Here is a 57,671-nt window from a genome sequence, read left to right on the forward strand (position 1 = left end):
TCATAATCAGATAAATCAACAGCTGGCAATTGCTCTGAAGCGGCAAGAATACCTATCGCGATAGGTAAATCAAAACGACCACCTTCTTTGGGTAAATCTGCTGGAGCTAAATTTATGGTGATTCTTTTGGCTGGAAACTCGTATCCACAATTGATAATAGCGCTACGAACGCGATCTTTAGATTCTCGAACCGAAGTTTCAGGCAAGCCAACAATATTAAAGGCGGGTAAACCATTAGCTAAATGTACTTCAACGGTCACCAAAGGTGATTCAAGACCAAAACGAGCACGGCTATAAACACAAGCAAGCGACATATAAAATCCTTTTTTATTATTCTGTTCTGATCCAGTTTACTCATTTAACAAAAAAGCAACAACAACTGTTTAATATTCACTCTTTCAATGTGTTTTTCATACGCATAAAAAAGGCTAGTTTAGAAACGGGTATATAACAGATCAACCAGTGTGTATTTCAAAAAGCTCTAATTAAAAGCTTGCTCAAAGCCAGTAAGCTATGGTACTAATTTAAATAGGCTGCTTTATTTCATAATGAAATGCATAAACAATTATTCAAGAAAATTAAATAAACATGCAAATACTAAACTCAGTGATTATTAACCTTCTCGTCGTGGTGATTATTAAATCGTCGCAGGGGTTTTCGTTGAGCTAAAATAAAGCAACATACAGATAAACAGACCCTCGCTTCGAAAGAACCGGGGGTCTTTATCGTTTTAGCGTTATCAATATAATGCTCATTAAACGTGAAATAACCTTTAATTCAAACTAACACTGGAGAATACTATTCAAACAATATTCACTTAAATTTATCTTATCGGATGAGTAAGTAAGACAATAATTCGATAGATAAAATATGTAAGTGAATACTATTTGAATAGATTAAAAAACATGGCTAGCGATCAAAAGCACACAGGTGGTTCATTATTATTTGCCGTTTTACAAGAACACGGTGTAAAACACGTATTTGGCTACCCTGGTGGTGCCATCATGCCTATTTATGATGCTTTGTATGATAGCGAAGTTGAACATTATTTATGTAGACATGAACAAGGTGCGGCATTTGCTGCGGTAGGTTATGCTCGTGCATCAGACAAAGTGGGGGTTTGTATGGCAACCTCAGGTCCTGGTGCTACTAACCTAATTACAGGTCTTGCTGATGCCTTAGCAGATTCAATTCCAATTGTAGCAATTACAGGCCAAGTACCTACCTCAGCAATGGGCTCAGATGCATTCCAAGAGATTGATGTATTTGGTTTATCGCTTGCGTGTACGAAACACTCTTTCCAAGTTACTGATATTAATGATTTAGCTTCTGTACTTCACCAAGCATTTGCTATCGCACTTGAAGGCCGTCAAGGTCCAGTTTTAGTTGATATCCCTAAGGATATTCAATTAGCTGAAATCAATTGTAGCCTAAATGATATATCGCAATTGCCAAATAAAGTAAAACTTCCTCCAGTAGATGTTACGAACGCAATCAGTTTATTAAGTAAAGCTAAAAAGCCTATTTTATACGTAGGTGGCGGTGTTGGTATGGCAAATGCCATTGATGAATTAAGAGAGTTTTGTAACAAAACAGGTATGCCATGTGTTTCAACCCTCAAAGGTTTAGGCGCGATTGATCCTGAAAACGATAATTACTTAGGCATGCTAGGTATGCATGGTACTAAGGCTTCTAACCTTGCTGTACAAGAGTCAGATTTATTGGTTGTTGTAGGAGCTCGTTTTGATGACCGTGTAACAGGTAAACTTGATGAGTTTGCACCTAATGCTAAAGTTATTCATTTTGATATTGATACCGCAGAAATCAACAAACGTCGTAAAGCTGATTCAGCGATATTAGGTGATTTAAAAATTAACCTACCCGCGTTAGCTATACCATTATCGATTACAAACTGGCAGAAACAATGTCAACAAAGTAAAGCTGATAATGGTTGGAGATACGATCACCCTGGCGAAAACATATACGCGCCAGCAGTATTAAAAGAAATTAGCGACACTATGCCTAAAAATACTTGTGTAACTACGGATGTTGGCCAGCACCAAATGTGGGCTGCACAACACATGTTATTTAACGACCCAAGCGACTTTTTAACCAGTGGTGGTATGGGCACAATGGGTTTTGGCTTACCTGCTGCTATTGGTGCACAAGTTAGTCGACCTACAGATTGTGTTATTGCTGTTTCGGGTGACGGTTCATTTATGATGAACGTACAAGAATTAGCAACCATTAAACGCTTCCAGTTACCCGTAAAAATATTACTCATCGATAACGCTAAGTTAGGTATGGTAAGACAATGGCAAGACTTGTTCTTTAACGGCCGTTTAAGTGAAACTGACTTATCAGATAACCCTGATTTTATTATGCTAGCTAATGCTTTTGATATTAAAGCAAAAGAAATTACTAAGAAAAGTGAAGTAAGTGCGGCAGTCGCTGAAATGTTAGATCACGATGGCGCTTACTTATTAAAAATTAAAATTGATGCAGAAGATAATGTTTGGCCACTAGTACCACCCAATACAGCCAACGACAAAATGATGGAGAGTATATAAGTGAATAATTACCAATTAACCATCACCGTTGATGACAAACAAGTGGTATTAGAGCGCATTTTACAAGTAACTCGCTACCGTGGATTTTTAATTGATGGTATTAGTGCAGATGTAAATACAGGCACCAATATAGGTACAATTCACTTAATGGTAAAAAGTGAACGACCTATTGAGTTATTAGTTGATCAAATTAATAAATTAATCGATATAAAAAGCGTCAGTGTTGACAATAATACGTAATAAATACTGAACGTTAATATTAACTCACTGCATAAGCATTACATCATTTAACAAGCTTATAAGAATAAATATAAACTTTAAAAATACTTTACGATAGATACAATTGGATACAAAACTATGCCTAAATTAAGATCTGCAACTTCGACTCAAGGCCGCAATATGGCTGGCGCTCGTGCGCTTTGGCGTGCAACTGGAATGACTGACGGTGATTTCGGAAAACCAATTATTGCTGTTGTTAACTCATTTACACAATTTGTACCGGGCCATGTACATTTAAAAGACATGGGACAACTCGTTGCTGGCGCTATTGAAGAAGCCGGTGGTGTTGCCAAAGAATTTAATACTATTGCCGTTGATGACGGTATTGCCATGGGTCACAGTGGCATGCTTTACAGCTTACCATCACGTGACTTAATTGCTGATTCAGTTGAATACATGGTTAATGCCCATTGTGCTGATGCTATGGTGTGTATTTCAAACTGCGACAAAATTACTCCGGGCATGTTAATGGCAGCAATGCGTTTAAACATCCCAGTAATTTTTGTTTCTGGTGGCCCAATGGAAGCAGGTAAAACTAAGCTTTCAGATCAAATCATCAAACTTGATTTAGTTGATGCCATGATCCAAGGTGCTGATCCAAAAGTATCTAACGAGCAATCTGATCAAGTAGAACGCTCAGCTTGTCCAACGTGTGGTTCTTGTTCAGGTATGTTCACAGCAAACTCAATGAACTGTTTAGCTGAAGCATTAGGTTTAGCTTTACCGGGTAACGGTTCAATGTTGGCAACCCATGCTGACCGTGAACAGTTATTCTTAAAAGCAGGTAAACAAATTGTTGAACTAACAAAACGTTATTACCAAGATAACGACGAATCTGCATTACCACGTAATATCGCTAACAAAGATTCGTTCTCAAACGCTATGTGTTTAGATATTGCTATGGGTGGATCAACCAATACTATCTTGCATTTATTGGCAACAGCACAAGAAGCTGAAATAGATTACACCATGGAAGACATGGATAAACTATCACGTGTGGTTCCACAGTTATGTAAAGTTGCACCGTCAACCCCTGAATATCATATGGAAGATGTGCATCGCGCTGGTGGTGTAATCGCAATTTTAGGTGAATTATCACGCGCTGGCTTACTTAAAACTGATGTACCAAATATTTTAGGTACTTCACTTGCTGATGTTATCGCTAAATACGATATTAAAATCACTGACGATGAAGACGTTAAAAAATTCTACCGCGCAGGCCCTGCAGGTATTCGCACCACTAAAGCCTTTAGCCAAGATTGTCGTTGGGATACGTTAGACGACGACAGAGCTAATGGTTGTATTCGCAGCATCGATCATGCCTTTTCAACAGAAGGTGGCTTAGCCGTACTTTCAGGCAATATTGCAGTAGATGGTTGTGTAGTTAAAACTGCAGGTGTTTCAGATGAAAACCTTATATTTACTGGCCCTGCACATATTTTTGAAAGCCAAGATGCTGCAGTAGCAGGTATTTTAGACGGCAAAGTGGTTGCAGGCGAAGTGGTTGTTATTCGTTACGAAGGCCCTAAAGGTGGTCCAGGTATGCAAGAAATGTTGTACCCAACCACTTACTTAAAATCTATGGGCTTAGGTAAAGCTTGTGCCTTATTAACTGATGGCCGTTTTTCTGGCGGTACTTCCGGTTTATCTATTGGTCACGTATCTCCAGAAGCTGCCAACGGCGGCACAATCGCATTAGTTGAGCAGGGTGATATCATTCATATCGATATCCCAACTCGTGAAATTACCTTACAAGTATCTGAAGAAGTACTTACTGCTCGTCGTGCTGCGATGGAAGCAAAGGGTAAAGGCGCTTGGAAACCAGAAAATCGTGTTCGTCCAATCAGCTACGCATTGAAAAACTACGCCATGTTAGCAACAAGTGCCGACAAAGGTGCAGTACGTAACAGAGCATTACTTGACGGAGAAGACTAATGACACAGGCATTTGCTAATAAAACCCAAAGTGAAATTGGCTTAGAATACCTACGCCGAATTTTATTAGCGCCTGTGTATGATATTGCTGTTGAAACTGATTTAACACCATTAACCAAGTTGTCGACTCGTTTAAATAACACTATTTATTTAAAACGCGAAGATCAGCAACCTGTTCATTCTTTTAAGTTGAGAGGCGCTTATAACAAGCTCTCTCATTTATCAGAAGAACAAAGTATTCATGGTGTTATTGCCGCTTCTGCAGGTAATCATGCTCAAGGCTTAGCACTTGCTGCGCATAAGCTAGGCATTAAAGCGACCATTGTCATGCCTATTACTACACCTGACATTAAAGTCGATAATGTTCGTCGTTTTGGTGCTGAAGTACGCTTGATCGGCAAAAGCTTTAACGAAGCTCAGCTAGCTTCACAACAATTTGCTATTGACGAGAAAAAAACAGTTATTCATCCTTTTGATGATCCTGACGTTATTGCAGGTCAAGGAACGGTTGCAAAAGAATTGTTACAACAACTGGCTAAAATAGATGTTGTTTTTATACCTGTTGGCGGCGGTGGCCTACTTGCAGGCATGGCGGTTTACTTAAAACAGTTAAAACCCAGTATCAAAGTCATTGCTGTTGAAGCAGAAGATTCAGCCTGTTTAAAAGTAGCAATGGAAGCAGGTGAACCGACTGACCTAGAACAAGTAGGATTATTTGCTGATGGTGTTGCTGTAAAACGTATTGGTGAGCATACTTTTAAGCTTATTCAGCAATATTGTGACGATGTTATTACGGTAACAACCGACGAAATATGCGCCTCAATAAAAGACATTTTTGAACAAACACGTGTAATCGCTGAACCCGCAGGGGCTTTATCGTTGGCCGGTATTACTAAATATTGTAAAACAAGCCAAGGAAACGAAAACTTAGTGGCCATTTTATCGGGCGCTAACATGAACTTTCATAGTTTACGTTATGTCTCTGAACGTTGTGAATTGGGTGAGCAAAAAGAGGCGGTTTTTGCTGTTGCAATCCCTGAAGAAAAAGGCAGTTTTAAAAACTTTTGCCAAGCGATTGGCGGTAAAGTAATTACCGAATTTAACTATCGTTATGTAGAGTCAGCACAAAGTAATACTCAAGCAAATGTATTTGTAGGTATTCGTTTAGGTGGAGAACCCGATGAACGCCAACAACTATCCACTGATTTAACCCAAAAAGGTTATAACGTTACTGATTTAACGGAAAACGAACTGGCTAAACTACACGTTCGATACATGATAGGGGGATTATCAACCCCCCCATTAGAAGAACGTATATTTAGGTTTGAATTTCCAGAATACCCAGGAGCACTTGAGAAATTTTTAGAAACCCTTGGTGAATTGTGGAATATCACCTTATTCCATTATCGTAATCATGGTGCAGCCTTTGGGCAAGTGCTTGCTGGCTTCTCAGTAACTAACGATAGCCAAGATGCTTTTTTTCAACATATAGAAGCTCTAGGTTATGAATGCCAAGAAGAAACTAACAACGAAGCGTATAAAGTTTTTTTAAGCTAAACGTCTATATCTATCAATTATTCAAGCCACTTTTAAGTGGCTTTTTTTTATTTAGGCTTTTGATTTATAGAAAGATTAGTTTATTGTATAGGGAAAAGAATAAGGACATTTCAAAATGCACGCAAACTCGGATAATAATCAAACCTCACCTCAAGAACAGCTCCCTCTACAGCCATTAGAAAAAAACAAACGTATTGATGCATTAGATATCCTTCGTGGCCTGTGTTTAATTGGTATTTTACTGATGAATATTGAATGGTTTAACCGTGCAATGATTTCATTAGGTGGCCAAGATACAACACTCACAGGCATAGATCACGCTGCTGGTTGGTTAGTTCGTTGTTTTGTTGAAGGTAAGTTTTATAAGTTATTTGCGCTTATTTTTGGCATGGGTTTCGCTGTTATGCTACTGCGTGCTAAAGAAATGGGTCGTCCATTTGGTGCATGGTTCTCTCGTCGTATGTTTGTACTTTTGCTCATAGGTATCGCCCACATGATATTTATATGGGGTGGCGATATTTTACATGACTATGCTTTCGCGGGCTTTATTCTATTGCTTTTAGTACGAAAGAAAAAATCACAAGAGCCAAAGTCTTATCTTAAATTAGCATTAACTTGGTTAATAGTGCCAATTTTTTTGACCAGTTTAGGAGGCATTATATTTGGTACTGTATTCAACGATGCAAAGTATCAAGAAATGTGGAAAAGTGAACTTGATATTTATACGCTTGTTGAGCAAAAATTTTCTAGTAAAAGTGAAATGGATAGTACTACATCAACAGAAATAGCTGATAAAGCAACTATTGAACTTTCCGAAAAAACTGAACATGTAGAACTGACAGATGAAGAAATAAAAGCAGAAACAATTGCTGATGCCTTGCAAGAGCGCAAAGATGCGCAAGCAGATATTGATAAAGAAAACAGAGCATTTACACAGGGCAGCTATTGGGAAGCAACTCAATATAGAATAAGTTTTTCTGGCGTTATGCTCATGTTTTCACCACTTATCACCTTAGCGGTACTGCTCCCAATATTCATTTTAGGTTTTTGGTTAGTTATTTCCAAAACAATCACTCAACACCAGCAACATCAAACTTTTTTCAAAACGTTAGCGCAAGTGGGTCTACTTGCAGGTATTCCGTTAAATGTTGCTAGCCTTTTAATTATTCAGCATCCTGCTACAAGCATCTCTTTTGTATTGCTAGGTGCAGGAGAAATACTCTTTTATATTGCGCAACTAACTCTGGCCGCAGGATATTTAGGGTTGGTAGTTTGTGCGTTGAATAAACAAAAATGGCAACGTATATTATCGGTATTTGCACCTATGGGACAAATGGCGTTAACTAACTACCTTATGCATTCAGTTATCTTAACCAGTGTTTTTTATGGCTATGCGGGTGGGCAATATGGTGAAATTTCACGTGCGCCACAAATGCTGCTTGTTTTTGGAATTATTACAGGCCAACTCGTTTTTTCAAAATGGTGGTTGAACCACTACCGCTTTGGCCCAATGGAATGGTTATGGCGCAGTTTAACCTATAAAAAAATACAACCGATGAAAGTATAAAAATTCAAGTTTAATTGCCAACATTTCATATCGTATATCTTGTGCAAAAAACACTTAAAAAATACTTAAAAAATACTTAAAGATGATATTATTACCTTAATTTTCAATATAAATATTATGCCAAAACAAGTGGAAAATTTTATTTAACCTGAACTTTGGTTAACGGGTTTTATAATGTTTTGATTTATAATAAATATTTATAAAAAGCACTTAGTATACCTTGAGTTTTTATAAGACAATTAAGCTCAGTGATGAAACTTAAGAGTATATCAAAGCATTTTTGCGTACCAATAACGGGTTATTGGAAGTAAAAAAAACGCAGATAGGCGCTTAAATAGCGTTACTGAGTAAAATAGCTTAACCAGAGTTCAGGTTATTTATTTACGTAAAAACATAGGATTATTGTGTCTCCCAAATTACTCGTTATTGAAGACAGTTCATCTATAGCCAAAGTTATTGAACGTATAGGGCTTTCGTTAGGCTACCAAGTTACTATTGCTAAATCGTTCGCACAAGTTAAAAGTATTCTTGCAACTAACCCCAAGTTTTTTGCTGCAACCGTGGATGTATCTTTACCTGATGCCCCTAATGGTGAAGCTATCCCTTATGTTTTACAACATAAAATACCGAGTATCGTGATGACAGGTAGAATGGATGATGCAACACGTAAAAAAATTCTTAACTTACCTGTTATTGACTACATAACTAAAGAAAATGCACAGGCTTATCATTACCTATTACGTGTTTTACACAATCAACTCACCAACAAAAACATTAGCGTTTTAGTCGTCGACGATTCCTTAACATCAAGAAATCATACCGCGCAACTATTAAAGCGTCGAAACTTTACTGTTCATATAGCCGTTGACGGTGCCAACGCCTTAAAAATATTACACAGCAACCCAGAAATTAAAATTGTTGTTACCGATCATGAAATGCCAGGCATGAGTGGTATTGAGCTTCTACAAAAAATAAGAAGGCAGTATTCAAATAATGAGCTTATTGTTATTGGTATTTCAGGTACCAGAAAAGATATTAATTCAGCCCGATTTATTAAAAATGGCGCAGACGACTTTTTACAAAAACCTTTATGTCCTGAAGAGTTTTATTGTCGCATTATGCAGCATATTGAAAAATTTCAATATTTAGAAAAGATTAAACTCGCTGCAAATCAAGACTACTTAACCGAGTTATTAAACCATAGACATTTTATGAGTACAGTAGGCGAAGCACTAGAATTTTCTTTAGATGATTTAAGTACAAATATTTTGGCTGTGATCGACATCGATAACTTTAAAAGCATTAACGAAAAACATGGTAGCGCCATGGGAGATAAAATATTAATTGAGTTATCTAAATTACTTAAACAACACTTTAAAGGTCAAGTTATCGCTCGATTAGGTGGTGATGAATTTGCGGTATTCATTTCAGCTGAAAGTGTCGAAAATGGCAAAGATCAATTACTTAATTTACAACAAGCCGTTAGCCAATTTAATGTGCAATTACAAGATGAACAAACACGTTTTAGCATTAGTATTGGAACAACAACGATGAACACAGAAAACTCACTTGAATCCCTCATTAAAATAGCGAACAACGCCTTAAAACAAGCGAAAAAAAAGGTCGTAACACGCTTATTTTAGAACAATAATTCACTAACGACTCAGTATTAATATAAAACTTCCATATAATGGATAGGACATCAGAAGCCATGAAACTATTGTTAATCGTTTATACCTTACTACTCACTTTTTCGGTTCATGCAGAAGAGGCACTACCTGAATTAAAAATCAATAAAATAGCTCCTAACACCTATCTATATAAATCTTTTCAAAACGTAGAAGGTTTTGGGTTAATGAGTTCAAATGGACTGGTTGTATTCCATGAGAAAAAAGCCTTTATTATTGATACGCCATGGTCTGAACAAGATACAAAAACATTAGTGCGTTGGATAGAAAAACAAGATTATAAACCTGCGGCGAGTATATCAACCCACTCGCATGAAGATCGCACAGCAGGTATTAAATGGCTTAATGAACAAAACATTCCAACCTATGCGTCTACATTAACTAACAAATTATTAGCCAAAAAAGAACAAACACCAGCAAGTCATTCATTTACAGGTCCTAATTTTCAGTTAGGAGATGGATTAATTGAAATATTTTATCCAGGCGGCGGCCATACAATAGATAACCTAGTCGTCTGGCTACCTAAATCTAAACTACTATTTGGTGGTTGCTTTGTTCGTAGTTTACAAACTCAGGGATTAGGCTATACAGGTGACGCCTCGATAGAACAATGGCCTTCTTCAGTCGATAAAGTACTATTAAAATATCCCCAAACTGAAATTGTTGTTCCTGGGCATGGTAAACTAGGCGATATAAACTTATTAACCCACACTAAACAATTAGCAGCAGCTAAAAACTAAGGAAAAAAAATGCGTATTTTTACATTAATAATCGGATTATTATTTACCCTGCCAAGCCTAGCAAATTGGCAATTAGTGAATGATAAGTCTCAATTTAATTTCGTAACAACCAAGAAAAACAGTGCCACAGAAGTTCATCAGTTTACTCAACTAAAAGGCGCTATATCACCTAAAGGTAAAGTTAATTTAACCATTGATTTAAGCAGCGTTGAAACCAACATCCCAATTCGAAATGAAAGAATGCAAAAATTTCTTTTTGAAACAAATTTGTTCCCTAAGGCAAGTTTTACCACGAGTATTGAAAACCAAACAATTGAACAACTAAGTGTTGGCGAAGTAGCACGTATCGAAGTAGCGGGTGAAATTGCATTGCATGGAGCAAAGCAAATGGTTAAAACCCAAGTACAAGTTATAAAATTAAGTAACAACAAGATACTCGTTAACAGTTTAAAACCGATTATTATTCAAGCAAACGATTTTAATTTAGTTGCAGGTGTAGAAAAACTAAAAGACTTAGCGGTATTACCTAGCATTAGCAACGCAGTACCGGTTACCTTTTCTCTGTATTTTACTCAATAGAAAAAATACTTTAATTATAAAGCCATAGCTTGCTAAGTAAGCTATGGTTATTCAACTAACACCAACCAAATTACTCAGCGAGTTTAGCTTCAATTTCAGTAAGCTTAGCTTCTAACTCAGTAAGTTTTGCTCTAGTTTTAATTAACACCTGTGTTTGCACATCAAACTCTTCACGCGTTACTACATCAAGCTCAGCTAATTTACGTTGTAAAACCGTTTTAGTTTTCTCTTCAAAATCGCTCGCTGCATTTTTTAATCCTGCTGGAATAGCATTTGATACTTGCTGAGCAATTTCTTCAATTTTTTTAGCATTAATCATTTTAAACTCTTAGCCTTATTTAACTTTAACTTAAGTTGCTTATTTTACTATTGTAAACATTTTTAACGATTGAGACTAAAAATATTCGGCTTATTTAAAAAATTTGTTATAAAATCGTCGCCTCTTTTGAATAGCCCCAGAAACCGTTAAAGATAATGAAACTAAACCCCGGACAAAATGAAGCTGTAAAATACGTAAGTGGACCTTGCTTAGTATTAGCAGGTGCTGGTAGTGGAAAAACAGGGGTTATCTGTAAAAAAATCGCCTACCTTATTGAAAAGTGTGGCTATAAAGCACGTAACATTGCCGCTGTTACCTTTACCAACAAAGCCGCCAAAGAGATGAAAGAGCGTGTCGGCAAATTGCTAGGTAAAGATTTAATCCGTGGTCTTACGGTTTCAACCTTTCATTCCCTCGGTTTAGATATTGTTAGAAAAGAAATAAAAACATTAGGCTACAAACCCGGTTTTACCTTATTTGACGATCAAGACACCTTAGCGCTATTAAAAGAACTAACACAAGATGAGTTTGGGGGCGATAAAGACTTACTCAGTAAATTACAGTCAATGATCTCAAATTGGAAAAACGAGCTACAACTGGCTGACGCAGCAATTAAAAGCGCAAGTGATGCCGACACCACCATGTATGCTGAATTCTATGCTGAATATCAAAAACATATGAAAGCCTATAACGCGTTAGACTTTGATGATCTGATTTTAATCCCTACGCTCTTATTAAGAAATTACCCTGAAGTACGTGAGCGCTGGCGTAAAAAAATTCAGTACATGTTGGTAGATGAATACCAAGACACCAACGCCAGCCAATACGAATTAGTTAAATTAATTGCTGGTGAAAAAGGCTTATTAACCGTAGTTGGCGACGACGACCAATCAATATACTCGTGGCGTGGCGCTAAACCACAAAATTTAGTGTTATTAGGGGAAGACTTCCCTGAGCTTAAGTTGATCAAATTAGAGCAAAATTATCGCTCTAGTGGCCGTATTCTTAAGTGTGCAAACATACTGATTGCGAATAATCCTCATGTATACGACAAAGCACTATTTAGTGAGCTTAATTACGGCGTTGAATTACGGGTTGTGCAAACCAAAAACGAAGAACACGAAGTTGAGCGTATTGTCGGTGAGCTGATCGGTCATCGTTTTTTAAATAAATCTAAATTTAAACATTACGCCATTTTATATCGCGGTAATCATCAATCTCGCTTACTTGAAAAAGCATTAATGACTAACCGTATTCCATACAAAATAAGTGGTGGAACATCATTCTTCTCAAGATCTGAAATTAAAGATATGATGGCGTACTTGCGTGTTTTAGTGAATCCTGACGACGACAACGCTTTTTTACGTATTGTAAACGTACCTCGACGCGAAATAGGACCAACAACCTTAGAAAAACTAGGTAGTTACGCCAACATGCGCCAAATTAGTATGTTTGCAGCTAGCTTCGAGCTTGGGCTAGAACAAACACTCACTGGCCGTGGTTTAGCGAGTGTACAACGCTTTACTCGTTGGATTGTTGAAACAGCCGATCATGCTGAACGAGGAGATACCGCAGCGGTTTTAAGATCTGCTGTACGAGAAATTAATTACGAAGATTGGTTATACGATTCTTCGCCAAGCGCTAAAGCAGCTGAAATGCGTATGAAAAACGTAACTCAACTCTTCAGCTGGGTTACACAAATGTTAGAAGGCGACGAAAACGAAGACCCTATGACATTACCGCAAGTAGTCACGCGTTTAACCTTGCGCGATATGATGGAACGCAGCGAAGACGAAGACGACTCAGACCAAGTGCAATTAATGACATTGCATGCATCAAAAGGACTAGAGTTTCCTTACGTATTTTTAATTGGTATGGAAGAAGGCTTACTACCTCACCAAACCAGTATGGATGAAGGTAATGTAGAAGAAGAACGAAGATTAGCTTACGTAGGTATTACTCGCGCGCAAAAAGAACTTATTTTTACTTACGCACGTGAACGTAGACAATTTGGTGAAGTCTCAAGAACAGAAGCGAGTCGCTTTTTACATGAATTACCGCAAGACGATTTAAGCTGGGAATTAACCCAAGCCAAAAAAAGTAACGAACAAAAACAGGCTACAGCCAAAATGGGTGTCGCTAACTTACGAGAAATGCTTAATAAGAATAAATAATATGAAAAAATACATACTCACTTTATTAACAACAGTTACCTTTTATAGTTTATCTATTACAGCTATGGCTGACAGTTCAGTGTGGAAAGTGTCGAAAGACAACGACCACGTATTTATTGGTGGTACTATTCATGTGTTACCTGAATCAGAATTTCCACTGCCTAAAGAATTTCTTGAAGCTTATAAAAATACCGACCTCATTGTATTAGAAGCCCAATTACCTGATCCTACAGATGCGGCAGCGCAACAAGCGATGCTCGCTCAAATGAGCTACAACGACGGCCAAACATTACAAAGCATATTAAAGCCTAATACCTTCAAATTATTAACCAATTACTTCGACAGCATTGGCAGTAATGTACATCAATTTACCAGTTTTAAACCTGGTTTTGTTATTTCAATAATGGCATTAATTGAATTACAAAAGGCTGATATCTCCGGCGAAGGTGTTGATGCTTATTTTGAAGAACTCGCCATAACAGATAAAAAAAGCATTCATTATTTAGAAACCGCTGAAATGCAATTTACCATGCTAAGCAATTTAGGTAAGGGATACGAAGACGACTTTATTAAAGCCAATTTAGAATTGAATTCTAGCTTTACTGATTTTTTCCAAGAAACCTTAGACGCATGGAGAGTGGGAGACGCCGTTAAGTTAGAAAATTTAATCAATATTGCCGCCATCGAATCAGATGCAAAATCTTACGACGCGCTATTTACTAGCCGAAATAAAAACTGGGTACCTAAAATAGAAGACTTATTTAAAAATAAAAACAAAGAGTTTATTCTAGTGGGTGCTGGTCATTTATTTGGTCAAGACGGCTTAATCGCACTATTAAAAAGTAAAGGCTATACCGTAGAACAAAAATCATCTTAACCACTGAAATAATAAATAAGCCTATAAAACACACTAGATCATAAGTTTTGGACAATAAGGTTAATAATAACAATAAAGTGTGACTGTTTTACGAAATATCACCCTGAATTGAATAAAACTTTTAACCAAGCTTCAAATTTCTTTACTTTTTCCCATTGAAAATTTTTGGGAGGAGCAACCAAAAATAATGAAATAGGGCTATTGGCTGAAAATTCAAATAAGTTAATCAGAGTACCTTCTTTAATACGCTCGAAAACTAAAGATTTACTTACAAAACACATACCTTGGCCTGCAATTGTTTTTTCAATTACAGGCACTGAATCTGTTGTTTGTAGGCTAATTTTAAAATCATCTACCGTGACTTTATACTGATTACAAAATAGTTCAAATGCGGGCTTTAAGTCGCTAGATATATCTAAAAGCATGGGTGTTTTTAATAGTATATCCATTGATGGAAAGGCATCTTCAAATAACAAGCTACTTGCCACAAGTAAAACTTCATCTTTTATAAGCTCTCTACTTTCCAAACCCTGATAAATACCTTTTCCTCTTCTGATTGCGATATCTACATTATTATCTTTAAAATCAACCAATTGATTACTTGGTGAAAACTGCAACATCATCTCAGGATACATTAATTGAAATTCATTGATTTTAGGAATGAGTATCAAAGACGTAAAAGAGTGCAAAGACGTTATTTTAAGGGTGTTTGGATCAGGCTCTGCAGACAGCAAGCTGATCCCTTGCGATATTTCACTAAAAGCTTTTTCAATAAACGGGAATAAACGTTTCCCTTCAGTACTTAACAAAGTTTGTTTACTGTCTCTAATAAATAACTGACATTTTAAATTTTCTTCCAGTAATCGAATTTGTTGGCTTACGGCCGCTTGAGTTACAAACAACTCTTGTGCTGCACCCTTAAAACTTTTATTACGCGCAGCTGCAAGAAAAAATGACAATGACTTGAGTGGAGGTAGCTTCATATTACTTTAGAAAAACTTAAGTGATGTTAAATTTATATCGTTTGTTTAACTCGAGTGCAAGGTTTAATTTACAAATGAAACTTACAACAAACACCGAGGTTATTATGTTAAAAAAAACTGTATTGATATTAAGTGTTTTAAGCACATCACTCGTTATAGGCATTCAGGCAAACGACGAAATACAATTGTATTCTGAAGCAGGTTATCCTTACAAAAATTTGATCAATAAGGCTAAAGCAGTAAAGATTTTATTTACTGAACAAGAAAATAGCATTGTTTGTCGAGTAGAAGTATCAGGAGACTCAAAAAATAAAACCACCGAGAAAGTGGTGGTTTCAAAAAAACAATTTGATCAAGCCCCGCTTGTGAGTTGTTTACCACGAACAGAGGCTAAAAAATTATTAACATTCGATTATCTTTAAAGGCTCAAGCTAATAGATGTATTCCATATACTGTTTTGGTAATGCATCTAAAGCTTTAATTTTAACATCTCGGTAGAACAACTCAGCACCTTCCGATTGTAATTGTAACTGCCCAGAATTTAATACTTCACCCATGGGATCTTTTGAATCTTGAATCGCCATAACCACTTCGCCATTAACGACAAATACAGCGTAATCATTTACCGCAAACAATTCTAATGTATTCCATTCGCCGTGAGCTTTATCAACTTCAGGAAAAGCACTCGCATAGCCCACACTCCCTAATTTACCTTTCACATCGTAAATTGGTCTCTTACCTACTGCTGGTTTACGAGAGCGAATTTTACCTTTTACAGAGCCTTGAGGATTACCTAACGGAATGTAATCGCCTAAGTCACTTTCTTGTACTTGAAATTCTTGACATAACTTCCATGTTTTCCAAAAAGCGCCATGTTCACCTTTACAATGAAATAACAAACCGCTATCGCGAATGGCTTTTTGTCGTGGCGCCCATTTTTTATCACCCCACTTCATTTGAAAGCTTAAATGGTAATTTTTATATTCAGCTTTAGTATTAATACCACCATAAATTTCACCACTAATATGCAAGACAGGCTGACCGTCTTGTTCAATCATGGTAAACACGCCTTTAACATCGTTATTTAAACCTAAAGCGAGGCTAGGATCGCCATGACTTACTTTATCCTCGGTGAATGTACCTTCAGGTAATCCTTTTACAGAAGTATGAGGTACACCAATCCAAACATCCCATTGCGACAGGTTACTATCTAGCAAAGGCTTCCATGTTTGCGTTAACTTTTTTGATTCATTATTTGATTGTTTTTCACTAGTAGATAAAAGACTACAGGCTGATAACAAGGTTACGAGAGTACCAAGAATGACTATTAAACTATTTTTATTTTTCATGGAGTTCATATATAAAATCGTATTTTCATCCTATTCTGCCTTTGATTACGCTAAAAAACAAGTAAGAAAAAGAAAACTCATATAATAAATAAATTATAAAAATCACTTATTATAAAATCATTAAAAAATACGTTAACGCTAACAAATAACAACATAAATAACTCACCTACTGGATTTGTTTTTCATATTTAAATAGTGTAATTTATAAACAGAATTTGAGATGTGATATTTTTTAGCCTTTAAAATAATATTTCTAAAATTATTTTTGTGACTCTACATTGAAAATCATACAACAAATAAAATTCATTAAAAATTTATTCTTTATAAACAAATCCCCCTATTTTTGAGGTTATTATGTATCAATATTTATGTAAAAAGAGGAATATTACAACATCCCTTATTTTATCGACTCTACTCTTTCCATGTTCAATCTATGCTAAAAATATCTATGTTGCTATTGATGGAAACGACAATAATGACGGTTCAATAAACTCGCCTTATTCTACTTTTGAACAAGCGAATGATGTACTTGAAGCCGGTGATAATTTAATTATTAAAGCGGGAACTTACCGTCAAACGTTACGTATAAATAAAAATGGTACTGAACAAAATAGAATAACAGTTAAAGCAGAAGAGGGATCAACAGTTGTAATTAGCGGTACTGAACCTGTTACTGGCTGGTCACAATTTCAAGACGATATATACCAAGCCAATATTACCATGAGTATTGACGAAGAATATCGCCAGCTTTATCACAACAGCAAATTAGTTGATATTGCTCGCTGGCCAAATAATACCGATGGTGATGTATTTACAATTGATGCTGCAGATGTATCAGCTAAAGGTACTGTATCGAGTGTATCTGCGCAAAATATACCTGATACCGACTTAAGTAATGGCTATATTTGGTATCTAGGTGCTCATTCAGGTACAAGTTGGACGAGAAAAATCACGAGTTCTACTGATAATTCTGTTTCTTTTACCGCTATAAATGATGCTGTATGGCCTTTTAACCCTCATGCACCGACCATTCTTCGCCATAATAATTATGGCCGATTCTTTGTTTTTGGAAAGTTAGCGCTATTAGACCACGCTAATGAATGGTTTTATGATCCTGCTCAAACAATGCTTTATTTACAAGCTTCAGATGGTTTAGAGCCCGTAGATAACACCGTAGAAATTTCAGCTCGTGAAAATACTATTATTTTAGATGGTGGATATATTACCGTGGAAGGCATAGAGGCTTTTGGCGGAAATGTTGTTATAAATGGTGCTAATAATACGATTAGGGAAAGTAAAATAACCTATGGATTACAACGTTTAGATGAATTGGATAATACAGACGCCCAAGTAGGTTCTGGCTCTATAACCGTTTATGGTCAGCATACTCGCATTGAAAACAATACGATCGAGCATGGTTCTTTAAATGGTATTTTTGTAGCTGGTTGGGGAGAAAATGGTAAATTCGTTCATATTGAAGGTAATATTATTCGTTATTTTGATACCTTAGGTATTCATGCTAGCCCAATCAGAGTAACAGCTTCAAACGCTACTATTATACGTAATACGTTATCAGATACTGGACGAGATGGCGTATTTTTACCTAGTCAAAATAGTGAGTTTGCCTATAACGATGTTTCCAAAGTAGGGTTAATTAATAATGACGGTGGTGTTTTTTACACCGTGGGAAATAATGATGATAAAAACACACGACTTCATCATAACTGGCTTCATGACTCGGCTGGCCCAGCCTATGCAGACGGACGTACCGCTGGTATTTACTTAGACAACAACAGCAAGGGCTATCAAGTAGATCATAATGTTGTATGGAATGTTACTTGGTCTGGTGTGCAGCTGAATTGGGAAAATAACAATAATAATATTTATCACAATACTTTTATTAATGTTGGTCAAGCTATGGGTGAATGGATAAACGGCCATACAAGAGAAAACAATCGCGTATGGAATAATTATGCTGACATTGGTGAATGGTTAATGGGTAATGCTTATGACTTAGATAGTAACGAAATAACAAGTGATGCGCAGTTAATAGCCCCTGAAAATTCAAACTTTATGCTATTAGACTCATCTATATTAATCGATAAAGCTCGTATTATTGATGGTTTTGATAAAGCTTATGCTGGCCCAAGTCCAGATATTGGAGCATACGAACTAGGTGGTATTAAATGGACTGCCGGTATCAATGCTATATTTGACGATTGTACTGAGTGTTCAAGTAATCCTAACAGCGAACCCGTTATTCAGCCACCAGTGGTAGAACCACCTGTAGTTGAACCTCCAGTCGTCGAACCTCCTGAAGAGCCCGTTGTAGTAGAACCACCAGTAACTCAGCCGATAGAGCAAAGCTCAGATGGTTCATCAGGTGGAAGTTTAGGCCTCTTTAGCTTATTAAGCTTATTCGGTTTATTATTGAGCCGTAGAAGAACAACAATATAACGCTATACAATTAGTATTAATCCCTATAATAGCTATTATAGGGATTTTTATGTCTACATAACCTAACTTTATTAAAAGACAGAACTACAAACTAAAAAAAATAGAAGCACTAATTAATATAGCGCTTAATCCAATAACAATCATAAGCCCTTTATGTTGGCGAGACTGTTGTTCTTTCAATAGTTCTATTAATTGTAAATGCTTATTATGGCTATCTTTTCCTGCGCGTAAATAGTCGTAAACTAAATCAGGAATTTCAGGAAGCTTTTCATTCCAAAAAGGAATGTTTTCTTTAATTTTTGCAAAAACAGCTTTTATGCCCATTTGCTCTTTTACCCAATTTTCTAAAAAGGGTTTTGCGGTTTGCCATAAGTCTAATTGCGGATATAACTGACGGCCTAAACCTTCAATGTACAGTAAGGTTTTTTGTAATAAAACGAGCTGCGGCTGTACTTCCATATTGAATCTACGTGCCGTACTAAATAAGTTTACTAGCACTTGCCCAAACGATATTTCAGCCAAAGGTTTATTAAAAATAGGCTCGCATACCGCTCTAATAGCAAACTCAAATTCATCAACACTGGTATTGCTAGGAACCCAGCCTGAATCTACGTGCAATTGTGCTACTTTTCGGTAATCGCGATTAAAAAAGGCAACAAAGTTTTCAGCTAAATAACGTTTATCTTCTTGGTTCAGTGTACCTACAATCCCGCAATCTATGGCAATCCATGTTGGATCTGCGGGGCTAGTTGCATCAACAAATACATTACCTGGGTGCATATCAGCATGAAAAAAACTGTCGCGAAATACTTGCGTGAAAAACACTTCAACACCGCGCTCAGCCAATAACTTCATATCTACGCCTAATGCGTGTAGCGTTTCAATTTCACCTACACCAATACCGTAAATACGCTCCATAACGAGTACATTTTTACTGCTGTATTCGCTATGAATTTCAGGTACATATAAAACATGGTCTTGTTCACGACCTTGTGAAAAATTATGTTTCAGCTGAATAGCGTTAGCCGCTTCACGATTTAAATCTAATTCATCTAAAATTGTTTTTTTGTATTCTTGTACTACTTCTTTAGGTCGTAGCCTTTTTCCGTCAGACAACCAGCGAGCAACAATACCCGCAAAAAGCGACATGACTTCTATATCAGCAATAATCACTTTTTCAATATCAGGGCGTAATACCTTAATAACGATATTCGTCTTGCCATGCTTTTCAGTATGTAACTTAGCTGTATGCACTTGCGCGATAGAAGCCGAAGCTAGTGGTTCGATATTAAATTCGCTGAAATGTTCGTTAAAAACATCTTCACCCATGGCATCAATTATTAGCTGTTTAGCTTTTTCACCATCAAACGGCACAACTTGATCTTGAAGAAGTGCTAATTCATCAGCAAAGTCGGGCGGAAGTAGATCGCGCCTCGTTGAAAGCATTTGTCCAAATTTAATAAAAACAGGACCTAGCGATTCAATAGCTAATCGAAACCTTAAGGCAACAGGCTTATCTTTATGTTTATTACCTAACCAAAATAAACTCACGCGGGCTAACTTTGCATACCAAGGCAGAGACTTTTTAGGTACGAGCTCGTCTAATCCATATTGCAGAAAAGTTTGAACAATTTTATAAAGGCGTAAGCTACTCACAAGAATCCTTGTTGCTGTTTACTGCAGGTTGTTTGCTGGGGCGATTTAATAGCGCTTTTTCAATGGCTAAAAACCTGTCGTTTACTGTTTCAGTGTGTATTTCTAATTCACTTACTTGTAAATTAAATGCCGCTATTTGGCTACTTGTAACCACTAAACGCTTTTCGTGTACTAACCACTCAGTTGAATCCGCTTGAATTTGCTTAACGGCAAAGCCCAGTTTATCGGCGAGTTTTTTACTTAACTGGGTTAATTTATAGGTTGGTATATCGCCAATGTGTTTGGCTAATTCGCTTTGCCAATCAATGTCTAATGTTTCAGCCATGTTGGCATATTGTTGGGCAATTTTAATGTCGCCAACAATATCTAGCTTGTCTTGTTTTATTAGCTCGGTTAACGATTGCTCGTTTTTTAAAGCCACTAAGGTTTTAACACTGGTATGAATGGCGCAATCAGGGTTTTCTCTTAACGAAGTTACCAATACCTTGCTGTTATTCACAATAAAACTTAACGGGAAGCCCAGCTCAGCCAAATGTACTACTAAGTTTTTTTGCTCTAGCGGATAAAGACTTTGCGTACCATTTAAGCTTAATACTAAAGCCTTATTAATAATAGCTTCAAGCGCTGAGCATAAAAGTTGCTGATGCAAGGTGGTATTGTTTGCCACTAAAACTTATAACCTTTATGCAGAGCTACAACGCCGCCAGTTAAGTTTTTATAAGTAGTTTGTTCAAAGCCCGCGTTATCCATCATTTCTTTTAATGTATCTTGGTCAGGATGCATACGAATAGACTCAGCTAAATACTGATAGCTATCACCGTCTTTAGCCACTAGCTCGCCCATTTTAGGTAAAATGTTAAACGAGTAAAAATCGTAGGCTTTACTAACAAGCTCTTGCTCTGGTTTTGAAAACTCTAATACCAATAAACGACCACCGGGTTTAAGTACGCGATACATAGAGCGTAATGCTTCGTCTTTATCAGTTACGTTACGTAAACCAAATGCAATAGTAATAATATCGAAGGTGTTGTCTTCAAAAGGTAGGTGTTGCGCGTTAGCTTGTACGTATTCAATGTTTTGTACTAAACCACGGTCACGTAATTTATCACGACCTACATTCAGCATTGAACTGTTGATATCAGCTAAAATAACTTGCCCATCTTTACCTACAAGTTGAGAGAATTTCGCTGTTAAGTCACCCGTACCACCAGCTAAATCAAGCACCTTGTTACCGGGGCGTACACCGCTGGCATCAATAGTAAATCGTTTCCATAATCGATGAATACCAAACGACATTAAATCGTTCATTACATCGTATTGTGCCGCCACAGAATGAAATACTCCGGCAACTTTAGATTCTTTCTCGCTTTTATCTACCGTTTGGTAACCAAAGTGAGTGCTGTTTTCTTGATTGTCTTGATCTTGAGGTGACATCTTAAATTCGCTTGTAGCAATAATTAGCCTTAGTTTAACTCACTTTGACTGAATTATTAATAGTAAGTTAACTACTTATTAAACCGAACTCAGGTTAGTTAAGTCATACCAAACACAATAGAATAAGTTTATCTATCTATTGAACCTTCATGATTTTCAGTAATCGTATTAATCATGGCTTGGTTTACGATTTGTTTACAACAACTATTTAATACAAGGACTACAAATGATACAAAAAATACTATGGATAAGCTTACCAATAGTGTTATCCGCTTGTTCTTCTCAACAACTTTACCAACATACACAAAAACAAGTAGAAATTAATTGTAATCACAAAGTAGGTGTTGAAAGAGAACAGTGTCTAGAAACAATCAACACAAAATCATACAAAGAATACGAAGCTGAGCGACAAGAGATAATTAACGGAAAGTAAATGAGTTACTTAACACTCACTTTCCCACCAATAATCTTAAAAGCGGGAACACCACGAATCAGTGTTTCTCGAGCAAAGGTGCTATCACATGAAGGGCAAATACAGCTTTCGTTGGTAAAATCTTGAGTAATACGTTCTTTAAAACATTTGAGCAAAGTACCTGTACCACCTTTACGATATTTATAAAGCTGACTACGGCACTTTGCACAATAAACATTAACAGTTTTTGTGGGGCCTTTTTTATTCGGCTTGGCCACTTTTCTCTACATTCAATTCTGCTAATGTTGCAGCCATATCTTCTGCTGCTGTGGCTGGTTTTATATCTTCGTCTATTTTTAAAATAGTGCCGTCTTTTCCAATATAAAAAGTAATGCGTTTTGCAAAACCTAGCATGTGTAACACATCGTAAGCTTCTGCAACCTCTTTAGTAGGATCACTTAGCATAGGAAAGTCGGCATTGGTTTTTTTAGCGAAGTCTCGGTTTGCATCTAATTCGTCAACACTTGCCATAAAGTATTCAGCGTTAAATGCTCTAACTAAATGCCCTTTTTCTACTAACGATTTACATTCAATAGTACAGCCGTGTGTATTTGCTCTTGGATACCAAGCTAATACTACATTGGTTTTACCCAAAAAATCTTTTAGATTATAAAAGTCGCCCGTTGTGGCTTGTAGGTTAAAGTTAGGTGCTTTATCACCCACTTTTAAGCTAGTTGCAGAGGCATTAAAAGTCATTGCACTAACAATAATGCCACTGAGTAGCGCTACTGTTTTGATTATATTTTTAAGCATTTGAGTATTTTTCCTTGTTAGCTAACCATCGGTTGATAAGTAAGACCGCTTGTTGCGGATATTTGTTCCATAATAAATACGCCTGTTGCTGAACGGTAGGAATAAGATGAGCATCCCTCACTAAATCCGCTATTTTTAATTCAGCTAAGCCTGTTTGTCGTGTTCCTAATAATTCACCTGGGCCACGTATTTGTAAATCTTTTTCGGCAATAACAAAACCATCGTTACTTTCTCGTAATACGGCTAAACGTTTTGTTGCGGTTTTAGACAAGGGAGTTTTGTACATTAACACACAATGTGAAGCTACAGCACCACGACCCACTCGGCCCCGTAGTTGATGTAGTTGAGCCAAACCTAAACGTTCAGGGTTTTCGATCACCATTAAACTTGAATTTGGTACATCTACACCCACCTCGATTACAGTGGTTGCCACTAACAAATGAAGTTCGCCCTGTTTAAACTGGTCCATTATTTCTTGCTTTTCAGCGGCTTTCATTCGCCCATGTACTAAGCCTATTTTTAATTCTGGTAGTTGTTCTTGTAAATACACAGCGGTGTCTTCAGCCGCTTGGCATTGCAGTACTTCAGATTCTTCAATAAGTGTACATACCCAATAAGCTTGACGGTTATCTTGAGTACAACCTTCTCGAATACGATCTATCACGGCATCTCGTCGGGAATCAGGTAAGGCAATGGTTGTAATAGGTGTTCTACCCGGTGGTAACTCGTCAATAACAGAAGTATCGAGATCAGCGTAAGCAGTCATCGCTAAGGTTCTAGGAATAGGGGTTGCCGTCATAATAAGCTGGTGCGGATATTTGTTATCAAACGCGCCTTTTTCTCGTAATGTTAAACGCTGATGAACACCAAATTTATGTTGTTCATCAATGATAATTAACACGAGATTTTTAAAAACAACGTCTTCTTGAAATAATGCATGGGTACCAATAACCAGCTGCATATTACCATTGGCCATGTTTTCTAATGCCAATCTACGGGCTTTTGCCTTGGTTTTACCCGCTAACCAACCGACTGAAATATTAAGTGGCGTAAACCATTTTTCGAAGTTAATGGCGTGTTGCTCTGCTAGTATTTCGGTAGGCGCCATTAAGGCAACCTGAAAGCCTTCACCTAGCGCGGTAAGTGCTGCTAAAGCGGCAACTAAGGTTTTACCTGATCCAACATCACCCTGTACTAAACGCATCATAGGCGTGCTATTGGCTAAGTCTGTACGTATTTCGTTTGCCACACGTGTTTGTGCATTTGTGGGTTCGAACGGTAAGCTCGCGAGAAATTGTTGATTTAGGCTTTCGTTTACGGTTAAAGGAAAAGCATTTTCTTTATCTACCGACTGCCTTAATTTAAGCATACTTAAATTATGGGCGATAAGTTCTTCTTTAATTAAGCGTATTTGTGCCGGATGTTTGCCTTCTTCAATTTGTGAAATAGACGTATCTGGTGGTGGTCGATGTAGTGTTTTTAACGCTTCAGTTAAGGTGTATGACGAATCAATAAATTCTGCTGGTAACAGTTCTTCCACTTGGCCGCGTTCTAATCGTATTAACGCTTGTTCGGTTAAATTACGCAACGATATTTGCCTTAAACCATCAGTAGTTGAATAAACCGGCGTTAGTGTTTCTTCAACGGGGGTAAGTTCTACATCGTTATCAAGTGGTTTATATTCAGGGTGAACTATTTCAAAACTGCGCGCGCCTCGACTAATTTCACCATAGCAACGAATGCTTGTACCAATGGCTAAACTGTTTTTTTGATTCGCTGTGAAATGGAAAAAGCGTAAGTTAATAACGCCTGTACCATCGCTCAACGTAACCATGAGCATACGGCGTTTGCCTTGAACGATTTGATTATCGGTTATTTCACCAATGATGTTGGTATGTGTACCCACCATAAGATCACGTATTGTAGTGATACGTGTCCGGTCTTCATAACGAAGAGGTAAATGAAATAATAAATCTTGAAGTGATTCGAGACCAAGCTTTTCTAGTTTAGACGCTAAACCTGGCCCCACACCTTTTAATACAGTGATAGGCGTTTGCGCTAAATTACTAATACCCAGCCGAGCTTGAGTCATAAACTAGCGTCCTGATGCAGGTGTATCCATGTTAATCGTCGATGTTTTGCCATGCGTCTTTTGTCATTTGCATTTTTTGCCACCAATCTTCAGAAGCGACTATTTGCCCTTCTTCGTCTATTTGTGGATAAGGTAAACCTTTACGTTTACAGGCTTCAGCAAAAATAGGATGTCCGCCTTCAAATAAAACACGTTGACGGCGCTCTTCAGATAATCGAGGCTTATCGTAAAGGCCTGCTAACTGGCGTTGACGTTGAGCTTCATACAAAACAACCGCATTGGCTACTGAAACGTTAAGCGATTGCACCATGCCTACCATAGGAATAACAATATCTTGGTCAGCGAGTTCTAACGCTTCTGGTGAAGCACCGAACTTCTCTTGACCTAAAATAATAGCCGTTGGCTTAGTATAATCAACGTCGCGGTAGTCTACCGCCGTGTCTGATAAGTTAGTAACTAACACTTGCATGTTTTGTCGTTTTAGCTCAGCAATCGCATCTTTGGTGTTTTTATGTCCGTGAACATCAACCCAGTTTTGACTACCTACAGCACTACCACCTGAAACACGCATTTTATCGCTTTTCCAAACAGCGTGAACATCGCTTATCCCAATAGCATCAGCGGTTCTTACCACTGCAGCTAAGTTATGGGTTTTATGTACGCCTTCCATACATACTGTTAGGTCGGGCTGCCTTTTATCTAACAAGGCTAAAATGCGTTGGTGTCTTTCTGGTGTCATGCTAATACTGGCTCAAAAGGTAAATTTAAGGTTCACTACGTTTGCTTATCGAGTGCTTGGTAATTCCATAATACCATCTATTTCTATTTCTACGTCTTTAGGTAACCTTGCTACCTGTACAGCTGCGCGTGCGGGATATGGGGCGTCGAAATATTCGCTCATTACTTCATTTACTACAGCAAAGTTTTCTAAATCTTGTAAGAAGATATTTACTTTAACCATGTCGTTTAAGTCGCCACCTGCTGCTTCACATACGCTTACTAGGTTTTTAAATACTTGATGTGCTTGCTCTGCAAAGCCGCCTTCAACTACGGTCATCGTTGCAGGTACTAGAGGAATTTGACCTGAAAGATATACGGTATTGTTTACTTTTACAGCTTGGCTGTATGTACCGATAGCACTTGGTGCTGCGTCTGTAGCGATAATTGTTTTCATAAGTTAATACTCTGTTTATTTCTTTGTTTAATATGTAATGAATGGGATATTTATTTGTTACGGATAACGCGTTGTACATCAACCATAACTTTTATTTTACGGATAATATCTGCGAGGTGTATTCGATCTCGACAGGTTATTTCCATGTCGATAGCATAAACGCCAGGTTCTTTTTCACCTGAGTTTAATGAATGTACATTTGAACCACGGCGCGCAATAACATTAGTTAATGCGGCTAGGGCGCCTTGATGATTGATAATTTCGATACGTAGTTTAGCAATAAAATCACGGTCTATTTCTGTATCCCATCTTACGGGGAATAAGCTTTTTTGCCCATGACCTTTAATATTACGGCATCCTTGTTGATGAATAATCAATCCTTTACCTGGACTTAAATACGCTAAAATACCATCGCCAGGAATAGGGCGACAACACTTACCGTAAGTAACTACCATGCCTTCTGTACCTTTTATCGGCATTTTAGTTTTTGTGGGCGCATTATTAGCACCATTTAATTCGTTTTCTTCTGTGAATTCATCGGTTAAGCGGCGGGCAATCACAATACTTAGCGAGTTACCTAAACCTATACTAACAAGTAATTCTTTAAAGGTTTCATAGCCACTTTCTTTAATAACTTGCTGAACTTTTTCTTCGGCAATATCTAATAACTTGGTTTTTCCTAAAGCATGGCTAAGTAATCTCAGGCCTAGCGTTTCTGAATCGCTTTGTTCTCTTGAGCGTAAATAAGCTCTAATTTGTAAACGTGCTTTAGAGGTAACAACAAAATTTAACCAAGTGGCATTTGGTCTGGCGGCTTGCGAGGTGATAACTTCAATGGTTTGGCCTGAATCAATAGGCTGACTTAATGGGTGAGGTTTACGGTCAACTTTTACACCTACACATGAATTACCCACATCGGTATGAACCGCATACGCAAAATCGACAGGGGTTGCTCCCATGGGGAGCTCGATAATACGCCCATCAGGAGTAAAAACATAAATTTCTTCAGGAAATAAATCTGATTTTACGTTTTCGATAAACTCAAATGAAGTACCTGCACTTTGCTGCAATTCAATTAAGCTTTGCATCCAACGTCGCGCTTTCATTTGCGCTGTAGTGCCCGTATCGTCGCCCGCTTGTTTGTATAACCAATGTGCTGCCACGCCTTTATCCGCCATTTGGTCCATGTCGCGGGTACGTATTTGAATTTCAACAGGAATACCATGAGGACCAATTAATGCGGTATGTAACGACTGATAACCGTTAGTTTTAGGAATAGCAATATAGTCTTTGAAGCGAGATTCTACCGGCTTAAATAAGTTATGTACTGCGCCTAATGCGCGATAACAATCATCTATTTTATCTTCAACGATAATTCGAAATGCGTAAACATCCATCACTTCGTTAAAAGATAACTCTTTGTTTAACATTTTTTGATAAATAGAATATAAGTGCTTTTCACGACCTTGCACTTCGGCTTTAATACCACTTTCTTCAAGTCTTGAAGCTATTTCTTTGAGAATATTATTGATAATTTCTTTACGATTACCACGTGCTTGCTTAACTGCTGATTTAAGCGCTCTTGAACGCATAGGGTATAAAGCTTCAAACCCTAAAGTTTCTAATTCGTTCTTAATGTCGTGAATACCCAAGCGGTTCGCTATTGGGGCGTATATTTCCAATGTTTCACGGGCGATGCGTCGACGTTTATCAGGTCTAAGTGACTCTAAAGTACGCATATTGTGAGTACGATCGGCTAATTTAATGAGAATTACGCGAATATCTTGCACCATAGCAAGGATCATTTTACGGAAGTTTTCCGCTTGCATTTGTTCTTTATTATCAAATTTTAGCTTATCTAATTTACTCACACCTTCAACTAACTCGGCAACCGTGTCGCCAAATAAATCAGCAAGTTCTTTTTTAGTGGTGCTGGTGTCTTCAATAACATCGTGCAATAACGCAGCCATGAGGGTTTCATGGTCTAAATTCATTTTAGCTAAATTAATCGCTACGGCGACAGGATGTGTAATGTAAGGTTCGCCACTTGAACGCATTTGTCCTTCATGTGCTTCTCGAGCAACAATATAAGCTTGTTTAAGCAAGTCTATTTGTACTTTCGACAAATAACTTGAGACAAGATCTTTTAATGGTTCAAAAAGATACACTCACAACACCTTAAAAAATAATACCAACCAAACTAAGTTGTTTGATAGAAATAATCTGAATAACAATACAAGTAAAACAAAGAACAACACATTTGAATATATAAAATAAGTTAAATTAACTTAAGAAGTGATGATACATTTTGCTTTACAGCTAATAAAATAAGAATACGTTGAATTACTAACAATGCCAACGTTTTACTTGATGAATGCTAAAAATTAAGCATTAAAAAACGCGTAATCATTGCAAACAATTTATTACGCGTTTTTGGGTGGCTTACCTTCACTATGTGAAAGCTACTGGTTATGACCACCTACAATTGCAGCTACTGCCGCTAGTTCAGCAGATTCTTGTTGTATTTGCTCGTGGTGATCTGAATGGTCCATTACTTCAGTAGTAATTAAACCCGCTTCAATTTCACGTAAAGCTAATACTGTTGGTTTATCATTTTCTCTATCAACCAAAGGTTCTTTACCGCCAGTTGCAATTTGACGAGCACGACGAGATGCAATAAGCACCAAGTCAAAACGATTACCGACTTTATCTACGGCATCTTCAACAGTTACGCGAGCCATTTGGTCACTCCAGCATTTAAAATTTCAAAAAATAGTCGGGTAGTTTACTCGATCATACGCCCACTACGCAAGCAACTTGGCGTGATTTAATCATTAAAAATAAATTAATTAATCTGATAGTAAATCATCAAAAAGCGTTTGATGAGTGATCACTTGTTGGCTACGTTTTAAGCGTTGGTTATTTACAATCGTTGTTAAGTCAACTACCGCCTGATCAAAATCATCGTTAACAATGATGTAATCAAACTCTTGATAATGTGAACATTCAGATTGCGCTTGTGCCATACGCTCGTTAATAACCTCTTGGCTATCTTGACCTCGACCTTGTAAACGCTTTTCTAATTCGCTTTTAGAAGGAGGACAAATAAAAATAGTGGTAACACTCGGCTTTTTCATTCGAACTTGTTGCGCGCCTTGCCAGTCGATATCGAGTAAAACATCAATACCTTTTGCCAGTTGTTCATCAATAGCTGCTTCGGACGTACCATAGTAATTACCAAAGACTTCAGCATGTTCATAAAATGCTTTTTTCTCAATTAACTTTTCAAACTCGACTTTAGAAACAAAATGATAATGCTGACCGTTCTCTTCACCAGGGCGAGCATTACGCGTAGTGTGCGATACAGAAACTTGCATTTCTCTTGTTGAATCTTGTTTAAGTAGTGCTTTGATTAAGCTTGATTTTCCTGCCCCACTTGGCGCAGATAGAATGAATAAATTACCCGGAGTAGTCACATGACACCTTACTAATATGAGTGATAGCACCTGAAAACGACACTATTTTTATGGCGTGATTATAGCGAGGAATTGTCTATTTTCCCATACGAATTACGAGTAACCTTCAATTTTATTGAGGATAAAAAAGAGTAAACAGCCTGTTTATAAAAATGTTAGGAAATCCTGTTATCTAGCTAACGCGACCTTAAATCCTTGTTGATTATGGTATAGCTCTTCTTTAAATACTTCCCAATCTAGAGGTTTAGATAATAAGTAACCTTGGTACTGAGAACAATTAAGTTTTTTAAGGTACTCAAGCTGATAAGGCTCTTCTACACCTTCAGCAATAACATTCAACTTATACAATTTAGCGAGCGATAAAATAACATCTATCATTAACCCTTCATTGTTATAGTTTGGATCAATTGCCCAAATAAAGCTTCTATCTATTTTAAGGGTATCTACTGGGAAATGCTGTAGCTGATTAAATGCGGTATAACCTGTACCAAAGTCATCTAAAGACAATTTGTAGCCCATTTTTTTAATACGTTGTAATAGCTTAATACTTTTATAACCGTGATCAACCAAACTTGTTTCTGTAATCTCAAATTCAATCATTGCTGGTGGAATATCATATTGCTTTGCTAGCGCTTCTATTTTATTTGGCAGCTCTTCATTTTTAAGCTCTAAAGATGAGATGTTAATCGCTAACAAAAATGGTCTAAGAGTAAGTTCCGGAATTAGTTTTTCCATGTACTGAAAACATGATTCGATTACAAACAGGTCAACTTCCGCCACTAAACCATATTCTTCCGCTATTCTTATGTATGCTTCAGGTCCAATGCTAGAAAGTAAAGGATGATGACTTCTAATAAGAGCTTCTGCACCTACAATTTGTGTAGCTGTTGAATCATAAATAGGCATGAAATTTAGATAAAACAACTTTTGAGCTAATGATTCTTTAATCGCTAGAGACACATCATTTTTATGACTAACTTTATCGGCTATAAATTGATTAAAATAACCGACTCTATTTTTCCCTTGTTTTTTCGCTTCAAACATTGCGATATCAGCATAGTTTAATAATGTATCAGGTGTCATCAGATAATCTTGCGTTGAAGCAACGCCTATACTTACTTGAGTATCTACTTTAACGTCATCAATAACAATCGGGGCTTTAAATTCATTTAGCAGCTTATCAGCAAATAATCGTACTTCAGATTCTAGTGCTATTCCTGAAATAATAACGACAAATTCATCTCCAGCTAGTCGCCCCACTTTTCCTTGCAAAATAAAAAAATCATCGGTAATAGCATGAGTAACAGATAAAAGTTTTTTACTGATAGAGATTAATAATTTATCTCCTATACCATGCCCATAATTGTCATTAACACGTTTAAAATCATCTATATCAATAAAATACAGAGCTAATAAAGCATGTTCATCAACATTTTTTAATTGCTGCTGTAACCATGAATTTATATTACGTCGATTATATATCCCCGTAAGATAATCAACATTAGCTTCTAGCGTGAGTGCTTGTCTATGACGTGTAATTGTATTCGCATATAGATAAGACATGATGATAGTCATGATCAACGGAAACGCTACCCGCGCAACAACATCGACCTCCATGGAATGCGAAGAGGCAAGTATGACTAAAACGGCAAGAATTGAGCTAGTTATTAGAGCAAATTTTACCGAGTAATTAAAAAATATTCCTATAATGAAAGGGAAAGCAAAGAAAAGACCTTTAATCCCCAAAAAGTAACAAGCATAAACAATAAAGAAAGAAATACTGAGAACCAAAGCATCAAGCTGCCAAGTTATTTTTCTTCTCAAGTGATTTTGAAATAAAAGAAACGCCGTTAAAATCACATTTACAAGAGAAATAAGGCCGATATCAAACATGCCATAACGTAAATGGTACACAGCATAAAAAGTGAAAGGACATAGGCCAAGCAATAAAAAGACAGATAAAAGTCTTGGTTTAATATAATGACCTGTATTTTTCTCTATCATATCTCGCTACTTCAATTTCCCGAGTTTATACGTATAGCTGATGTCCTTTACTTTAAGAATGGTATCCTTTAAACAATGTAAGTTGTTTGAAATTAAGCAATCTTTAAATAATTTTTAATAATATCAGCACCATTACTTGCCTGAATAGGTTTAAAAATAAAGCCTGATATTCCATAGCCTGCACATTCATCAATGAGTGTTTTATCAGTAACTGAAGATAACATCACAATAGGTACATCAAATCCGGCACTACGAATGTTTTGTAAAGCTTGATTACCATTTACTTCATTCATAACGACATCCATAAACATAAAATCAGGATTCTGCTCTTTAACCATAGTTAAGGCTGTTGAACCGTCATCAGCTTCAATCACATTATTATAGCCTAGCTTACCTAATATATTTTTCAAGGCTTTACGGATCATTGAACTATCATCAACCAGTAATATTTTTGCATCAGTAGGTAAATCTTTAGTATGCGGGTTAGCTACACCTGTGCTTTCTTCACGTTTAACACCTGCCGATTGATAAGTAACACTACGAACAAGTAAATTAAAATAATAACGACCAACACCTTCAACCGTAATAGGCACAGTAACCACTTCTTTAACACCTTCTAAATACTTAGACATATCATTAACATCGTTAACAAAATAAGGGCTAGAAAAGTTATATTCTAAGTTATAGCGGCTATGTAAATCTGTGGCACGGCCTACAATGGTATTTCCCCACTCGGCAAGTGCGTTACTTAACTCTTCGTTAATTTCTGTAAACTCATATTTTTCATTCAACATGTGTTCACAAACTGAATTACCAATAGCGACTGCCGTTTCTGGATAATGGTGCATCATAATAACGCCATCAAGATTGCCAGTTACATTTGAACAAACCGCGTAACCTTTAAAGCGAAAGTCATCAACATTGTCCATAAAGGTATCACCAGAAGAACCAGCTAAATTAGTCATAGCTTTTAAGCTAGCAATAGATTCTGTAATAAATGGGTATAAAATGACTTTATAAATTGTATCAACTGACGACATCTAATATTCTCTCTTTTGTTATTATTCATAGTTAGAATATTACAAATTACTAGAGGAATTAATCGTTTGCAAGACAATAATTTTGAGTTATTTTTGTAATAGGCTTTCACTAATTTCATAAAAAGAGGTTGCTGCATTAATTAGCGAATTTGCTGTCAAAGTAGGCACACCATAAACTTGAGTTTCTACCTGATACGTTTTGGCGACTTCATTTAACAACATATCAAAGTCTCCATCCCCAGAAAGTAAAACAACAGTATCCACTTCTGCTGCTATTTTCATTACATCTATTGTAATACCAACATCCCAATCACCTTTAGCAGAGCCGTCACTGCGTTGAATATAGGGTTTAAGCTTTACATTAAAGCCAATATGTTTAAGTGCCTTTTGAAATTTATGTTGCTGATCGTCACTGCGTTGAATGGCATAAGCATTGGCAACGACAATATCCCCCTGATAACTTAATTGTTCCCAAAACTTTCTATAATTAAACTGACGCTGGTAAGCATCTCTCGTGGTGTAATAAATATTTTGCACATCTACAAAAACTGCAATTTTTTTCATGTAGGATCCATTTAATGAAAATAAAATGATTAATACCAAGCGGTTTAATAAATTTACCTGATTGATATTATGTATAAGCAACAGCTCATCATACGACTTTTTAAGGACAAAAAAACAAGATGATGATAATATTACCGCACTAAATTATTGAGTACACCAGATGTCAGCACTACGTTCGTTATATCATTACTTATTAAAATTTCCCGTTAAACTATTCGTAAAATGTAAAGTTATCCCTGACAATTTAGCGGATCAAAAACAGATAGATCCAGAACAACCCATTTTTTATGTGGTTAGGTATCAGTCAACCAGCGATGTTTTAGCATTACAAAGCGCCTGTAAGAAACTCGATTTACCTAATCCATTAAAAAAAGTCACCATTAATGGCAAAAGCTTCCCTCGTGTGTTCTTTTTAGAAAAAACAAAATCGGTTCTCCCTTGGAAAGCTAAAGCAAAAACTAATGCCATTGAACAAGGCTTTAATATATTAACTGAGCATGAATTAGACGCTGAACTAAACGCTCAAATGATCCCCGTTAATATCACCTGGGGAAGAACGCCAACCAAAGAAAAAAATACAGCCAATGTCGGCACTGTTATTGCTGACGAAGAGTCACCAACTTGGTTACGTAAAATATTTATTGTTTTATTTACCGGTAGAGACACGCTAGCAAGATTCAGCGATCCATTACATTTTAGAGACGTTAAAGAAAAGCATGGCGATAACGAAGCAACAGCTCATAAATTAATACGTATTGCACGCTTTCATTTTTATCGTCAAACCATTTCAGTCACCGGCCCACGGTTAATGCACCGCCAGCAAATGTTTACGGCAATGTTTGCTAACCCTGCTATTAAAAAAATTATTGCTGACGAAGTTAAAAGTAAAAATATTTCTCAAGCTAAAGTTAAAAAACAAGCGTTAGAAATAATGGACGAGATCGCTGGCGACTATCGTGAATCGATGATCAGTGTAGGCACCCGCGTACTAACTTGGCTATGGAAACGCCTATACAAAAAAATTGAAGTTAGTAATGCCAACACCGTAAGAAATTTAGCACAAGAAGGGCATGAAATTATTTATGTGCCTTGTCATCGCAGCCATATGGATTACTTACTCCTTACCTACATTATTGCGCAAGAAGGCTTAGTAACTCCGCGTATTGCAGCAGGTATAAATCTTAACTTTTGGCCCGCAGGACCTATTTTTAGAAAAGCGGGAGCGTTTTTCATTCGCCGAAGTTTCAACGGTAATCGATTATATTCCACCATATTCAGAGAGTACTTAGGTTTACTTTTTGAACGGGGCTATTCAGTAAAATATTACTCGGAAGGTGGCCGAAGCCGCACAGGGCGATTACTACCAGCAAAAACCGGCATGCTAGCCATGACCATACAAAGCTTATTACGCGGTATAGATCGCCCATTAACTTTAGTACCTGTGTATATTGGCTACGAACATGTAATGGAAGTAGGTACATACCATAAAGAATTAAGTGGTAGCGAAAAGAAAAAAGAATCTTTTTTAGGTGTTTTTAAAGCCATAAAAAGCTTACGTAACTATGGTAAAGGTTATATTAATTTTGGCGAACCTATTAATATTAATAAATTTTTAACAGACGAAGTACCGGATTGGAAAAGTGCAATTAACCCACTAGATCCACAAAAACCTAAATGGTTAACACCCACAGTCAACCTATTAGCCGATAAAGTAATGACTAACATTAACCAATGTGCCGCATTAAATGGCGTTTCGTTAGTGGCCCTTATATTACATGCAACAGACAACAAAGCACTGTCAAAATCAGAATTAGAATCCCAATTAGATTTCTTTTTAATGCTACAGCGTTCAGCCCCTTACAGCACCGAATTAACGGTTCCGCCAGAGTCAGGTGCCGAATTATTAGCAGAAGTTATTGCTTTAAATAAAGTGACCGTAAATGAAGACAGCTTTGGTGAAATTATATCTTTAGACGAATCAGCAACGCTTGAAATGCGTTATTACCGTAATAATATTTTACACACTTACGTATTACATGCGTTTGTTTGTAGAGTATTAGAATGTAATGCGAAAGTCTCAACATCAACCATAGTGAAACAAGTTCAAATACTTCTGCAATTAATTAAGTCTGAGCTGTTTTTATGGGGTTCTGATGATGAAATGCGTACGAATATAGAAACCACGTTAAGCGTACTTTCTGAACTTAATATCGCACAGCAAAACGATAACGGTAATTGGTCGTTAATAGAAGATAATAACCTGCGCTCTAAAGCAAGAATATTAGCAGAATGTATTGATGAAACCATACAACGCCTTGCCATTATATGTTCACTGATTTACCGATTATCACCTATCGACAAAGCAAGCTTTGAAGAAAAAGTTGTTTCTATTGCTAAACGTTTATGTGTTTTAAACAATATTAGTGCGCCAGAGTTTATCGATAAAAAAGCTCAATCTATGCTGATCAGTTCAATGCAAAAACTTAAATACATTGATAGAAATGAAGACGGTCAACTCGTACCCACTGAATCGTTGAAACCTTTAAAAGATGTGATTATTAATTTAACTGATATTGAAGTACTGCAGAGTATTGCTAGATAACGGGTATATTTATAGGTGTTCTATAAAAATACCAATAAATACAACTAAGCCAACAAAATGATTATGTAAAAAAGCTTGAAAACACTTATCTCTTTCACGGTTTACAATCAAAAATTGTTGATATGTGAACAAGCCCGCACTAATCACTAAACATAATTGATACGGCCAACCAAAGGCCAGCATATCGCCTACCGTAAATAACAAAGCGAGCGTAATAAGCTGTAAAAGCAGAACGATGCGTTTGTCGAAAGATCCAAATATAATTGCGGTCGATTTCACACCAATTTTAAGATCATCGTCACGATCAACCATGGCATACATAGTATCGTAAGCAATCGTCCAACATAAATTAGCTGCAAACAATAACCAAGCAACTAAGGGGACTTCACCCGTTGAATCAGCAAATGCCATGATCATTCCCCAACTAAACGCGGCCCCTAAAAAGACTTGTGGAAAATGGGTAAAGCGTTTCATAAAAGGGTAAATAACAGCAAGAAACACTGCCACAAACGACAACATAATCGTATACGGCTGTAAGGTTAAAACTAAAATCAAGGCATTTAAAATCAAGAAGAAAAACAGAGTCAGTGCTTCAGTTGTTGTTATAGCGCCTGAAACTAACGGTCTATTTTCAGTACGTTTTACCTGACCATCAACTTTTCTATCGGCAAAGTCGTTTATCACGCAACCGGCACTACGCATAATAAAAACACCTAAAGTAAATACAACTAATAAGTGGTAACTAGGCATACCTTCTTGAGCAATCCACAGCGCCCAATAGGTTGGCCATAATAATAAATACGTCCCGATAGGTTTATCCATTCGAGTAATTAATTTAATGGCCTGCCACTTAGCTATAAATGCGTTCATATAATATCGGAATACTTTAATTATTGATTAAATGTTTTGGTAATGGTGCTGAAGCTAGCTCAATATCATAAGCGACAGATTCAGGTAAAAAAACCTCCGCCACCATAATAGGTTTGTTTTTTAAAACAAATACTGAACGTCGTCCCCACAAGGAACTCGTTTGAGATAAATTTAACGCATTTATTAATGGCGATAATGAACTAGACGCATTAAATGGGGCAACTTCAATGCACTTTCTGATCAAGTTAGGATGATTAAAAAGTACTTGCCCTAAAGATTGTTCACCTAATTCTGCTAATTTTTGTTCTTCGCCCGTTAAACTTTTTAATGGTAATAAACTGCGCGCAAAGACTTGTGGTTTGTCATCACAAAACAAAAGCACTTCACGTACTAGCACTTCTTCACCAGCAGCTATATCTTGATTAGCCTCAAGCTCACTACACGGTATAATTTGTTGGCCGAGTACTTCAACCCTAAAATGCTCACAATGGGTTTTTAAACGTGCCGTTAAAGAACTAGGATCAAGCAACCAATCTAATAATCCTTCATGTAAAGTATCATCAGAAGAATAGCTAGATGCAATGTTCCACTGTGTTTGAAGTGTTACTGGGAATAAATGTGAATGAAGGCTCATAGCAAAAAATATTGAATTAAAAAACGCTTTATCATATCAGGATTTACCACTTCATACCTAGTAGCTCAGTATTTAATTAAAACAGAATGAACAACTTAAACGCGCTAAATTGAATTATTTATTTAAAAAACATAGTAAAGCAGGTTAATCTATACTGTAATTAACCCTATTTGTATAAAGAGAGCCTTTCTGTAATGAAAAAGCTAATTTTAGCCCTTTGCTGCTTACTACCCTTTTCTCCGATTAAAGCGGCTGATTATGCATATTATGGCTTTGAGCCTTCTATTATCACCAATTACATCGCTGTAAAAAAGAAAATGGGCTACGTAAGAATTAGCGTTGAATTGATGATTGAGAACTCTTCAAACTTTGAAATAGTTGAACATCATGCGCCATTACTCCGCGACGCTATTATTACCATTATTGGTCAGCAGCCTGAATCTAAAATAAAGTCGATTAACGGCCGACATGAAATACAGCGATTATGCGAAGATAAAGTAAAAGAATTACTAAAAAAAGAAACCGGCGGAACGTTAATTAAAAAACTATTGTTTACCCAATGGTTAAGTGAATAAGTTTTTATTTGCATGATGCTAAAAAGAAAGGGTGATATTTACAAAAATATCACCCTTTTTATTAACCTTAGACTAAATTGATTGATTAACTTTTAGCGTATTTAATTTTAATCCAAGCTAAACCACAACCTGAAAGCAAGCCCAATAAATGTGCGGTATTTGCCATATTAACGGGTAGCACGTTGGCAAAACCTAACAACATAAAAAACAGTAAAAAGCCCACTATAGGTTTTGAAATAGTTAAGCCTTTCTCCGGCGCTAGCCAGTCATACCACCATACATAACCAAATAGTGCATACACCACGCCAGACAAACCACCAAAGCTGGGGCCTGACACAATAAACTGACCAACATTTGAAACTATAGCCGATACAAGAAATAGGTTAATTAACGCTCCTTTACCTAGCGTTCGTTCAATAGAGCCACCAATTTGCCACCACCACATCGTATTAAAAATAATATGAAGCCAAGTGAAGTGGAAAAAAGCAGGGCCAATAAGTCGGTAGGGTTGCTCTAATAAATTAGCCATATTTAAATGATTAAAAAAGCCGATTTTATTAAAAACGTCTCGCTGCCAACCGAGTTCACCTAAGATAAAAGTGAACCAACAAATAGCAAAAACAACTAAAGTAACAATACCTGCATGGCGAAAAAATTGCTCTTTAAATTGAGAAACTACAGAAGGCTCATTACTTTTAAGTTGAGACACTTCGGCATTATCCCAAGCAGCCTGTTGGTATTTAGGGTGATGCGGTTGCTTTATAAAGTCTTCAAAAATATCTTTGGCCTGATCTTGTTGATGAATATCACAATAAATAACAAAAGCATTATCTTCAGATTCAACTTGAGCTGATATGTTTTGACTTAATAAATAATTACAAAACAATAAAGCAATATTGTGATGATCTATTTTTACAAAAGCGCCTAATTCTATGGTCGCATCGGGGTTACTCATGAAGTGCTAACGTCGCTCGGATGCTCTAATTGCCATTGTGTAAAACCGCCGTCTAACGAATATACGTCTGTAAAATCTTGGCTTATTAAATATTGGGCTGCTTGTTGGCTAGAGTGACCGTGGTAACAACAAACAACAACAGGTGCGTCAAGATCCGCTTCGCGCATGAAATCAGCAAGGGTTTCGTTGGTTAACTCTATTGCGCCAGGAATATGCCCGTTTTTAAATGAATTAGGATCTCGAATATCAACAACAACGTAAGTTTTTTCGGCTAACGCTTGGTGTAGTTCACTTATCTGCATGTGCTTAAAATTCGTTGTACTGTCTGACACGTATATCACCTTCTCGTAAATAATTTAAATAATTATATGTGTTAACTCATTTGTTGATAAGAATAATATCATTGTTTAAAGGATTATTTAGAGAATTGTTCAAAAGGTATGAAGCCCAAAATTTTTACTTTGGGCTTTTTTAAAGGGATTAATTCCAATCTAAAATCACTTTGCCTGATAATCCCGATCTCATCACATCAAAACCTTGTTGAAATTCATCAATAGAATAGTGATGAGTAATAATTGGAGTAAGATCTAAACCTGACTGAATTAAACTGGCCATTTTGTACCACGTTTCAAACATTTCGCGACCATAAATACCCTTAATGGTAAGCCCTTTAAAAATAACTTTACTCCAATCAATCGCCATATCAGTACCTGGAATACCTAACATGGCAATTTTCCCACCGTTGTTCATGTTATTCAGCATATCGGTAAAGGCCATAGGCACGCCTGACATTTCCATGCCTACATCAAAGCCTTCGCTCATTCCTAATTCAGACATAACATCTGTTAACTTAGTTTTACTTACATCAACGGCTCTTGTTGCGCCCATTTTTAACGCTAAGTCTAATCGGTAAGGGTTTACGTCAGTAACAACGACATGCCTTGCTCCTACGTGTTTAGCTACAGCTGCAGCCATAATTCCGATAGGTCCAGCACCTGTAATAAGTACATCTTCACCCACTAAATCAAACGATAATGCAGTATGAACAGCGTTACCAAAGGGGTCAAAAATAGCAGCTAAATCATCTGTAATTTCATCAGGTAATTTAAACGCGTTGTAAGCGGGTATCACTAGGTATTCAGCAAACGAGCCCGGTCTATTTACACCTACGCCAACAGTATTTCTACATAAATGTGTGCGCCCACCTCGGCAATTCCGACAATGACCACAAGTAATGTGCCCTTCGCCTGACACTCGGTCACCAATAGTAAAACCTTTAACTTCTTGCCCTATATCAACCACTTCACCAGCATATTCATGGCCCACTACCATAGGAACAGGTATGGTTTTTTGCGACCATTCGTCCCAGTTATAAATATGAATATCTGTGCCACAAATAGCTGTTTTATTAATTTTAATTAATAAATCGTTGTGTCCCATTTCAGGCTTAGGGCTGTCACCCATCCAAATACCGGGTTCTGCTTTTAATTTAATTAATGATTTCATGTTAACTCAACCTTTAACTAATAATATTCATTGATTGACCAATACGAATAAACGCGCCAATAGCATGATCTAATTGCTCTTTAGTGTGTGCTGCCGAAATTTGCGTTCGAATACGTGCTTGGCCTTCAGGCACAACAGGGAATGAAAAACCGATCACATAAATGCCTTCTTCTAACAGCTTATTAGCCATTTGTGTTGCTACAGCTGCATCACCTAACATTACAGGAATAATTGCGTGATCTGCACCACCACAAGTAAATCCTGCGGCTTCCATTTGTGTTCTAAAGTATTGAGAATTTTCGATAAGCTGCTTACGTAAAGCATCGCCACCTTTTAATAACTCAATCACTTTGATTGACGCATTCACAATAGCGGGCGCTAGCGAATTAGAAAACAAATAAGGACGTGAACGTTGGCGTAACCAGTCAATCACTTCTTTTTTACCTGATGTATAACCGCCTGAAGCTCCGCCCATGGCTTTACCCAAAGTACCGGTAATAATATCTACACGCCCCATTACATCACAAAACTCGTGGCTGCCTCGCCCTTGCTCGCCAACAAAACCTACTGCGTGAGAGTCATCAACCATCACTAAAGCATTATATTTATCAGCTAAATCACACACGGCTTTTAAATTAGCGATAACACCGTCCATTGAAAATACACCATCGGTGGCTATTAATTTAAATCTTGCGCCTGCGGCATCAGCATCTTTCAAGCATTGTTCTAATTCTTCAGCGTTATTATTGGCGTATCTAAAGCGTTTGGCTTTACATAAACGTACACCATCAATAATTGACGCATGGTTTAGCGCATCACTAATAATCGCATCTTCTGGGCCAAGTAACGTTTCAAATAAACCTGCATTTGCATCAAAACATGACGAATACAAAATAGTATCTTCCATGCCTAAAAATTCACTTAATTTTTGCTCAAGGGTTTTATGAATATCTTGCGTGCCGCAAATAAAGCGTACCGACGCCATACCAAAACCATGCTCGTCTAACCCTTCTTTTGCTGCTGCAATTAAGTCAGGGTGATTAGCCAAACCTAAGTAGTTGTTTGCACAAAAGTTAATCACCTTATCACCATTAGCTACGGCAATTGATGGTTGTTGAGCGGTAGTAATAACTCGTTCGGCTTTATATAAACCGTCAGTTTTTACTTGATCGATTTGGCTCGTAATATGTGAATAAAAAGGAGATGTACGCATGTGTTTAAACGCTCCGCTTGTTGTAAAAGTAATAGTTGTTATATTTTTATCGCTTATCTATTAATTGAATGTAGCGACTTTATTGGCCTTTTTGATTAAAAATACAGCCTCTTAATTTTCATTGTACGTTTTAACGCACAAAAAGAAAATAGCTAACGTTAGAAATAAAAATTTCACTGTAAACTTTTAAGACCATCCCCATATTTATACCCGTTACCAATCAAGAGACGATTTCAGAGTGCTTGAAGATAACGGGTATATATTCAAAAATACTAAACGCTATCATTGTAAAAGTGTTATTAGGTATACTTAGCGCACTGCTAGCAACGAGAATGTTTGTGAAATACTTTTTATCTTTACTCTTTTATCGCGTTTTATTCTTCTTATTACTGCCTGTATTGTTGCTAATATTAGTGGTTAGATCTAAAAATCACCCAGAATATCGCCAGCGATTATTTGAGCGCCTCGGATTTATTGATACAAAATTAAGCAAACATGGCATTGTTATTCATGCAGCAAGTGTCGGTGAAGTTATTGCCTTAAAAGCCTTTATCGAAAAATTACTCGCTAGCCAACCTAATACACCTGTAACTATTACCACCTTTACACCAACCGGCTCAGCACAAGTTAAAAAACTGTTTTCTGATCGAGTTCAGCATTGTTATTTACCCATAGATTCTTTTATTTGTACTTGGCTATTTTTATCACGCTTACAGCCCAAAGCTATGGTTTTTATGGAAACCGAGTTATGGCCAAATTTAATCAGCCAATGTAAAAACCGACAAACTAAATTGTTATTGGTAAACGGCCGTTTATCAACTAAATCAATGAAAAGTTATAAAAAATTAACGTGGTTAATATCACCTTGTTTACAAGCTTTTGATCAAATACTCACCCAAAGCCAAATCAATCAAAACAACTTTATGGCATTAGGCAGTAAGACATTAAACTGCGAGCTTTCGGGTAACTTAAAGTTTGATATATCAATTACACCAAGCATTACCAGCAAACAAGCCGAGTTAGCTGCGTTTATTGAAGGTAGACGTAAATTATGGGTTGTTGCCAGTACACACCCAGGTGATGAAGAAATTATTTTAAAAGCCTTTCAACCTCTGCATCAACAGTATCCAGAATTATTACTTGTGATTGTGCCTAGACACCCAGAACGTTTTGCTGACGTGGCACAATTAGCGATAAACAGCGGCTTTACTACATGTAAACGCAGTAAGAACACGCAAGTTAATGCAACAACTCATGTTTGGATATTAGATACCTTAGGTGAGCTAATGCCAATGTGCGCATTAGCGTCGATTGTTACTATGGGCGGAAGCTTTAGCACTATTGGCGGACATAATCCTTTAGAACCCGCCTTATTTAAAAAACCCGTGATAGTCGGCGCTAATATGAGCAATTTTACCGAAGTGATGCAGCAACTAATCGACGCCAAAGGCATAGTGCAACTTAACGGTATTAATAACGAAAAAGAGCTAGTTCATGCAATAACTGAGCTATTAAACGATAGCGATAAACAGCTAACTCTTGGTGACAATGCGTATAACGTTGTGCTACAAAACCAAGGAGCAAGTGACCGGTCACTTGCTCACTTGAATAGATTATTGGGTGGATAAGTTATTTAGGATTGGTTGATTAAACTTGTTACTTTATCGTCACCTCAGGCCGTGTGTTAGTGCGCTAGTCTGCTAACGCACAAGAGAAGTTAACCAACACACTGTAATCACCTATTATATCCTTGCTAGTAGCCAAAGGTATAATAGACGCCTTAGTACCAAATTTAACTTTAGCTGTAAGCAGTTGAGAGTTATAGCCATCCATTTCAAGCAGAGATGTGTACTGAGAAATAGCAGATTTACATCCACATTCCGACGTAGGTTTTAGTTGTTTATACGATAGACCTAACATCGGGATACCATCCCTATATATGACTTCTGAACGATCTATCGTAATACAATTTGATAGCTGGTTGTTTATTGATACTTTTGTATTTGAAGTCGCTTGCGAGCAAGCTGAAATTAAAAAAAGTAGTAATAAGCTATATTTTAGTCCCGCCATTTTTAGATACTCCTTTGATATAATTAACCTTTATGTTCAAGTGTTATTTTTTAGCTTCATCAGAGGTCAATGAAAACTGACTGGGACAAATATGTTTTGAGAAATAACAAATTAAATGAAATCTAATTTTGTTAATCAAACAATGAAAACCTTAAACACTAGCTTTCAACTCAGGATAAAAGTCTTCAACCACGAGGTTAATTTTAGCTTTAACCTCTTCAATCGTTAGTCTTTCCATTAAATCACTGCCTTTCGCTCTAACGCCCCAAGGTAGTTGTGTGTAAGGTTTACCTTTTTGCTCTTCAATCACTTGGTCGTAACAACTAACCACGTATTTTGGATATAAATACGGTCCTGTTCTGCGCGGGTTACTATGAGCATATAAGCCAACAACAGGCGTACCAACCGTTACCGACATATGCGCAGGGCCTGTATCTGGTGCTATGGTAATGTGTGCTAATTTTAAAACAGCGAGTAGTTGTTTAAGTGAGGTTTTACCAACTAAGTTGGTAAAAGAGGCGTTACTTTGTTTGCAAATATCTTCAGCGAGTTGTTTTTCCATCGCCGTTGGGCCACCGCATATAACAACACGAAAACCCACTTGTTGTAGATATTCAGCCGTTTGTGCATAGCCTGTTACATGCCAGTTTCGTTCTGCTTTACTGGCTGCAGGGCTAATAACAGCAACGGGTTTGTTATTTTCTTCAAATAACGTGTTGTGCGCCCACTGTTCGTCTTCTTCAGGTAATGGCATATTCCATACTGGCTCGCTTACCGTTAAACCTAATACTTGGGTAAATCCCATAAAACCATCGAGCACGTGTGGCTCGTTTTGCGGTGCAATTTTATAGTTGGTGAATATCCATTGACCCTCTTTTGCGCGTTTACTATCAAAGCCTATTTTTGTTTTGGCTGGAATACAGTAACTCGCTAAGCTGGCTCTTAGGGCAACTTGCATATGCAATAAAATATCAAAGTGCTGGCCTTTCATGTGATCGCGTAAATCAGAATAGCCTTTCAAACCAGCAGACTTGTCAAAAACAATAATTTCTACTTTCTCTAACCCTTTAAGTAAATTAGCTTCTACTTTACCGCACACCCAAGTGATTTGAGTATGTGGCCATTGTTTTTGAATATTTTGCACCGCTGCAACGGCATGACAAACATCACCGATGGCAGATAAACGTAAAACACATAAATTTTTTGGTGCAGCTAATTGACCCAGCATAAAGGATTCACCACAATAGACAGATTAAAGTAATATAATTGGTCTATTATCTTGAACCCTTCAACATTTGTAAAACCCTGTAGCAAAAAAGTTTGCGAAAACAACAATATATTTTGTGTTTATGATGAAAATGAAGTGGAAAACTTTTCTGAAGCCTTTCTTGATAGCAGCTACTGGCAAAAAAACAATCATATTGTAGGCACAGCTCAAGGCCGAGGAACTACTTGGTTTATTGAAGTTAATAATAAAAACTGGGTATTAAAACATTACTATCGTGGCGGCTTGATTGGTAAATTTAATAAAGATTCTTATTTATTTTCTACAAATGCTAACACCCGAGCGGCTAAAGAGTTTGAGTTATTAAATCAACTTTGCGACTTAAACTTACCGGCACCAAAACCCATTGCTTATCGTATTATCAATACCGGCTTGTTTTATAAAGCGGATATTTTGACTGAACGTGTGTGTAATGCTCAAGACTTAATATCGTTACTTATGAAACAATCGGTTAGTTCTAGTCTTTGGCAGCGTATTGGCAAAACCATCAAAAGCTTTCATGATCATAATGTTTATCATCACGATTTAAATATTCACAATATTTTAATTGATGACCAAGAAAAAGTATGGATTATCGACTTTGACCAAGGTGAAATTCGCTCTAGCTCTGGTAACTGGAAACAAGAGAATATGATCCGATTATTACGATCATTTAATAAAGAAAAAACAAAAGACGTTACGTTAAATTGGCAAGAAAGTGAGTGGAAATTGTTACTAGCAGGATATGAAAGCGAATAATTATGAAAAATCATTCGCTATATTTGGCATATTAAACCGCAGATAAACTTGCTTCTAAGCGCTTACGGTACATAGTACGAGCAGCTAAAAACTCTTCTTTAGCTGAATCGCTAATGTATGGATGAATAATGACTAAGATTTTCAACACGCCCTGATAAAAAACAGAGTCGTTAATTTCTTCTTCATTGTTTTGTGTTTGATAAAAGCTTAACCAAAACGTATTAACTAAACGTAGAATACTTACAATTTCAGGTAAGTCTTCATCGTCAAATTCCATCATGTCAGCTTGTTTTAACGAAAGTAGTAATTGGCTTACTCTGTCTGCAATAAAGCTTTGCACTTCAACATATTTGTCGTGCAACAAGGGATTTTTAGCCAATAAAACAGGAAGATTACTGTAGAAAAAACGAAATTTCATCATGGCCTGAAAAACCATATCCATGTAAAGAATAATAGCATCAAGTGGTTTTACGTCTGGGGATACTTCGGGCATACTTTCTAATAAAAGTGTGCGGGCATATTCTTCATAAATAGACAAAATAATGTCTTCTTTATTACGGAAGTGATAGTAGAGATTACCTGGACTTATACCGAGATCTGCCGCAATATGATTCGTTGTAACATTCCTTTCGCCGTTTTCATTAAATAGAGCGATGCTAGCCTGAATTATTTTATCACGAGTTTTCATTGATCCCACTTCTTTGTGTTTTTTTTGCTTACTGCCGATCAACCTATATTACTATCAAATTCAATAAGACTGAAAGGTTTTTCGAGTAAATACTTTAAGTTTTCTCTTTTTAAAATGCAATATCTTTAATAATGTCTTTTGAATTTAAAACGGTAGGCCATTACAATAGCTTTCACTACTTTTAATGAAGATTATTTTATGCCTATAAAAGCGATATATCCGGGAACATTTGATCCAGTAACGAATGGTCATACTGACTTAATTACACGTGCAAGTAATTTGTTTTCTGAAGTGGTAATTGCGGTGGCATCTAACCCAAGTAAAAAGCCTTGTTTTGATTTAGCTAAGCGCGTTGAAATGATACAACAAGTTACACAGCACTTACCTAATGTAACGGTGGTAGGCTTTACAGGACTATTGGTTGATTTTGCTAAACAACAAAATGCTTCTGTTTTAGTGAGAGGTTTACGTGCTGTTTCTGATTTTGAATATGAGTTTCAGCTTGCGAACATGAATAGACGTTTATCGCCTGATTTAGAGTCTGTATTTTTAACGCCTTCTGAAGAGAATAGCTTTATTTCGTCAACAATAGTGAAAGAGGTGGCTTTACATAATGGTGATGTGAGTAGTTTTGTACATCCGATAGTAAAAACGGCTTTAGATGAAGTACTAAAGCCTTAAACTAAACTGCCCAGCTTATTTTTTCTGGCAAGTAGGACAAAAAACTGAGCTTCGGTTGGACTGCCTTACTTCTTCTAATATGGTTTCACACACCATGCATTTTTTCCCTGCTCGGCCATACACTAAAAGTTGCTGAGCAAAATACCCAGGGCGCCCATCAGCTTGAGTAAAATCTTTTAAGGTTGTGCCGCCTTGTGCGATAGCTGCAGCAAGTACTTCTTTAATAATATCGGTTAGGGCGTTAAAACGTTTTTTCGATATACTTCCTGCAAGTGCTGTAGGTAATATCCCCGCTTTAAATAACGATTCGTTGGCATAAATATTACCTACGCCCACAACAATATGGCTATTCATTAGAAAGGTTTTGATGGGAACTTTACGGTTTCTCGACTTTTCAAACAGATAATCTGGGGTCAAATCATCACTTAATGGTTCAGGCCCCAATTTAGCCAGTAAACCTTGTTCATCAATATGTTGCTCAAACCATAATACCGCACCAAAACGTCTTGGATCGTTCAATCTTAATGCTTTGTTGTTACTTAACACTAAATCAAAATGATCGTGTTTAGCCACTTCGGTATTAGCATCAATAACACGGATCGTACCCGACATCCCTAAATGTAAAACTAGTGTGCCGTGCGAAAACTTAATTAATAAGTATTTAGAGCGACGCTCTACTGATTCAACTTTGCTGTTAACCATACTATGAACGCTATCAGGAATAGGCCAACGTAATTTAGCATTACGCACAATAACCTTGGTAACGGTTTGATCAAGTATATGAGGTGTAATGCCTTGTCGGCATACTTCTACTTCGGGTAATTCAGGCATAATTTAGAACCAAGTTAAGGAGATTAAGATGCATTGTGAGTATTCATTTTATCAACAAATGCTTGGGCAAAGCGCGTGGGTGATTCAGGATCCATATTAAAATACAGCGAAGGCTCTATCAGTTCGGCTTCCATTAAAGCGAAAGATGTTTGATCGCGTACGTAATCAAGCCGTGCATACAAAGGCATATTATGAATTTTAGCTATGGCCGCTAATGTGTTTTCAGCTTGGGTTAATAGCTCGGCTTCAGGTTCAACGGTAGTTAATCTGCCGCCATGCTCTTCTTGTACTCTAAAATCGTTGTTTTTTGGCGTTTTAAGGATTGTGTGACTCAACGTACCATTAAAATAAAACAACGAGAATTCGCCTTCCTTTATTACGCTTTCCATGAAGGGTTGAACCATAAATGATTCATTTTTAAATATGGCTGTTAATTCAGCTAAGTGGTTTTCAATATTGTTTTTAGTTAGCCAAAACGTATTATCGGCATTGGCAGAAATACGAGGTTTGATCACTAACTGATCAGTATTGAAATAATTAAAAAAACGGTTAACTGACGCAACAGAAATTTCGTTTTCCCACAGCGTAGGTACTATATTGATACGTATTTCTTCTAGGGCTTTTAAGTAAATTTTATCAATATTCCACTCAATAATTGATAAGCTATTTTCAAGGTGTGCCGATGAAGCTTCGATATTTGAGAGTACTTTTAAAAAAGCATCCGCATGATCTTGATAATCCCATGGCGAACGAATCACAACCGCATCGTATTTGTTCCAATCCACATTTTCTGCTTTCCATGAAATGGTATGAGTTTGCCAACCTAATTTTTGTAGCGGTTCGTCAATTAAGTGGTCGTAAACTTCAAAGTCATCTAAGCAGTCCATGGTTAAAATAACACAGTGCTGTTGAGGTGAACTCATGTTAATCCTCCCATTAATAGTTAAAGCTAGCATTATCGTTATACTGACAAAATTTCATTCGGTACAAGCTGAGAGAAAATAGCGAGAGGGAAAGATTTCCATACCTGTGTGGTGCGATTAAATATAAGGAGCTCTGTATCAGTGGCATATAGGTTTAACGTATAAGGTTCATCTTGCCCAGCAAGTTCTACTTTAACCACTAAAGCCATTTTTTCGTCGAGTAATGGAGGATGCTTAACGGTATCGCCTTCGCTATGTTTCCATGACCGCATCATTTGCTCTAGCCCTTGTTCATTTAGCGTAGCAGGGGTAGAACGCCATGTTTTTCCTATACGTTCAATCGTTACATTGGGATAAAAGGTTAACGTGAGAATAGTGGCATGTGCGCCAAATAACGTTGCTTGTTCCGTATTTGAGGTGCTTTCATCTTCAGAAAATATTTTATTGTTGGTGACATTAATTAATAAAATAAACGCCATTACTGCGAAGATAATAACGTTGTTCCAACCTGTACGAGATAATTTCATAGACTCTGATCAGTTAAATTGAAGAACAACAATAATACCGTAATTTAGGCAATAAAAAACCCAGCAAAAGCTGGGTTTTTAAATAAGCAGTTATCAATTACTTGATTTTTGCTTCTTTGTACATAACGTGCTGACGAATACGAGGATCAAACTTTTTGATCTCCATTTTCTCAGGCATAGTCTTTTTATTTTTATCTGTAGTATAAAAATGACCAGTACCAGCACTAGAAACTAAACGAATTTTATCACGCATGATGATTCCTTAAACTTTTTCGCCATTGGCACGAATATCAGTTAAAACTGCATCAATACCTTTTTTATCGATAATACGCATTCCTTTCGGAGTTAAACGTAATTTAACGAAACAATTTTCGCTTTCAACCCAAAAACGGTGAGTTTGAAGGTTAGGTAAAAAACGACGACGAGTCGCGTTTCTTGCGTGCGAACGGTTGTTTCCAACCATTGGCTTTTTGCCTGTTACTTGGCAAACTTTAGACATAATGAGTACTCCAATATTAATTTCAGCTCGAGCTATATTTCCCCAAGACCGTCGCCTCGGGATCCTGAAAAAGGTGGCATATTATAGAGAAACTGAAAAGTTATTGCTAGCTTTTCTAAAGATCCTATTGAAAAACTATTGAATATTCCTATTTTTCAATAAGTTAAAGGCTAAATTAAGAGGTAACAAACAGTACTACAATGTACTTTATGGTTTATTTACCATCGAATAGTATAAAAAACAGACTGACTCAGTCTATTTTAGATCCTAACAATTTGTGTATTTTTTCTTGTTGCGCTTTATTACACAATTCATCAATTAAAATGCGCAAAATATGAGATTTGGCTAACTTAGTCTCAATAGCTAATTCTGACAGTTGTGTAATAGCTTCTTCACTCAAGGTAAACGTTGCATGTCTAAAAGGCTTTTTGGTTTGGTTGGCTGCTGCTTGTTCTTGTTGGGCTTTTTTATCAGCTACATATTGCTGTGCAGCGAGAACTGCCTGAGTTAAATTTAATTGGTTGTTAATATCGCTACTAACAATTTCAGGTGCACCCTTTGCGTAATTTTCTGCGTCAGAAATAAATTCGTCTACAGTGAATTGTCTTTTTTTTGTATTACCGTCCTTGGACTTTTTAAGATCACTTAAACTCATGGGAGTTGTCCGGTTTCATTGCCATTAACTCTTCTGCAATTGAAATCATTTCTGCGGCGGCTTTGCCATCCGGATCAATTTCTAACACAGAAGACCCTTTTTCTTCACTATCGTCGTATACATTTCGGCTAAACGTAACAGCATTTAAAACATTTATACCGTACGAGCTACACACATCTTTAGCTTCTAATATACGCCCTGCTTGATTGGGTAACGAAGGACATTGGGTAATAACAAACGAAGCTAGCATTTTAGGATTAACCATTTTACATGTACTGAGCATATCTTCCATGTGCGGAACAGTTTTTAAATCGCGACGTTTTGGTCTTAACGGAATAATAACATGATCAGCTACCGACATTGCAGCACGTAAGGCGAGGTTGTCTTGACCACCACAGTCAACAATCACGTAATCGTAATGTTGATTCAGGCTTAATAAGTCGTTACGAATTTTTCCATAAAGTTGAATACAGTTAATGGCGGGTAAACTAGGATCAGTATTTCGGGCTTGTATCCAGTCAGACGTTGTTCGTTGCGGATCACAATCAACCATTAATACAATGGCTTCTTTATCTCTGGCAAAATAAACCGCCAAGTTTTGTGCAAGGCAACTTTTACCACTACCACCTTTTTCACCGCCTACTAATATCATCATTACCTGTTTCTCCTGCTATCACTTAATTAGTGATATGCACCAATTATAGTTCAAATTTTAACAAACATTGTTAACGTATTACTGCGCATTTTCGTCAAGGCGTAAAGCGATTTCAAACCAACCATTATCTTGTTTAATACAACGTATAACACGACCGTGCAGTTTTTGGCTATTAGGATTAGCCGCTTTAAAAATAACAACAGCTTGCGATTGTGGTTCAATGGCTTGATCGCAATCGATTTTTAAACCTCCTCGAGAAAAATCAAGACAAGCTATTTTCTTTTGTCGTTCTACACCAGCACTATCAGTCCAAACAATATCAACTAATTCTTTTTCCATATCTAACCGGAATGACTGTCGACGCTCTTCCTCGTTATTTGTAATATCAGACATATAGATTCCTTAATCCTATCTTTGATAATGTAAAACTAACTGTCATTAACCATAGTTGCAACTATTTTAACGGCTCAACTCGCCTTGTTCAGCAAAAGAGTAGCATTGATGACCGGCTATAATGATATGATCTAAAACCCTCACATCAATTAAATCTAATGCTTTTTCAAGACGACTCGTTATCTGTTTATCTGCGGTACTTGACTCTGCAATTCCAGAAGGATGATTATGGCTTAATATAACGGCTGCAGCCTGATTCTTTAAAGCATGTTCAACCACTATACGAGGATAAACGGCTGCCGCATCGATGGTGCCATAAAACAGTCTTTCAAATTTAATTACCTGGTGTTGATTATTTAAAAACAACACAGCAAACACTTCTCTGGTTTCGTTACGCAATTCGCTAATAAGGTAATTTTTAGTGGCTTGTGAAGAAGTTAATGCATAACCCTGTTGAAGCTGCTCAGCTAAGTGCCTTTTCGACATTTCTAAACAAGCTTGCAACTGTACGTATTTAGCCGTACCTAAACCTTTTCGGGTACAAAACTCTTCTTCAGACGCTTTGTATATGGCAGAAATGCTGCCGAAGCTCACTAATAACTGGCGAGCTAAATCAACCACATTACAGCCTTGTACTCCTGTTCTTAAAAATATTGCCAATAATTCAGCATCACTTAAACTTGCAGCGCCTTGATTTAATAATTTTTCTCTAGGTCTTTCTACACTTGGCCAATCCTTTAACATAATGACATCCTTGTATTGCGTATCGTAAATTCAATATTTATTTGTACAAAATTCATACATAAGTAGTTATACCAGTATTCCACTCAAAATTTCAATATGTTAGCAATTAGTGGTATCTTTAGCGTTATTGAATTTATATACGTGTAGTTAGAAAATGCTGAAAGGTAAAAATATTGTACTTGGCATAAGCGGTGGTATTGCAGCTTATAAAACCCCTGAATTAGTTCGTCGCTTAAAAGAGCAAGGTGCTAATATTAGAGTAGTAATGACCAACGGTGCTAAAGCCTTTATTACCCCATTAAGCCTACAAGCCGTTTCTGGCAATGCGGTTTCAGACAGTTTATTAGATACCCAAGCTGAACTTGCTATGGGACATATTGAATTAGCTAAATGGGCTGATTTAATTCTTATTGCACCAGCAACAGCCGACGTTATTGCACGTATTAGTCATGGCATGGCGAATGATTTACTTACTACTATCTGTTTAGCGAGCGACGCTCCTTTGGTTGTTGCGCCAGCGATGAATCAGCAAATGTGGCACGCACAAGCTACTCAAAACAACATAAGTATTTTAAAAGCTCGTAACGTAACACTTTGGGGACCAGGTGCAGGCGAACAAGCCTGTGGCGATATAGGTTTGGGCAGAATGCTTGATGTACCTGATTTAGTCAGCCTTGCTTGCGATTTTTATCAAAAGAATAAAACAAGTAATCTATTAGCGAATCAACATTGGGTGATCACTGCTGGCCCTACGCGTGAAGCAATTGATCCTGTTAGATATATTTCTAATCATAGCTCAGGAAAAATGGGCTATGCAATTGCTGACGCAGCACAAAAAGCAGGCGCTAAAGTCACGATTATTTCTGGCCCTGTAACCATTACTGCACCACAAGACTGCGAGGTAATAAAAGTTGAGAGCGCTAGAGATATGCATAAACACGCACTCGTATTAGCAGAAAAAGCCGATGTATTTATCGCATGTGCTGCCGTTGCCGATTACCGCGTTACTGAAGTTGCTAATCATAAAATTAAGAAAACCGCAGATAACGACAACCTAACTATTGAATTAGTGAAAAATCCAGACATTGTGGCTGACGTTGCAGCATTAGCTAATAAGCCTTATACCGTAGGTTTTGCTGCTGAAACACAAGACGTAGAGCAATACGCTAAAGCTAAACTAGCCCGAAAAAAATTAGATTTAATTTGTGCAAACAATGTGTCTTTACAAGGGCAAGGTTTTAATAGTGATGATAATTCGTTAACCTTATTTACGGCGAATAATGAAATACACTTACCACTTACCAGCAAAGCAAAACTAGCACAAACCTTAGTCGCTGAAATAGCTAAAAAGTACGTTAAATAACGTGCTTTATTTTTTAAAATAGTAAGTAACCACATACCCTACATTTATTAATTTAGATATGCTTACTGATTAATATGCCATTTTCAGGATAATAAATAACTTCCATATTAAAGTAGTTGAAAGCACCAACATAAAACCGTTAGAATTCACTTATTAATAATTAAAATAAATGAGAATTCTAGTGGCTGTAAATCCAAAAACCAATCGTAAACAGCAAATTTTAGAATGTTTAGCTAGTATGCTTGAAACTAGCCCAGGACAACGCATTACTACCGCTAAATTAGCCGCTGATGTAGGTGTTTCTGAAGCTGCTTTGTATCGTCACTTCCCATCAAAAGCGAGAATGTTTGAAGGGTTAATTGATTTTATAGAAGAGTCTATTTTCTCAAGAATAAATCTTATTTTAACGGATCATAAAGAGGCTTTAGTACGCTGCCATCATATTTTACATGTGCTGCTAGTCTTTGCTGAACGCAATCCGGGTATGTGCCGCATTTTAAGTGGCGATGCTTTAATGGGTGAGAACGAACGTTTACGCGCGCGTGTAAATCAGTTTTTTGAAAAACTAGAATCTCAATTCAAACAAGTATTAAGAGAACGTAAATTAAGAGAAGGTAAAGGTTTTACCATTAACGAACTTGCCTTAGCTAATATTATTGTTTCTTTTGCTGAAGGTAAAATCAGCCAATATGTAAGATCGAGCTTTGCTAAAAAACCAAGTGATGATTTTAACGAACAGTGGCAATTTTTAATGGCGAGCAAGTAAGCTAAGTTCAGGTTAAGTAAATAATTTTATCCAATCATAAGTATGATTGGATAAAATTATTTTACGATCTATTTATAGCTTTTTAACATGAGTGTTATTGTTAAAATTTATGCTGAAACCGTAGCTTGAATGGTCGCAGGGCTAGCAATAAATAATTCGAAAGGTAATGGCTCAGCTAATAAGCTTTCGTCTATTTCTACCTGCATAAAACCACTTGCTGTAAAAAATGCTTTTAGCTCTTCGTTTGCTATAGCTTCATTTTCAAGTGCTAGTTTTGTGTAATATTGCGTGTTTTCTTCACCATTACAAAACTCTAAATCAACAAATAAGTTCATCGCCATACTCATAACATTTAACGATTGAACTTTAGGGTAATGTAGAGCAATTTCATTCAATAAATACTTTGCTACACCTTGTTTTCTATAAGCCGGCTGTACACTTATTGCTTCAATCATAATATGTGTTTTTGCGTTAGTATCTGGCTTAACTAAAAGTTTTTCGCAATATTCTGCTATTAAATTTTGTTTTTTAAAATAAACACCTAATGGTAATTCCCAATCAGTAGCTTCTTGCTCATCAAGCATTGCAAAGCTTTTATCAGCATCGCGATGCTTATTAAGGGTTATAAGCTCTATTTCCGCTTTTGCGATCACATCGCCAGCGTCATTACTTACATTAATTTCTTGCGACAACTGCCAATCGTACGCGCCTTTTACCGTTGGTTTTTTAAAGGTTATTGATAAATTCATATGTGTTTAGCTAACATAAACGTTTTACGAAATGCTCGCTACCTTGATGGTCAAATGACGATTTTTAATAAGATGGTGCGTATTTTATGGGGTTTTCATTAGAATTCATACTGAATTAACGTAAAATGAAATTGAACAATTTATAAAAGGATTAATAATAGTAGATAAAGCCCCTCCAGCGTATTCATTTTTAAATCCACACTCATAAACAAATACGTTAACACCTATTTAGTCATTACATCCAAGATCTTCGACTTTCTTCTACTTGATATAAAAGCTCGTTGGTCATGTTATAACCTTGTTGTTCATTGATATACGGAATATTTACCGCACCTGATGCTAATACGATAGATAACGAACAAAGTTGGTGGCGTTTCATAAACACACTTTGAATAAATTTAGTCTGTTGTACTTTGTAGATAGGAAAGCAACAATAGTCGACGCCTAAAACTCCTTTACGCACATATAGAAAATATTTGTCTTGTGCATAACCCCAACGATACCAACGACAAAAGACTAATCCGCTCAATATTAAGTACGCTGGCACCAAATAATTTAGCAATGTGAACTTCCCTGTAGTAGCGGCGAAAAACGATAGCACTATAAACAATGGCGTTAAAATATAGCCGATATTGCGTAACAAAAATCGCTTACTAATACGCGTATAACTTAATGTTTCCATGGTATTATCAGGAAACACATCATTGATCAGCGTTTGGCATTCATCCGCAGTAATCGACGGCACCATAATTTTATTATTTAAGCCCCCAGGTTGAAAGTTTTGCCCGATCACATTGTTTTGTTCAAAGGTTAGATTAATACGATTAAGCAGTATGTCTAACCAATCTTGTTGCCTATACACCATTTGCAAGCGGGGTAATTTCATTGTTACTTCGTGCTTAGTTAATAACCCACTACGTCGAATATATCTGTCGCCTACTTTGCTCAAGGTGTAATTATAAAAAGTAATGATGGAACCCATGATTGAAAGCAGTACAATCGGTAATAAAATTAAAAAGGAAAGTGTTAGCGCCCATAAACTAATTTGCCACCAAGACTTATCTGCAAAAGTTAGCAGCTGCTCTATATCAATCCCTAAATTCTGAAAAAAGTTATCAACATAACGCCCTATATCATCTAAAAAAGGTGCTAAGCCCCCTAAAAATATCCATACTCTATTATTGGTTATTCCATGAATAATAAGGTCTTTGAGGGAACGCGTGTTTAATATGGTTTCATCTTGAGTGTCGTTTTCAACTATTTGTTCATTACTTTGCTCTACGTTTATTTCTGTAGGTTGAATATCATTTTGATCATGTGTGGTTAAAATTTCTTTTTTTAAAGCTTCGGCAAACGAGAGTTTTAATGCAACAATTTTAGCTTCCTGCTGGGCAGAGCCTGCGGTATCAAGTTCCAAGCAAGTGTAACCAAAAGGGCGGTAATAAATGGGTTGAACAAGTTTTACGTTTTGAATACGAGTAAAAGGTAAGTTGATATGCTTTTTAGAAAAAACACCTGATCGAATTTCAATATGTTCGTTAGCTAAACGGTATTGAAAAAAGTAAAAATTTAAAAATACAATCAAGCCAATAAAAATAACCACACCCAATAATGCAGGTAACCATATCCAAGGGGTATTAATAATATGCTTATAGCCAAAAATAACGGCTGGAATTAAAAAGAATAAATTACTGAAAAAGACATAAAGCAATTTTACGAAAAAATAACACATGGCAATAGGAGCAAGCCTTTGCCACGTTTGGGTTAAATTGTCATTAACGATATTATCTTTACCTTGTGATAACTCTGTATCTTTTTGCTTGTCTTGTTCAGGCGAACTTTCAATATTATCCATGATGAACAACATCTTTATGATCAAGTATAAATTGTCTAATAGACTCTGCAGTATCGACTTCTAATCCCGGAATTTCAAAAGTATGTGTCGCACCGCCAGCGCTAAATACCTGTATTTTAACCAATCCAAGTTTACGGTCTATAGGCCCACGCTTTA

The 57,671-nt window shown here is 36.8% G+C and carries 59 protein-coding genes (2 of these 59 only partly in view); 20 read left to right on the plus strand and 39 right to left on the minus strand.

Features of this window, described 5'->3' with window-relative positions:
• Nucleotides 1-314, minus strand: the 5' portion of a protein-coding gene (locus ACM9HF_RS12925; RefSeq protein ID WP_473609111.1) for a YifB family Mg chelatase-like AAA ATPase. It extends 1,213 nt beyond the left edge of the window; the window shows 314 of its 1,527 coding nt (coding positions 1-314); it begins with the start codon at nucleotides 312-314; the stop codon falls past the left edge of the window.
• A 591-nt stretch (nucleotides 315-905) separates the two neighbouring features.
• Between ACM9HF_RS12925 and ilvG the strand changes: the two genes are divergently transcribed.
• From ilvG to ACM9HF_RS12965, 8 genes are all read left to right on the plus strand, one after another.
• Nucleotides 906-2,570 carry an acetolactate synthase 2 catalytic subunit gene (ilvG, locus tag ACM9HF_RS12930; protein WP_473609115.1) on the plus strand — a complete coding sequence of 555 codons (1,665 nt, stop codon included), beginning with the start codon at nucleotides 906-908 and terminating at the stop codon, nucleotides 2,568-2,570.
• Nucleotides 2,571-2,810 (plus strand): acetolactate synthase 2 small subunit, encoded by a 240-nt coding sequence (gene ilvM / locus ACM9HF_RS12935; RefSeq protein WP_077339880.1) that lies wholly within the window; start codon nucleotides 2,571-2,573, stop codon nucleotides 2,808-2,810. It abuts the gene before it with no gap.
• Nucleotides 2,811-2,927: 117 nt separating this feature from the next.
• Nucleotides 2,928-4,784, plus strand: a complete 1,857-nt coding sequence (gene ilvD / locus ACM9HF_RS12940) for a dihydroxy-acid dehydratase (protein WP_473609119.1) — start codon at nucleotides 2,928-2,930, stop codon at nucleotides 4,782-4,784.
• Nucleotides 4,784-6,340, plus strand: coding sequence for a threonine ammonia-lyase, biosynthetic (gene ilvA / locus ACM9HF_RS12945; RefSeq protein WP_473609123.1), 1,557 nt, complete (start codon nucleotides 4,784-4,786; stop codon nucleotides 6,338-6,340). The genes ilvD and ilvA overlap by 1 nt, the downstream gene beginning before the upstream one ends.
• Before the next feature lie 115 nt (nucleotides 6,341-6,455).
• Nucleotides 6,456-7,907: a DUF418 domain-containing protein gene (locus ACM9HF_RS12950; protein ID WP_473609126.1), complete on the plus strand. Its 1,452-nt coding sequence runs from the start codon at nucleotides 6,456-6,458 to the stop codon at nucleotides 7,905-7,907.
• Between the two features lie 404 nt (nucleotides 7,908-8,311).
• Entirely contained in the window at nucleotides 8,312-9,550 is a 1,239-nt protein-coding gene (locus ACM9HF_RS12955) for a GGDEF domain-containing response regulator (RefSeq protein ID WP_473609130.1), read from the plus strand.
• Between the two features lie 68 nt (nucleotides 9,551-9,618).
• On the plus strand, nucleotides 9,619-10,335 hold the full coding sequence (gene blaDIM / locus ACM9HF_RS12960; RefSeq protein WP_473609134.1) for a DIM/SIM/IMP family subclass B1 metallo-beta-lactamase: 717 nt from the start codon (nucleotides 9,619-9,621) through the stop codon (nucleotides 10,333-10,335).
• Nucleotides 10,336-10,344: 9 nt separating this feature from the next.
• Nucleotides 10,345-10,914, plus strand: coding sequence for a YceI family protein (locus ACM9HF_RS12965; RefSeq protein ID WP_473609138.1), 570 nt, complete (start codon nucleotides 10,345-10,347; stop codon nucleotides 10,912-10,914).
• 70 nt (nucleotides 10,915-10,984) lie between these two features.
• On the opposite strand, the gene ubiK is transcribed toward ACM9HF_RS12965, so the two are convergent.
• Nucleotides 10,985-11,233 (minus strand): ubiquinone biosynthesis accessory factor UbiK, encoded by a 249-nt coding sequence (gene ubiK, locus ACM9HF_RS12970; protein ID WP_473609142.1) that lies wholly within the window; start codon nucleotides 11,231-11,233, stop codon nucleotides 10,985-10,987.
• Between the two features lie 155 nt (nucleotides 11,234-11,388).
• Here ubiK and rep point away from each other — a divergent pair, with 155 nt between their 5' ends.
• Together rep and ACM9HF_RS12980 are read left to right on the plus strand one after the other, a co-directional pair.
• Complete coding sequence (gene rep, locus ACM9HF_RS12975; protein WP_473609146.1) at nucleotides 11,389-13,407, plus strand: DNA helicase Rep; 2,019 nt, start codon at nucleotides 11,389-11,391, stop codon at nucleotides 13,405-13,407.
• A gap of 1 nt (nucleotide 13,408) precedes the next feature.
• Nucleotides 13,409-14,284, plus strand: a complete 876-nt coding sequence (locus tag ACM9HF_RS12980) for a TraB/GumN family protein (protein WP_473609149.1) — start codon at nucleotides 13,409-13,411, stop codon at nucleotides 14,282-14,284.
• Nucleotides 14,285-14,382: 98 nt separating this feature from the next.
• Here ACM9HF_RS12980 and ACM9HF_RS12985 read toward each other — a convergent pair whose 3' ends face one another.
• A complete protein-coding gene (locus ACM9HF_RS12985) occupies nucleotides 14,383-15,267 on the minus strand; it encodes a LysR substrate-binding domain-containing protein (RefSeq protein ID WP_473609152.1) in 885 nt (294 codons plus the stop codon).
• A gap of 74 nt (nucleotides 15,268-15,341) precedes the next feature.
• On the opposite strand from ACM9HF_RS12985, the gene ACM9HF_RS12990 reads away from it, so the two are divergent.
• Nucleotides 15,342-15,689, plus strand: a complete 348-nt coding sequence (locus ACM9HF_RS12990; RefSeq protein ID WP_473609156.1) for a hypothetical protein — start codon at nucleotides 15,342-15,344, stop codon at nucleotides 15,687-15,689.
• 9 nt (nucleotides 15,690-15,698) lie between these two features.
• Here the strand turns inward: ACM9HF_RS12990 and ACM9HF_RS12995 are convergent, their stop codons facing one another.
• Nucleotides 15,699-16,616, minus strand: a complete 918-nt coding sequence (locus ACM9HF_RS12995; RefSeq protein ID WP_473609160.1) for a 3-keto-disaccharide hydrolase — start codon at nucleotides 16,614-16,616, stop codon at nucleotides 15,699-15,701.
• A 354-nt stretch (nucleotides 16,617-16,970) separates the two neighbouring features.
• Between ACM9HF_RS12995 and ACM9HF_RS13000 the strand changes: the two genes are divergently transcribed.
• Nucleotides 16,971-19,073 carry a right-handed parallel beta-helix repeat-containing protein gene (locus ACM9HF_RS13000; RefSeq protein WP_473609162.1) on the plus strand — a complete coding sequence of 701 codons (2,103 nt, stop codon included), beginning with the start codon at nucleotides 16,971-16,973 and terminating at the stop codon, nucleotides 19,071-19,073.
• Nucleotides 19,074-19,157: 84 nt separating this feature from the next.
• Here the strand turns inward: ACM9HF_RS13000 and ubiB are convergent, their stop codons facing one another.
• From ubiB to ubiE, 3 genes are read right to left on the minus strand one after another with little or no spacing between them, the layout of a single operon-like run.
• The gene (gene ubiB, locus ACM9HF_RS13005; RefSeq protein WP_473609166.1) at nucleotides 19,158-20,729 is read right to left on the minus strand and encodes a ubiquinone biosynthesis regulatory protein kinase UbiB; all 1,572 of its coding nucleotides are present in this window, start codon (nucleotides 20,727-20,729) and stop codon (nucleotides 19,158-19,160) included.
• Nucleotides 20,722-21,396: a ubiquinone biosynthesis accessory factor UbiJ gene (locus ACM9HF_RS13010; protein ID WP_473609170.1), complete on the minus strand. Its 675-nt coding sequence runs from the start codon at nucleotides 21,394-21,396 to the stop codon at nucleotides 20,722-20,724. Before ACM9HF_RS13010 ends, ubiB begins: the two co-directional genes overlap by 8 nt.
• Complete coding sequence (ubiE, locus tag ACM9HF_RS13015; protein ID WP_473609174.1) at nucleotides 21,396-22,163, minus strand: bifunctional demethylmenaquinone methyltransferase/2-methoxy-6-polyprenyl-1,4-benzoquinol methylase UbiE; 768 nt, start codon at nucleotides 22,161-22,163, stop codon at nucleotides 21,396-21,398. The genes ACM9HF_RS13010 and ubiE overlap by 1 nt, the downstream gene beginning before the upstream one ends.
• 226 nt (nucleotides 22,164-22,389) lie before the next feature.
• On the opposite strand from ubiE, the gene ACM9HF_RS13020 reads away from it, so the two are divergent.
• Nucleotides 22,390-22,596 carry a hypothetical protein gene (locus ACM9HF_RS13020; protein ID WP_473609178.1) on the plus strand — a complete coding sequence of 69 codons (207 nt, stop codon included), beginning with the start codon at nucleotides 22,390-22,392 and terminating at the stop codon, nucleotides 22,594-22,596.
• A 5-nt stretch (nucleotides 22,597-22,601) separates the two neighbouring features.
• Here ACM9HF_RS13020 and ACM9HF_RS13025 read toward each other — a convergent pair whose 3' ends face one another.
• The 11 genes from ACM9HF_RS13025 to ACM9HF_RS13075 form a co-directional block, all read right to left on the minus strand.
• Complete coding sequence (locus tag ACM9HF_RS13025; protein WP_473609181.1) at nucleotides 22,602-22,853, minus strand: hypothetical protein; 252 nt, start codon at nucleotides 22,851-22,853, stop codon at nucleotides 22,602-22,604.
• Nucleotides 22,837-23,331 carry a peroxiredoxin gene (locus ACM9HF_RS13030; RefSeq protein ID WP_473618303.1) on the minus strand — a complete coding sequence of 165 codons (495 nt, stop codon included), beginning with the start codon at nucleotides 23,329-23,331 and terminating at the stop codon, nucleotides 22,837-22,839. The genes ACM9HF_RS13025 and ACM9HF_RS13030 overlap by 17 nt, the downstream gene beginning before the upstream one ends.
• A gap of 49 nt (nucleotides 23,332-23,380) precedes the next feature.
• Nucleotides 23,381-25,459: an ATP-dependent DNA helicase RecG gene (recG, locus tag ACM9HF_RS13035; protein WP_473618304.1), complete on the minus strand. Its 2,079-nt coding sequence runs from the start codon at nucleotides 25,457-25,459 to the stop codon at nucleotides 23,381-23,383.
• Nucleotides 25,460-25,511: 52 nt separating this feature from the next.
• Entirely contained in the window at nucleotides 25,512-26,219 is a 708-nt protein-coding gene (gene trmH / locus ACM9HF_RS13040; RefSeq protein WP_473609184.1) for a tRNA (guanosine(18)-2'-O)-methyltransferase TrmH, read from the minus strand.
• A gap of 45 nt (nucleotides 26,220-26,264) precedes the next feature.
• Nucleotides 26,265-26,654, minus strand: a complete 390-nt coding sequence (locus tag ACM9HF_RS13045) for a RidA family protein (protein WP_076417484.1) — start codon at nucleotides 26,652-26,654, stop codon at nucleotides 26,265-26,267.
• A gap of 50 nt (nucleotides 26,655-26,704) precedes the next feature.
• On the minus strand, nucleotides 26,705-28,822 hold the full coding sequence (spoT, locus tag ACM9HF_RS13050; RefSeq protein WP_473609189.1) for a bifunctional GTP diphosphokinase/guanosine-3',5'-bis pyrophosphate 3'-pyrophosphohydrolase: 2,118 nt from the start codon (nucleotides 28,820-28,822) through the stop codon (nucleotides 26,705-26,707).
• Nucleotides 28,823-29,116: 294 nt separating this feature from the next.
• On the minus strand, nucleotides 29,117-29,395 hold the full coding sequence (gene rpoZ, locus ACM9HF_RS13055; RefSeq protein WP_077339847.1) for a DNA-directed RNA polymerase subunit omega: 279 nt from the start codon (nucleotides 29,393-29,395) through the stop codon (nucleotides 29,117-29,119).
• Nucleotides 29,396-29,503: 108 nt separating this feature from the next.
• Complete coding sequence (gmk, locus tag ACM9HF_RS13060) at nucleotides 29,504-30,130, minus strand: guanylate kinase (protein WP_473609196.1); 627 nt, start codon at nucleotides 30,128-30,130, stop codon at nucleotides 29,504-29,506.
• Between the two features lie 168 nt (nucleotides 30,131-30,298).
• Nucleotides 30,299-32,134 (minus strand): putative bifunctional diguanylate cyclase/phosphodiesterase, encoded by a 1,836-nt coding sequence (locus tag ACM9HF_RS13065; protein ID WP_473609199.1) that lies wholly within the window; start codon nucleotides 32,132-32,134, stop codon nucleotides 30,299-30,301.
• 92 nt (nucleotides 32,135-32,226) lie between these two features.
• Nucleotides 32,227-33,174 carry a response regulator gene (locus tag ACM9HF_RS13070; RefSeq protein WP_473609203.1) on the minus strand — a complete coding sequence of 316 codons (948 nt, stop codon included), beginning with the start codon at nucleotides 33,172-33,174 and terminating at the stop codon, nucleotides 32,227-32,229.
• 87 nt (nucleotides 33,175-33,261) lie between these two features.
• Nucleotides 33,262-33,738: a LabA-like NYN domain-containing protein gene (locus tag ACM9HF_RS13075; RefSeq protein WP_473609207.1), complete on the minus strand. Its 477-nt coding sequence runs from the start codon at nucleotides 33,736-33,738 to the stop codon at nucleotides 33,262-33,264.
• 160 nt (nucleotides 33,739-33,898) lie between these two features.
• Here ACM9HF_RS13075 and plsB point away from each other — a divergent pair, with 160 nt between their 5' ends.
• Nucleotides 33,899-36,340 (plus strand): glycerol-3-phosphate 1-O-acyltransferase PlsB, encoded by a 2,442-nt coding sequence (plsB, locus tag ACM9HF_RS13080; RefSeq protein WP_473609211.1) that lies wholly within the window; start codon nucleotides 33,899-33,901, stop codon nucleotides 36,338-36,340.
• 9 nt (nucleotides 36,341-36,349) lie between these two features.
• Here the strand turns inward: plsB and ubiA are convergent, their stop codons facing one another.
• Both ubiA and ACM9HF_RS13090 read right to left on the minus strand, forming a co-directional pair.
• Nucleotides 36,350-37,210 (minus strand): 4-hydroxybenzoate octaprenyltransferase, encoded by an 861-nt coding sequence (gene ubiA / locus ACM9HF_RS13085; RefSeq protein WP_473609215.1) that lies wholly within the window; start codon nucleotides 37,208-37,210, stop codon nucleotides 36,350-36,352.
• A gap of 16 nt (nucleotides 37,211-37,226) precedes the next feature.
• The gene (locus tag ACM9HF_RS13090) at nucleotides 37,227-37,844 is read right to left on the minus strand and encodes a chorismate--pyruvate lyase family protein (RefSeq protein WP_473609219.1); all 618 of its coding nucleotides are present in this window, start codon (nucleotides 37,842-37,844) and stop codon (nucleotides 37,227-37,229) included.
• 194 nt (nucleotides 37,845-38,038) lie between these two features.
• On the opposite strand from ACM9HF_RS13090, the gene ACM9HF_RS13095 reads away from it, so the two are divergent.
• Nucleotides 38,039-38,419 carry a flagellar basal body-associated protein FliL gene (locus ACM9HF_RS13095; RefSeq protein WP_089024863.1) on the plus strand — a complete coding sequence of 127 codons (381 nt, stop codon included), beginning with the start codon at nucleotides 38,039-38,041 and terminating at the stop codon, nucleotides 38,417-38,419.
• Between the two features lie 85 nt (nucleotides 38,420-38,504).
• On the opposite strand, the gene glpG is transcribed toward ACM9HF_RS13095, so the two are convergent.
• From glpG to ACM9HF_RS13115, 4 genes are all read right to left on the minus strand, one after another.
• Complete coding sequence (gene glpG / locus ACM9HF_RS13100) at nucleotides 38,505-39,374, minus strand: rhomboid family intramembrane serine protease GlpG (protein WP_473609224.1); 870 nt, start codon at nucleotides 39,372-39,374, stop codon at nucleotides 38,505-38,507.
• Nucleotides 39,371-39,706 carry a thiosulfate sulfurtransferase GlpE gene (gene glpE / locus ACM9HF_RS13105; protein ID WP_473609228.1) on the minus strand — a complete coding sequence of 112 codons (336 nt, stop codon included), beginning with the start codon at nucleotides 39,704-39,706 and terminating at the stop codon, nucleotides 39,371-39,373. The genes glpG and glpE overlap by 4 nt, the downstream gene beginning before the upstream one ends.
• A 148-nt stretch (nucleotides 39,707-39,854) precedes the next feature.
• Complete coding sequence (gene tdh / locus ACM9HF_RS13110) at nucleotides 39,855-40,880, minus strand: L-threonine 3-dehydrogenase (RefSeq protein WP_473609231.1); 1,026 nt, start codon at nucleotides 40,878-40,880, stop codon at nucleotides 39,855-39,857.
• Nucleotides 40,881-40,893: 13 nt separating this feature from the next.
• Nucleotides 40,894-42,093 (minus strand): glycine C-acetyltransferase, encoded by a 1,200-nt coding sequence (locus tag ACM9HF_RS13115; protein ID WP_473609235.1) that lies wholly within the window; start codon nucleotides 42,091-42,093, stop codon nucleotides 40,894-40,896.
• Between the two features lie 338 nt (nucleotides 42,094-42,431).
• Between ACM9HF_RS13115 and waaA the strand changes: the two genes are divergently transcribed.
• Nucleotides 42,432-43,721, plus strand: a complete 1,290-nt coding sequence (gene waaA, locus ACM9HF_RS13120; protein ID WP_473609239.1) for a lipid IV(A) 3-deoxy-D-manno-octulosonic acid transferase — start codon at nucleotides 42,432-42,434, stop codon at nucleotides 43,719-43,721.
• Between the two features lie 64 nt (nucleotides 43,722-43,785).
• Here waaA and ACM9HF_RS13125 read toward each other — a convergent pair whose 3' ends face one another.
• Together ACM9HF_RS13125 and ACM9HF_RS13130 are read right to left on the minus strand one after the other, a co-directional pair.
• On the minus strand, nucleotides 43,786-44,163 hold the full coding sequence (locus ACM9HF_RS13125; RefSeq protein ID WP_473609243.1) for a DUF2195 family protein: 378 nt from the start codon (nucleotides 44,161-44,163) through the stop codon (nucleotides 43,786-43,788).
• Nucleotides 44,164-44,314: 151 nt separating this feature from the next.
• Complete coding sequence (locus tag ACM9HF_RS13130) at nucleotides 44,315-45,391, minus strand: glycosyltransferase family 9 protein (protein ID WP_473609247.1); 1,077 nt, start codon at nucleotides 45,389-45,391, stop codon at nucleotides 44,315-44,317.
• A gap of 51 nt (nucleotides 45,392-45,442) precedes the next feature.
• Between ACM9HF_RS13130 and ACM9HF_RS13135 the strand changes: the two genes are divergently transcribed.
• Nucleotides 45,443-46,186 (plus strand): 3-deoxy-D-manno-octulosonic acid kinase, encoded by a 744-nt coding sequence (locus ACM9HF_RS13135; RefSeq protein WP_473609250.1) that lies wholly within the window; start codon nucleotides 45,443-45,445, stop codon nucleotides 46,184-46,186.
• 31 nt (nucleotides 46,187-46,217) lie between these two features.
• Here ACM9HF_RS13135 and ACM9HF_RS13140 read toward each other — a convergent pair whose 3' ends face one another.
• Nucleotides 46,218-46,874, minus strand: a complete 657-nt coding sequence (locus tag ACM9HF_RS13140; protein WP_077340133.1) for a TetR/AcrR family transcriptional regulator — start codon at nucleotides 46,872-46,874, stop codon at nucleotides 46,218-46,220.
• Nucleotides 46,875-47,072: 198 nt separating this feature from the next.
• On the opposite strand from ACM9HF_RS13140, the gene coaD reads away from it, so the two are divergent.
• Nucleotides 47,073-47,555, plus strand: coding sequence for a pantetheine-phosphate adenylyltransferase (gene coaD, locus ACM9HF_RS13145; protein ID WP_473609255.1), 483 nt, complete (start codon nucleotides 47,073-47,075; stop codon nucleotides 47,553-47,555).
• 15 nt (nucleotides 47,556-47,570) lie between these two features.
• On the opposite strand, the gene mutM is transcribed toward coaD, so the two are convergent.
• From mutM to radC, 9 genes are all read right to left on the minus strand, one after another.
• Nucleotides 47,571-48,386 (minus strand): bifunctional DNA-formamidopyrimidine glycosylase/DNA-(apurinic or apyrimidinic site) lyase, encoded by an 816-nt coding sequence (mutM, locus tag ACM9HF_RS13150; RefSeq protein ID WP_473609259.1) that lies wholly within the window; start codon nucleotides 48,384-48,386, stop codon nucleotides 47,571-47,573.
• A 23-nt stretch (nucleotides 48,387-48,409) separates the two neighbouring features.
• Nucleotides 48,410-49,309, minus strand: coding sequence for an ATP-grasp domain-containing protein (locus tag ACM9HF_RS13155; RefSeq protein WP_473609261.1), 900 nt, complete (start codon nucleotides 49,307-49,309; stop codon nucleotides 48,410-48,412).
• A 38-nt stretch (nucleotides 49,310-49,347) separates the two neighbouring features.
• Complete coding sequence (locus ACM9HF_RS13160; protein WP_473609265.1) at nucleotides 49,348-49,836, minus strand: hypothetical protein; 489 nt, start codon at nucleotides 49,834-49,836, stop codon at nucleotides 49,348-49,350.
• A gap of 97 nt (nucleotides 49,837-49,933) precedes the next feature.
• Nucleotides 49,934-50,089 (minus strand): 50S ribosomal protein L33, encoded by a 156-nt coding sequence (gene rpmG, locus ACM9HF_RS13165; RefSeq protein WP_070375415.1) that lies wholly within the window; start codon nucleotides 50,087-50,089, stop codon nucleotides 49,934-49,936.
• Nucleotides 50,090-50,098: 9 nt separating this feature from the next.
• The gene (gene rpmB / locus ACM9HF_RS13170) at nucleotides 50,099-50,335 is read right to left on the minus strand and encodes a 50S ribosomal protein L28 (RefSeq protein WP_076417462.1); all 237 of its coding nucleotides are present in this window, start codon (nucleotides 50,333-50,335) and stop codon (nucleotides 50,099-50,101) included.
• Between the two features lie 250 nt (nucleotides 50,336-50,585).
• Entirely contained in the window at nucleotides 50,586-50,990 is a 405-nt protein-coding gene (locus tag ACM9HF_RS13175) for a hypothetical protein (protein WP_473609274.1), read from the minus strand.
• Nucleotides 50,977-51,645, minus strand: a complete 669-nt coding sequence (locus ACM9HF_RS13180) for an AAA family ATPase (protein ID WP_077339807.1) — start codon at nucleotides 51,643-51,645, stop codon at nucleotides 50,977-50,979. Before ACM9HF_RS13180 ends, ACM9HF_RS13175 begins: the two co-directional genes overlap by 14 nt.
• A 78-nt stretch (nucleotides 51,646-51,723) precedes the next feature.
• Nucleotides 51,724-52,038 carry a PilZ domain-containing protein gene (locus tag ACM9HF_RS13185; protein ID WP_473609281.1) on the minus strand — a complete coding sequence of 105 codons (315 nt, stop codon included), beginning with the start codon at nucleotides 52,036-52,038 and terminating at the stop codon, nucleotides 51,724-51,726.
• Between the two features lie 66 nt (nucleotides 52,039-52,104).
• Nucleotides 52,105-52,785, minus strand: coding sequence for a RadC family protein (gene radC, locus ACM9HF_RS13190; protein ID WP_473618305.1), 681 nt, complete (start codon nucleotides 52,783-52,785; stop codon nucleotides 52,105-52,107).
• A 151-nt stretch (nucleotides 52,786-52,936) separates the two neighbouring features.
• On the opposite strand from radC, the gene coaBC reads away from it, so the two are divergent.
• Complete coding sequence (gene coaBC / locus ACM9HF_RS13195; protein ID WP_473609285.1) at nucleotides 52,937-54,145, plus strand: bifunctional phosphopantothenoylcysteine decarboxylase/phosphopantothenate--cysteine ligase CoaBC; 1,209 nt, start codon at nucleotides 52,937-52,939, stop codon at nucleotides 54,143-54,145.
• Nucleotides 54,146-54,326: 181 nt separating this feature from the next.
• Nucleotides 54,327-54,911 (plus strand): nucleoid occlusion factor SlmA, encoded by a 585-nt coding sequence (slmA, locus tag ACM9HF_RS13200; RefSeq protein ID WP_077339799.1) that lies wholly within the window; start codon nucleotides 54,327-54,329, stop codon nucleotides 54,909-54,911.
• A gap of 107 nt (nucleotides 54,912-55,018) precedes the next feature.
• Here the strand turns inward: slmA and ACM9HF_RS13205 are convergent, their stop codons facing one another.
• From ACM9HF_RS13205 to ACM9HF_RS13215, 3 genes are all read right to left on the minus strand, one after another.
• Entirely contained in the window at nucleotides 55,019-55,660 is a 642-nt protein-coding gene (locus ACM9HF_RS13205) for a GNAT family N-acetyltransferase (protein WP_473609291.1), read from the minus strand.
• 235 nt (nucleotides 55,661-55,895) lie between these two features.
• Nucleotides 55,896-57,515 (minus strand): PH domain-containing protein, encoded by a 1,620-nt coding sequence (locus ACM9HF_RS13210; protein ID WP_473609294.1) that lies wholly within the window; start codon nucleotides 57,513-57,515, stop codon nucleotides 55,896-55,898.
• A protein-coding gene (locus ACM9HF_RS13215) for a PH domain-containing protein (protein WP_473609299.1) crosses the window boundary here: on the minus strand, nucleotides 57,508-57,671 show its 3' portion. 382 nt of this gene lie beyond the right edge of the window; 164 of the gene's 546 nt are visible here — the last part of the coding sequence; its start codon lies beyond the right edge, outside the window; its stop codon occupies nucleotides 57,508-57,510. Before ACM9HF_RS13215 ends, ACM9HF_RS13210 begins: the two co-directional genes overlap by 8 nt.

Origin of the sequence: Colwellia sp. RE-S-Sl-9 (genome assembly GCF_048296855.1) — a bacterium.
Classification (GTDB): Bacteria; Pseudomonadota; Gammaproteobacteria; order Enterobacterales; family Alteromonadaceae; genus Pseudocolwellia.

Bases quoted from the DNA above. Each gene is read 5' to 3' on its own strand.
- ilvG (WP_473609115.1), top strand. From the start codon at position 906: ATGGCTAGCGATCAAAAGCACACAGGTGGTTCATTATTATTTGCCGTT.
- ilvD (WP_473609119.1), top strand. From the start codon at position 2,928: ATGCCTAAATTAAGATCTGCAACTTCGACTCAAGGCCGCAATATGGCT.
- ilvA (WP_473609123.1), top strand. From the start codon at position 4,784: ATGACACAGGCATTTGCTAATAAAACCCAAAGTGAAATTGGCTTAGAA.
- ACM9HF_RS12950 (WP_473609126.1), top strand. From the start codon at position 6,456: ATGCACGCAAACTCGGATAATAATCAAACCTCACCTCAAGAACAGCTC.
- blaDIM (WP_473609134.1), top strand. From the start codon at position 9,619: ATGAAACTATTGTTAATCGTTTATACCTTACTACTCACTTTTTCGGTT.
- ACM9HF_RS12965 (WP_473609138.1), top strand. From the start codon at position 10,345: ATGCGTATTTTTACATTAATAATCGGATTATTATTTACCCTGCCAAGC.
- ubiK (WP_473609142.1), bottom strand. From the start codon at position 11,233: ATGATTAATGCTAAAAAAATTGAAGAAATTGCTCAGCAAGTATCAAAT.
- rep (WP_473609146.1), top strand. From the start codon at position 11,389: ATGAAACTAAACCCCGGACAAAATGAAGCTGTAAAATACGTAAGTGGA.
- ACM9HF_RS12980 (WP_473609149.1), top strand. From the start codon at position 13,409: ATGAAAAAATACATACTCACTTTATTAACAACAGTTACCTTTTATAGT.
- ACM9HF_RS12985 (WP_473609152.1), bottom strand. From the start codon at position 15,267: ATGAAGCTACCTCCACTCAAGTCATTGTCATTTTTTCTTGCAGCTGCG.
- ACM9HF_RS12990 (WP_473609156.1), top strand. From the start codon at position 15,342: ATGAAACTTACAACAAACACCGAGGTTATTATGTTAAAAAAAACTGTA.
- ACM9HF_RS12995 (WP_473609160.1), bottom strand. From the start codon at position 16,616: ATGAAAAATAAAAATAGTTTAATAGTCATTCTTGGTACTCTCGTAACC.
- ACM9HF_RS13000 (WP_473609162.1), top strand. From the start codon at position 16,971: ATGTATCAATATTTATGTAAAAAGAGGAATATTACAACATCCCTTATT.
- ubiE (WP_473609174.1), bottom strand. From the start codon at position 22,163: ATGTCACCTCAAGATCAAGACAATCAAGAAAACAGCACTCACTTTGGT.
- ACM9HF_RS13020 (WP_473609178.1), top strand. From the start codon at position 22,390: ATGATACAAAAAATACTATGGATAAGCTTACCAATAGTGTTATCCGCT.
- ACM9HF_RS13030 (WP_473618303.1), bottom strand. From the start codon at position 23,331: ATGACTTTTAATGCCTCTGCAACTAGCTTAAAAGTGGGTGATAAAGCA.
- trmH (WP_473609184.1), bottom strand. From the start codon at position 26,219: ATGACACCAGAAAGACACCAACGCATTTTAGCCTTGTTAGATAAAAGG.
- ACM9HF_RS13045 (WP_076417484.1), bottom strand. From the start codon at position 26,654: ATGAAAACAATTATCGCTACAGACGCAGCACCAAGTGCTATCGGTACA.
- rpoZ (WP_077339847.1), bottom strand. From the start codon at position 29,395: ATGGCTCGCGTAACTGTTGAAGATGCCGTAGATAAAGTCGGTAATCGT.
- ACM9HF_RS13065 (WP_473609199.1), bottom strand. From the start codon at position 32,134: ATGATAGAGAAAAATACAGGTCATTATATTAAACCAAGACTTTTATCT.
- ACM9HF_RS13070 (WP_473609203.1), bottom strand. From the start codon at position 33,174: ATGTCGTCAGTTGATACAATTTATAAAGTCATTTTATACCCATTTATT.
- ACM9HF_RS13075 (WP_473609207.1), bottom strand. From the start codon at position 33,738: ATGAAAAAAATTGCAGTTTTTGTAGATGTGCAAAATATTTATTACACC.
- plsB (WP_473609211.1), top strand. From the start codon at position 33,899: ATGTCAGCACTACGTTCGTTATATCATTACTTATTAAAATTTCCCGTT.
- ubiA (WP_473609215.1), bottom strand. From the start codon at position 37,210: ATGAACGCATTTATAGCTAAGTGGCAGGCCATTAAATTAATTACTCGA.
- ACM9HF_RS13090 (WP_473609219.1), bottom strand. From the start codon at position 37,844: ATGAGCCTTCATTCACATTTATTCCCAGTAACACTTCAAACACAGTGG.
- ACM9HF_RS13095 (WP_089024863.1), top strand. From the start codon at position 38,039: ATGAAAAAGCTAATTTTAGCCCTTTGCTGCTTACTACCCTTTTCTCCG.
- glpG (WP_473609224.1), bottom strand. From the start codon at position 39,374: ATGAGTAACCCCGATGCGACCATAGAATTAGGCGCTTTTGTAAAAATA.
- tdh (WP_473609231.1), bottom strand. From the start codon at position 40,880: ATGAAATCATTAATTAAATTAAAAGCAGAACCCGGTATTTGGATGGGT.
- ACM9HF_RS13115 (WP_473609235.1), bottom strand. From the start codon at position 42,093: ATGCGTACATCTCCTTTTTATTCACATATTACGAGCCAAATCGATCAA.
- ACM9HF_RS13125 (WP_473609243.1), bottom strand. From the start codon at position 44,163: ATGGCGGGACTAAAATATAGCTTATTACTACTTTTTTTAATTTCAGCT.
- ACM9HF_RS13130 (WP_473609247.1), bottom strand. From the start codon at position 45,391: ATGCTGGGTCAATTAGCTGCACCAAAAAATTTATGTGTTTTACGTTTA.
- ACM9HF_RS13140 (WP_077340133.1), bottom strand. From the start codon at position 46,874: ATGAAAACTCGTGATAAAATAATTCAGGCTAGCATCGCTCTATTTAAT.
- coaD (WP_473609255.1), top strand. From the start codon at position 47,073: ATGCCTATAAAAGCGATATATCCGGGAACATTTGATCCAGTAACGAAT.
- mutM (WP_473609259.1), bottom strand. From the start codon at position 48,386: ATGCCTGAATTACCCGAAGTAGAAGTATGCCGACAAGGCATTACACCT.
- ACM9HF_RS13155 (WP_473609261.1), bottom strand. From the start codon at position 49,309: ATGAGTTCACCTCAACAGCACTGTGTTATTTTAACCATGGACTGCTTA.
- ACM9HF_RS13160 (WP_473609265.1), bottom strand. From the start codon at position 49,836: ATGAAATTATCTCGTACAGGTTGGAACAACGTTATTATCTTCGCAGTA.
- rpmG (WP_070375415.1), bottom strand. From the start codon at position 50,089: ATGCGTGATAAAATTCGTTTAGTTTCTAGTGCTGGTACTGGTCATTTT.
- rpmB (WP_076417462.1), bottom strand. From the start codon at position 50,335: ATGTCTAAAGTTTGCCAAGTAACAGGCAAAAAGCCAATGGTTGGAAAC.
- ACM9HF_RS13175 (WP_473609274.1), bottom strand. From the start codon at position 50,990: ATGAGTTTAAGTGATCTTAAAAAGTCCAAGGACGGTAATACAAAAAAA.
- ACM9HF_RS13180 (WP_077339807.1), bottom strand. From the start codon at position 51,645: ATGATGATATTAGTAGGCGGTGAAAAAGGTGGTAGTGGTAAAAGTTGC.
- ACM9HF_RS13185 (WP_473609281.1), bottom strand. From the start codon at position 52,038: ATGTCTGATATTACAAATAACGAGGAAGAGCGTCGACAGTCATTCCGG.
- coaBC (WP_473609285.1), top strand. From the start codon at position 52,937: ATGCTGAAAGGTAAAAATATTGTACTTGGCATAAGCGGTGGTATTGCA.
- ACM9HF_RS13205 (WP_473609291.1), bottom strand. From the start codon at position 55,660: ATGAATTTATCAATAACCTTTAAAAAACCAACGGTAAAAGGCGCGTAC.
- ACM9HF_RS13210 (WP_473609294.1), bottom strand. From the start codon at position 57,515: ATGGATAATATTGAAAGTTCGCCTGAACAAGACAAGCAAAAAGATACA.